The 46,747-nt window shown below is 45.9% G+C and carries 41 protein-coding genes and 1 rRNA gene; 7 read left to right on the top strand and 35 right to left on the bottom strand.

Annotated elements, in window-relative coordinates:
* The 5 genes from HMPREF0240_RS13595 to HMPREF0240_RS13575 all read right to left on the bottom strand — a co-directional run.
* Positions 1-97, bottom strand: a 16S ribosomal RNA gene (locus HMPREF0240_RS13595); the annotation flags it as partial.
* Positions 98-874: 777 nt separating this feature from the next.
* The gene (locus tag HMPREF0240_RS13590) at positions 875-2,203 is read right to left on the bottom strand and encodes a 6-phospho-alpha-glucosidase (protein WP_083806232.1); all 1,329 of its coding nucleotides are present in this window, start codon (positions 2,201-2,203) and stop codon (positions 875-877) included.
* A gap of 28 nt (positions 2,204-2,231) precedes the next feature.
* A complete protein-coding gene (locus HMPREF0240_RS13585; RefSeq protein WP_035313424.1) occupies positions 2,232-3,818 on the bottom strand; it encodes an alpha-glucoside-specific PTS transporter subunit IIBC in 1,587 nt (528 codons plus the stop codon).
* A gap of 297 nt (positions 3,819-4,115) precedes the next feature.
* On the bottom strand, positions 4,116-4,874 hold the full coding sequence (locus HMPREF0240_RS13580; protein ID WP_009003990.1) for a MurR/RpiR family transcriptional regulator: 759 nt from the start codon (positions 4,872-4,874) through the stop codon (positions 4,116-4,118).
* Positions 4,875-5,014: 140 nt separating this feature from the next.
* The gene (locus HMPREF0240_RS13575) at positions 5,015-6,112 is read right to left on the bottom strand and encodes a hypothetical protein (RefSeq protein WP_009003989.1); all 1,098 of its coding nucleotides are present in this window, start codon (positions 6,110-6,112) and stop codon (positions 5,015-5,017) included.
* Positions 6,113-6,276: 164 nt separating this feature from the next.
* Here HMPREF0240_RS13575 and HMPREF0240_RS13570 point away from each other — a divergent pair, with 164 nt between their 5' ends.
* Positions 6,277-7,134: an AraC family transcriptional regulator gene (locus tag HMPREF0240_RS13570; RefSeq protein WP_009003988.1), complete on the top strand. Its 858-nt coding sequence runs from the start codon at positions 6,277-6,279 to the stop codon at positions 7,132-7,134.
* Positions 7,135-7,281: 147 nt separating this feature from the next.
* Here HMPREF0240_RS13570 and radA read toward each other — a convergent pair whose 3' ends face one another.
* The 5 genes from radA to dapF form a co-directional block, all read right to left on the bottom strand.
* A complete protein-coding gene (gene radA, locus HMPREF0240_RS13565) occupies positions 7,282-8,634 on the bottom strand; it encodes a DNA repair protein RadA (protein ID WP_009003987.1) in 1,353 nt (450 codons plus the stop codon).
* A gap of 113 nt (positions 8,635-8,747) precedes the next feature.
* Positions 8,748-9,161, bottom strand: a complete 414-nt coding sequence (locus HMPREF0240_RS13560; protein WP_009003986.1) for a hypothetical protein — start codon at positions 9,159-9,161, stop codon at positions 8,748-8,750.
* 73 nt (positions 9,162-9,234) lie between these two features.
* A complete protein-coding gene (locus HMPREF0240_RS13555; protein ID WP_009003985.1) occupies positions 9,235-11,679 on the bottom strand; it encodes an ATP-dependent Clp protease ATP-binding subunit in 2,445 nt (814 codons plus the stop codon).
* Between the two features lie 99 nt (positions 11,680-11,778).
* Positions 11,779-12,156, bottom strand: coding sequence for a GntR family transcriptional regulator (locus HMPREF0240_RS13550; protein ID WP_009003984.1), 378 nt, complete (start codon positions 12,154-12,156; stop codon positions 11,779-11,781).
* A 935-nt stretch (positions 12,157-13,091) separates the two neighbouring features.
* The gene (dapF, locus tag HMPREF0240_RS13545; RefSeq protein ID WP_009003983.1) at positions 13,092-13,949 is read right to left on the bottom strand and encodes a diaminopimelate epimerase; all 858 of its coding nucleotides are present in this window, start codon (positions 13,947-13,949) and stop codon (positions 13,092-13,094) included.
* Between the two features lie 305 nt (positions 13,950-14,254).
* On the opposite strand from dapF, the gene HMPREF0240_RS13540 reads away from it, so the two are divergent.
* Positions 14,255-15,094, top strand: a complete 840-nt coding sequence (locus HMPREF0240_RS13540) for a helix-turn-helix domain-containing protein (protein ID WP_009003982.1) — start codon at positions 14,255-14,257, stop codon at positions 15,092-15,094.
* On the opposite strand, the gene HMPREF0240_RS13535 is transcribed toward HMPREF0240_RS13540, so the two are convergent.
* From HMPREF0240_RS13535 to HMPREF0240_RS13480, 12 genes are all read right to left on the bottom strand, one after another.
* Positions 15,046-15,522, bottom strand: a complete 477-nt coding sequence (locus HMPREF0240_RS13535; RefSeq protein WP_009003981.1) for a threonine/serine exporter family protein — start codon at positions 15,520-15,522, stop codon at positions 15,046-15,048. The genes HMPREF0240_RS13540 and HMPREF0240_RS13535 overlap by 49 nt on opposite strands.
* On the bottom strand, positions 15,519-16,457 hold the full coding sequence (locus HMPREF0240_RS13530) for a threonine/serine exporter family protein (protein ID WP_009003980.1): 939 nt from the start codon (positions 16,455-16,457) through the stop codon (positions 15,519-15,521). The genes HMPREF0240_RS13535 and HMPREF0240_RS13530 overlap by 4 nt, the downstream gene beginning before the upstream one ends.
* Positions 16,458-16,681: 224 nt before the next feature.
* Positions 16,682-18,424, bottom strand: coding sequence for a carbon starvation protein A (locus tag HMPREF0240_RS13525; RefSeq protein WP_035313421.1), 1,743 nt, complete (start codon positions 18,422-18,424; stop codon positions 16,682-16,684).
* 46 nt (positions 18,425-18,470) lie between these two features.
* Complete coding sequence (locus HMPREF0240_RS13520) at positions 18,471-18,989, bottom strand: hypothetical protein (RefSeq protein ID WP_009003978.1); 519 nt, start codon at positions 18,987-18,989, stop codon at positions 18,471-18,473.
* Positions 18,990-19,113: 124 nt separating this feature from the next.
* Positions 19,114-20,424: an ATP-binding protein gene (locus HMPREF0240_RS13515; protein ID WP_009003977.1), complete on the bottom strand. Its 1,311-nt coding sequence runs from the start codon at positions 20,422-20,424 to the stop codon at positions 19,114-19,116.
* Positions 20,414-21,094: a response regulator transcription factor gene (locus HMPREF0240_RS13510; RefSeq protein WP_009003976.1), complete on the bottom strand. Its 681-nt coding sequence runs from the start codon at positions 21,092-21,094 to the stop codon at positions 20,414-20,416. The genes HMPREF0240_RS13515 and HMPREF0240_RS13510 overlap by 11 nt, the downstream gene beginning before the upstream one ends.
* Positions 21,095-21,098: 4 nt before the next feature.
* Positions 21,099-21,776: a phosphate signaling complex protein PhoU gene (phoU, locus tag HMPREF0240_RS13505; protein ID WP_009003975.1), complete on the bottom strand. Its 678-nt coding sequence runs from the start codon at positions 21,774-21,776 to the stop codon at positions 21,099-21,101.
* 3 nt (positions 21,777-21,779) lie between these two features.
* Positions 21,780-22,529, bottom strand: coding sequence for a phosphate ABC transporter ATP-binding protein PstB (gene pstB, locus HMPREF0240_RS13500; RefSeq protein WP_009003974.1), 750 nt, complete (start codon positions 22,527-22,529; stop codon positions 21,780-21,782).
* 78 nt (positions 22,530-22,607) lie between these two features.
* Positions 22,608-23,468, bottom strand: a complete 861-nt coding sequence (gene pstA / locus HMPREF0240_RS13495; protein WP_009003973.1) for a phosphate ABC transporter permease PstA — start codon at positions 23,466-23,468, stop codon at positions 22,608-22,610.
* Positions 23,461-24,354 (bottom strand): phosphate ABC transporter permease subunit PstC, encoded by an 894-nt coding sequence (gene pstC / locus HMPREF0240_RS13490; protein ID WP_009003972.1) that lies wholly within the window; start codon positions 24,352-24,354, stop codon positions 23,461-23,463. The genes pstA and pstC overlap by 8 nt, the downstream gene beginning before the upstream one ends.
* 37 nt (positions 24,355-24,391) lie before the next feature.
* Positions 24,392-25,321, bottom strand: a complete 930-nt coding sequence (locus HMPREF0240_RS13485) for a substrate-binding domain-containing protein (protein WP_347462603.1) — start codon at positions 25,319-25,321, stop codon at positions 24,392-24,394.
* Between the two features lie 898 nt (positions 25,322-26,219).
* Positions 26,220-27,116: an AraC family transcriptional regulator gene (locus tag HMPREF0240_RS13480; RefSeq protein WP_198137799.1), complete on the bottom strand. Its 897-nt coding sequence runs from the start codon at positions 27,114-27,116 to the stop codon at positions 26,220-26,222.
* A 193-nt stretch (positions 27,117-27,309) separates the two neighbouring features.
* Between HMPREF0240_RS13480 and HMPREF0240_RS13475 the strand changes: the two genes are divergently transcribed.
* On the top strand, positions 27,310-28,347 hold the full coding sequence (locus HMPREF0240_RS13475; protein WP_009003969.1) for a uroporphyrinogen decarboxylase family protein: 1,038 nt from the start codon (positions 27,310-27,312) through the stop codon (positions 28,345-28,347).
* An 845-nt stretch (positions 28,348-29,192) separates the two neighbouring features.
* On the opposite strand, the gene HMPREF0240_RS13470 is transcribed toward HMPREF0240_RS13475, so the two are convergent.
* The 3 genes from HMPREF0240_RS13470 to HMPREF0240_RS13460 form a co-directional block, all read right to left on the bottom strand.
* Positions 29,193-30,833, bottom strand: a complete 1,641-nt coding sequence (locus tag HMPREF0240_RS13470) for a Na/Pi cotransporter family protein (RefSeq protein WP_009003968.1) — start codon at positions 30,831-30,833, stop codon at positions 29,193-29,195.
* A gap of 107 nt (positions 30,834-30,940) precedes the next feature.
* Entirely contained in the window at positions 30,941-31,297 is a 357-nt protein-coding gene (locus HMPREF0240_RS13465) for a SpoVA/SpoVAEb family sporulation membrane protein (protein WP_009003967.1), read from the bottom strand.
* 53 nt (positions 31,298-31,350) lie between these two features.
* Positions 31,351-32,361 (bottom strand): stage V sporulation protein AD, encoded by a 1,011-nt coding sequence (locus HMPREF0240_RS13460; protein ID WP_009003966.1) that lies wholly within the window; start codon positions 32,359-32,361, stop codon positions 31,351-31,353.
* 183 nt (positions 32,362-32,544) lie between these two features.
* On the opposite strand from HMPREF0240_RS13460, the gene HMPREF0240_RS13455 reads away from it, so the two are divergent.
* The 4 genes from HMPREF0240_RS13455 (at position 32,545) to HMPREF0240_RS13440 (ending at position 34,999) form a co-directional block, all read left to right on the top strand.
* Entirely contained in the window at positions 32,545-32,919 is a 375-nt protein-coding gene (locus tag HMPREF0240_RS13455) for a GntR family transcriptional regulator (protein WP_009003965.1), read from the top strand.
* Positions 32,920-32,922: 3 nt separating this feature from the next.
* Positions 32,923-33,804, top strand: a complete 882-nt coding sequence (locus tag HMPREF0240_RS13450) for an ABC transporter ATP-binding protein (protein WP_035313417.1) — start codon at positions 32,923-32,925, stop codon at positions 33,802-33,804.
* Entirely contained in the window at positions 33,792-34,454 is a 663-nt protein-coding gene (locus HMPREF0240_RS13445) for an ABC-2 transporter permease (protein ID WP_009003963.1), read from the top strand. Before HMPREF0240_RS13450 ends, HMPREF0240_RS13445 begins: the two co-directional genes overlap by 13 nt.
* 86 nt (positions 34,455-34,540) lie before the next feature.
* The gene (locus HMPREF0240_RS13440) at positions 34,541-34,999 is read left to right on the top strand and encodes a SpoVA/SpoVAEb family sporulation membrane protein (RefSeq protein ID WP_009003962.1); all 459 of its coding nucleotides are present in this window, start codon (positions 34,541-34,543) and stop codon (positions 34,997-34,999) included.
* Positions 35,000-35,036: 37 nt separating this feature from the next.
* Here the strand turns inward: HMPREF0240_RS13440 and ptsP are convergent, their stop codons facing one another.
* The 10 genes from ptsP to HMPREF0240_RS13395 all read right to left on the bottom strand — a co-directional run bounded on the left by ptsP (position 35,037) and on the right by HMPREF0240_RS13395 (position 45,855).
* A complete protein-coding gene (gene ptsP, locus HMPREF0240_RS13435) occupies positions 35,037-36,749 on the bottom strand; it encodes a phosphoenolpyruvate--protein phosphotransferase (protein WP_009003961.1) in 1,713 nt (570 codons plus the stop codon).
* 24 nt (positions 36,750-36,773) lie between these two features.
* On the bottom strand, positions 36,774-37,049 hold the full coding sequence (locus HMPREF0240_RS13430; protein ID WP_009003960.1) for an HPr family phosphocarrier protein: 276 nt from the start codon (positions 37,047-37,049) through the stop codon (positions 36,774-36,776).
* A 23-nt stretch (positions 37,050-37,072) separates the two neighbouring features.
* On the bottom strand, positions 37,073-38,395 hold the full coding sequence (locus HMPREF0240_RS13425; RefSeq protein WP_009003959.1) for a phosphomannomutase/phosphoglucomutase: 1,323 nt from the start codon (positions 38,393-38,395) through the stop codon (positions 37,073-37,075).
* A complete protein-coding gene (locus HMPREF0240_RS13420; RefSeq protein WP_009003958.1) occupies positions 38,382-39,821 on the bottom strand; it encodes an FGGY family carbohydrate kinase in 1,440 nt (479 codons plus the stop codon). Before HMPREF0240_RS13420 ends, HMPREF0240_RS13425 begins: the two co-directional genes overlap by 14 nt.
* Before the next feature lie 5 nt (positions 39,822-39,826).
* Positions 39,827-41,236: a PTS transporter subunit IIC gene (locus HMPREF0240_RS13415; RefSeq protein ID WP_009003957.1), complete on the bottom strand. Its 1,410-nt coding sequence runs from the start codon at positions 41,234-41,236 to the stop codon at positions 39,827-39,829.
* Between the two features lie 27 nt (positions 41,237-41,263).
* The gene (locus HMPREF0240_RS24410) at positions 41,264-41,416 is read right to left on the bottom strand and encodes a hypothetical protein (protein WP_009003956.1); all 153 of its coding nucleotides are present in this window, start codon (positions 41,414-41,416) and stop codon (positions 41,264-41,266) included.
* Positions 41,413-42,585 (bottom strand): uroporphyrinogen decarboxylase family protein, encoded by a 1,173-nt coding sequence (locus HMPREF0240_RS13410; RefSeq protein WP_009003955.1) that lies wholly within the window; start codon positions 42,583-42,585, stop codon positions 41,413-41,415. Before HMPREF0240_RS13410 ends, HMPREF0240_RS24410 begins: the two co-directional genes overlap by 4 nt.
* A gap of 143 nt (positions 42,586-42,728) precedes the next feature.
* A complete protein-coding gene (locus HMPREF0240_RS13405) occupies positions 42,729-43,025 on the bottom strand; it encodes a PTS sugar transporter subunit IIB (RefSeq protein WP_035313415.1) in 297 nt (98 codons plus the stop codon).
* Positions 43,026-43,241: 216 nt separating this feature from the next.
* Positions 43,242-43,703 carry a PTS sugar transporter subunit IIA gene (locus tag HMPREF0240_RS13400; RefSeq protein WP_009003953.1) on the bottom strand — a complete coding sequence of 154 codons (462 nt, stop codon included), beginning with the start codon at positions 43,701-43,703 and terminating at the stop codon, positions 43,242-43,244.
* A complete protein-coding gene (locus HMPREF0240_RS13395) occupies positions 43,696-45,855 on the bottom strand; it encodes a PTS sugar transporter subunit IIA (RefSeq protein WP_009003952.1) in 2,160 nt (719 codons plus the stop codon). Before HMPREF0240_RS13395 ends, HMPREF0240_RS13400 begins: the two co-directional genes overlap by 8 nt.
* Positions 45,856-46,747: the final 892 nt, after the last annotated feature.

Genomic DNA, 46,747 nt, shown 5'->3' with positions numbered 1-46,747 from the left:
CATTCCGAAGAAATCAAAGTAAAGTGCTTCGCTCGACTTGCATGTGTTAAGCACGCCGCCAGCGTTCATCCTGAGCCAGGATCAAACTCTCGTTAAAAGTGTTTGTATCCGAGTCAGAATTAACTACTAGCTAATTCTATCCCTTTTACTGTTCTTACCACCGAGATCTCTCTCAGTGATGGGTGCATCTTTTATGATGCTGTTCTTTGAAATTTTCTCTTCAAGAAATTTTCAAGGGTTTGTTGTCTATTGTTTAATTATCAAGGTTCTTTGTTGTTTTTGCTGTCGTTCTTTGTCGTCAGCGGCAACTTTTATAGGATATCATATCTGTTGTCGTCTGTCAAGAACTTTTTTAGTTTTCTTATTCGCTTTGAGTTCCCAGATTTTTCCAGTCCCTCAATCGACAGCTTTAATATTTTAGCACATCGCGCCTGATTTTGTCAAGGCTTTTTCGACATTTTCCAACTTAGCTTTTTAGTAAGTTTCATACCTGCATATTACTCATCCGACTCAGTAGCTTCCGCTCTGTCAGTATCAGTTTTTTGCTTGTGTGTCATCCGCGATGGAACTTAATACTACCACTGTAATTCGAAATTGTCAATAATTTTCTTGTTTTTTATTTTATTCGTGTAATTCAGACAATTTATCCCTAAATTCCACACTGCTTTTATGCAGATTTTGTCTTCATGCACACGCCTGATTTTTCTATACAATTAACTTCATAATAGCCATCATCTTTTCTTATCATTATCGAATTAGCAGACATATATAATGACAGGCACTATAAGCTTTGTCTAATCGTTTCTGTTGATTTAAGAATATTCTGAAAATGGAGGGTCAAAGGGGTCTGACCCCTTTGACCCCCTCTCTTTACCTATTTAAGTTCCGGCCAGTAACCCTGATTCGCCTCTATCAGATCGTCCAGTATCTGTTTTGCCACTTTCGCGCTCGGCACGGTTTTTGAAAGTGTAAGAGCCTGCCACAGCTTTTGATAGCTGTTCGAAATCCATGCATCTACGACCAGCTTCTCCACACTCACCTGCTGTTCCATAAGCCCCTTTTGAAATTGCGGTATTGCTCCCTGGCATATTCTTTCATACCCATTGCTCCCAACAATACAGGGGATTTCCACCATTGCTGTACGTTCAAAGTTCTCAATTGCGCCTTCGTTCTGTACGATCAGAAGGAATCTTTCTTGTGTATTCTCGGCTATTGCACAGGCCAGATCTACTATATAAGAAGCGTGAACATCGGCTTCAAGTCCTCCCCCTTCGCTGGTTCCCTTTTCGATGATGGCGTGGCAGGCACCGAAGACCTGTTTTTCCCGACCGTCCATGACCTCGTTGGCACGCGTATAATCAGGGTTGCTATGGGCTGCCACATAATCCGGATACAGATAATATTTCAGGTACGTGTTTGGAATCGTCTCCGGATCCAGCGCGTAGACGTCTTTTGCCTTTGTAAACGTTTCTCTCCAGCTGTCATCCACATGCTGTTCCGAGTCAGAAATCCCCTCTGCAAATCCATTTTCCGCAACATGTGCCCGAATCTCAGGAAGCAGGTCATTCCCTTCTTTATCATATATCCTGGTCCACCATCCGAAATGGTTCAGGCCATAATAGGATACCGTCATCTCTTTTCTGGACGAAAGACCGCACATATCTGCCATTTTCTCTTCCAGATCAATCGGCATGTCACAAATATTTAAAATTCTGGATCGGGGCCTCAGCCGCCTCGTTGCTTCTGCCACTATTGCTGCAGGGTTGGAATAGTTCAGCATCCATGCATTCGGAGAGTATCTTTCCATATAATCCAGGATCTCGATTACACCGCCGATCGAACGCATCCCATAGGCAATTCCACCAGGTCCGCATGTCTCCTGTCCCAGTACGCCATATTTCAGCGGTATTTTTTCATCCAGTTCACGCATGGCATATTTCCCCACACGGATATGAGCCAGTACAAAGTCGATACCGGTAAATGCTTCTTCCGGGTCTGTCCCATAAGAAAAAGCAACCTCAGGAGCGTGTTCTTTCAGGTAAATCTCGCAGGCCTTTGCCACAATCTCCTGTCTTTTTTCATCATTATCGTAAAATTGAATCCTGCTGACCGGAAATCGGTCCATATGCTCCAGCAGCATCAATACAATTCCCGGGGTAAATGTGCTTCCGCCGCCTGCTATTGTTATTGCATATCTCTTCATTATATAATCCTCTCTTTTCTTTTTACTGTTATAACAGCTTTTCAAATTCTTCTCTCACCTGAGGCACGGACATCCCTACGATAATCTGGATTGCTTTGCCTTTCCCCGCCAGACCGTATGCTCCTGCCGCCTTAAATGCACTGGCATCCTGTACCAGGGACTCGTCTTTTACGCTGATTCTCAACCTGGTTGCGCAGTTCGTCACATCTGCAATATTGTCTTTTCCGCCGCAGGCCGCAAGAAATACTTCCGCTTTCCCGGAATATGAGCCTTCTCCTGCCCCATTGCCTCCCGCGGATTTTTCTGTTAGCTTCTTTTCTTCATAATCCGCCCGGCGGAACAATTTTGTTTCTTCTCCGTCAGTCTCCCGCCCAGGAGTTTTAAAATTAAATTTCCGGATCATAAAGCGGAAGAGGAAGAAGTAGACTGCGGTAAATGCAACTCCTACTAAAATCTGTACCAGATACGATACCCAGTGGTTCTTAAATAGTGGAATCCAGTTCATCACCGCAAATCCTATGAGACCATCCGTAAAATAACCTGTTATGCCAAGCAGATAACATGCCGTTTCCATCAACGCCGTCAATATACTGTGTGTTATAAAGAGAGCCGGTGCCACAAAAAGGAAAGTAAATTCCAGCGGCTCCGTAATGCCGGACACAACTGCTGTCAGCGTAGTCGGTATCAAGAGGCCTGCCACTATTTTTTTCTTTTTCTCATCTGCCGTATTATAAATTGCCATTGCAATACCGATAGATCCGAATATCTTTGTCATACCGAAAAGCGTGAAACCGCCTTCCGGAAAAAGTACCCTGAGAGACTCTGTACTGGCTGCAAACTCATTCATATGAGCTACCCAGTAGGATGCAAGGCCGCCCGTAACAGCCACATTATCATAGAGGAACGGCGCATATACAAAATGGTGGAGCCCTGTAGGAATCAGAATCCTGACAAGGAATGCGTAAATGCCGACTCCTGCTGCCCCCGAGCCTGCCAGAAATGTCTGCAGCATTGCAATACCGAGCTGAATCTTGGGCCAGATAAGCGCCGCCGCAAATGCAACCGGAATCATGGCAAAAAAGCCAATCATAAAAATATAAGTAGATCCTTTAAAGATACCCAGAAATTCGGGAAGCTCTTTATCAAAATAGCGGTTATGTAAAAATACCACGATGCCTGCGATCAGTATTGCGCCTACCATACCCATATCCAGCGTTTTGATTCCGGCAATGTTCGTAAGTCCTGTTCCTGCCCCGGCTTCCACTGTATAGTCAACCCCAAAGAATGGTCCCCAGGCTGCCAGGATTGTGCTTAAAAATACATTAAATGTAAGATAGAGGACCACCGCCTCCATACAGGCCCTTGCATTTTGCTTTTTAGCCAGCCCGATCGGAAGTCCAACTACAAAGACAAGAGGCATATGGTTAAATACTGTCCATGCTCCCTGCTGTATCACATTCCATAATTGGTACCACCAGCCGGATGGATCTGCAAGGCCTCCCATTACCTGCTGGTTCATAAAAAGGCTCGAAAGCCCTGCCATAAGTCCTGCAAAAGCAAACAGAAGCACTGGCGTAAACATAGCTCCACCGAATCGTTGAATTTTTTGCATCATAGTTATATTCCTCCCTTTTCATTCCATTTAGATTTTCATTTCATTTGTACAAACGCCGCTTGAAGTGTCTACATCCTAACAATATTTGCTGGGCTTTTCAAGACTTTAGGGGCGGTCTGGGAGAAAGTCAGCGAAACAGATTTCTTTCACATATCATGTGAAACTTCACATCCTTTTCTGTGGGTTTTGCACAATTCCCCCATTCTCATTTTGTAAAAAACACCCAAAACATCTTCCTCTTCTGTGAAAAAAAGCAGAAGGCCCTGAAGCCTTCTGCGATAGATTTTCTGTTTCCGGTTATTCCCGATTCTGTATATAGAATAAATATTTTACCATCAGCAGTTCCGATAAAAGAAAAAAGGGAGTCGTTGTCTCATAATCCAGTGCATAGGATGAGGTAACTAAGGAAGTGCTGATATAAAGGCTGTAATCACTCATCCGGGATAATTCGTTATTATTGTTTCTGGTAATGGATAAAACAGGAACCCTGCGCCGGTGCAGTTTCCTCGCAAATTTAAGTGAATTTTCAGATTCTCCGGAAAGCGAAATAATAATAACCAGGTCTTCCGGCTGGGCCATATCCGCCACAAGCGCCGTCTCAACCCCGGTGCCTTCTATTCTGATCATACAGACTTGAGCGGAAAGAAATACTCTCTGCATTTCTTTGGCAACACTGGACTGCACAGAGCCTGTCCCATATAAAAAAATCCGTTTAGATTCAGAAATGACCCTGCAGATATCCGTCAGGTTTTTCTGTTCCATATCCTCAATCAGTCTGTGGTAATCTTTGCAGATATCCGATATCACATCTTTGCGTATCTGCTCCCTTTCCTGATTCTCCCATTTGAGGTAAACCTTCAGTTCACCAAATCCGTTCAGCGACAATTTCTGTGCAAACCGCATGACCGTTGAACGGGATACATTGCAGTTTTTCGCAAGTTCCTCGATCGTGGTGTTGCAGCACTCTGCCCGGTGAAAATTGATATACTCCCATATGTAAAGATCGGTCTCATTCAGCTTTTTCTGATGAATATCCACGAGATTCTCTAATTTCATAGTACCCCCTGTGCAATTATAAATGTTTTTTAATATTATACTGCAAAATGGTGTTTTTTCAAACAACAGTTTCTTCCATCAGGCAACTGCTGTCAAACAAACAGGGATAACTGCGCTGCCCGGCAATTATCCCTGCATTTCTAAATAACATGATATTTTTTTAAATACTCCTCAAACTGTTCCTTCTCTTTTCCTGCACCTGAACATATAAAACAGAGTCCTCTTTCAGTACCGGTAATTTCCACGATATCATCTATATAATGCAGTTCGCCGGCACCATTGATAAATACCTGGCATAGTTTTCCTGCTCCTGTGATTTTTTTGTATATGTCGGGCCACTGATCCAGCCCCGGTGCCCCCGCACCGTTCACCCACTGTACCCCTTCAATGGAATCAATGGTCAGTATGGAATCCAGATGCTTTACCGCATCCGGCCCGTCCAGGTGGTAGAATACCCTGGGAATGAACCTGCTTTCTTTCTCCAGGATCGGTTTGTAATAATCATCGAACATCTGCGGACCAATCATAGCCGAAAAATCATTTTGCAGTACGTAATACGGTTTCTGCGACAACATTGCAGCCCAGCTTGTGTATCCCGGATTTCCTGCCGGGTCAATTACCCTGAAAAACTCCTGGTATGCTTCTTTAAACTGATCATATATATTCCATGCTGCTTTCATTACACTTTCTCTGTCCGTGCACAGTTCAATCAGCAATTCATTCGCATCACGTATGGAAGAGAGGACGTCATAGATGCCGCCAAAATCCGGCACACCAACAGCTATCCGGCCCTGAAAATGCTCCTGTACCTGCCTGGTCAGTTCCATAGCTCTTACATATAAAGGACTCTCCCTTTTCAGTTTCATAACGGCAATCTCGTCCAGTTCCTTCTCCGGGTTGGAAAACCACACGGTTCCCTCCTCGCTGCTCAGCTTATAATCCTGTCCCAGAAATGCCCCCAACACCCCTGTTGTCCTCATATAAAATACCGGAAAAGCATCGCCGAAGAATTCAACGTTTTTGTACGCTTCTTCAATTCGTTCCATAGCTTCACACACAGGCATTTCCAGATTATAGCAGGCATTCAGTATTTCCCGGCGGTAATCAGAACTGCCATAATCACCGGCTGCCGCCCGGGTCAGAGTCACCTGGATGAGCGGCCTGTCCAGTTTGTGTTCCCACCAAAGTTCAAAGTCACCGGCAATCTTATCATAACGTTGTTTATTAAAATTAAGCATCTGCAATTTCCTCCTCTTAATTAGATTTTCCTGAATTATAGCAATATCTCCTTACTCTCTCAATACTGCATCCTGCTCTATAATTTATTCAAATTGCTATTAAATTTGTTATTTCAGGGGAATCGTGTTATGATGAAAAGCACAAAAAAGTGGAGGATATCGCTGTGATCTGGAAAGAAAAAGGACTATTAAAGAACTCGACGATCTGTTTTCTGCAGCCATACGATAATGTCAGTGAGTATTATACGCTTCTCACTTGCGGGAGTTTTTTCTGCAACCAGGATTATTCTGTAAAAAAAGAAGGCGGACGCCCGCCTCTTCTTATGTATATTACTGCCGGAACGCTCCGCCTGACCTACCGCGGCCTGAGCCATAGTGCCGGTCAGAACGAAATCATTCTGATCAGCTGTGCAGAAAAGCATCACTATTACTGTACTGATCAGTGCAGCTTTCTTTTCTTTACTTTTAACGGCTCAAATGCCGTAAACATTACAAATCTGCTGATTGAACAAAATGGCGGACCTGTATTTCATCCGTCACAGGTATCGGAAATTTATCAGGCAATATCTGCCCCGATTCTGAATCTCTGTTATCAGGAACAGATTTCTGATATGGAGCTCTCCATCCTGGTATATACCGTCCTCTGTAAAATGAAGGACTGCGGCAGTCATTTTCCGAATCCGGCTTCCACTGGTTCTTTGGCAGTTACCAGTTCCATTCAGTACATGAAAAATCATATCCGGGAATCTATATCACTGAAAGAGCTGGCAGGACATGTCAATTTAACCCCGTGCTATTTTGCGCATCTTTTCAAAAAAGAGACGGAATATACACCGATTGAGTACTTCTCCTGTCTGAAACTGAACCAGGCCAAACTGATATTGGCCACCACGGATTCCACGATTACCGAGATCTCTGAACTGCTGGGATATAGTTCCACCTCAAGTTTTATTAATGCCTTTAAATCCCGAAACGGTATTTCTCCGCAGAAATACCGCCAAAAACTGCTGCTAAGACCATAAATCAGTACACAATATATTTTTAATTTATATAGGATCTAGCAGCCGGAGGGTCCGCACGGATGTGGATAGCAGCTAAATCTTTCACCGGTGTACGTTTCACTCATATATCGTATCATCGCCATAAAAACATAGCATAGAATGTATTTTTTACAGGATATTCATGGCATCGTTAATGGTTTTCACTCCCACGATTTTAATCCCTTTTATATCTTTCACCATGTCTTTTGATACAGAGGGCAGGATGCAGGTCTCAAACCCCAGCTTTTTTGCTTCCGCCACTCTCTGCTCCGGCATATTGACTGCGCGGACCTCACCGCTCAGCCCCACCTCACCGAATACGATCATCTTCTCATCAATGGGTCTGTTTTTATAACTGGATACCAGGGCCATCACGATCCCCAGATCTATCGCAGGTTCATTCATCTTGATTCCGCCTGCAATATTGACATAGGCATCATAATTGGAAAGCGGCAGACCGATTCTTTTTTCCAGGACAGCCATCAGAAGATTGACCCGGTTATAATCCGTTCCCGCAGCAGTCCGCCTTGGAAGTCCGAAATTGCTCTGGCAGACGAGCGCCTGTATTTCGATCAGAATCGGCCTTGTCCCCTCCATAGAACACGCCACCACAGAACCGGACGCATTTTCCGGTTTTCCGCTCAGCATGTACTCCGAGGGATTCTCTACCTCAACAAGCCCCGTCTGTCGCATCTCAAACACCCCGATCTCGTTGGTTGAGCCAAACCGGTTTTTTACCCCGCGCAGAATCCGGTAGGAAGCATGCCTGTCACCCTCAAAGTACAGCACGGTATCCACCATATGTTCCAGCACTCTTGGCCCCGCAACGGTTCCCTCTTTGGTCACATGCCCGACAATAAATATAGATATCCCCAGACCTTTGGCAAGCTGCATAAAGATGTTAGTAGATTCCCGCACCTGCGATACGCTGCCGGGTGCGGAAGACACCTCTTCACTGTACATCGTCTGTATGGAATCAATGATCACCAGCTCCGGACGCCGGCTCTCGATTATATTCTTAATTGTTTCCAGATTAGTCTCACACAGGAGCTTAAGATTCTCTTTGAACTCCCCCATACGGTTTGCCCGAAGTTTGATCTGTGCAAGGGATTCCTCCCCTGATATATATAGAATGCTTTTGTTCTGTGAAAGCTGCTGGCATACCTGAAGCAAAAGGGTAGATTTCCCTATGCCCGGGTCGCCGCCCACCAGAACCAGCGAGCCGGGTACGATCCCTCCCCCGAGAACCCGGTCCAGTTCCTGTATTCCCGTCAGGATCCTTGTATGATCGTCTGCGCTGACCTCTGACAGCGATACGACTTCCGCCGCCCTTGACGTTTTAACCACCGCTGTTTTCGCGGTGCTCACCTTTTCTTCTACGAAAGAATTCCATTCCTTGCAGGCCGGACACTGCCCCAGCCATTTCGATTCTTCATGCCCGCAGTTCTGGCAGAAAAACACACTTTTTTTCGCCTTTGCCATATTACTCCTTACCAGGGGTCTGACCCCTTTGCCAAAAGGGTCAGACCCCTCTATTAAAAAGAGACAGGTTTTTATTTCCCTGTCTCTTTTTTTATTTCTCTATACAGATAATTCTAGCACTTTGCTACGCTGACAGTCACGCTGTCTCCTTCGCTTACTTCTGTGCTGACGCTTAGCTTGCCGCTTAAGTTTGTCATCATCTTTCCTGCTGATGTTCCGTTGATAAATACTTCATACTCACTGTCTGGTTCCAGCTCTAATGTGAACTGTACGTCTTCAGGTGCGGATACTGTAAATGTAACTTCTGCATCAGTAGCCTTGAAGTTCTCTACTGTGCTGCCCGGCACGGACTCGTATACGAACATTCCGTTCTTCTCCAGCTTCGTGATCTCTTTAAATGTCTTCACTTTATAGATATCGCCTTCAAATTCGAAATTGTCCATTTTGGTCTTGGATGCCAGTGTATAGTCTCCAAAACTGAGTGTTCCGTCATCTTCCGCGCGTAGTAGTTCTTTTACTGTTGCCATTTTTATTATCCTCCTAGGTATATCAGATTGTTGGTTATCCTGTTTGTATTATATAATAATTCGTTTTTATTTTCTACTCATTTATGGACTTTGGGTAAAATTTAATTTCTTTTTTAGATACTCCGGCTTCGACGTGATCTCCTTCTTTTACTTCACCGTTTAGAATCGCCTCGGCCAGCTTATCTTCCAGTTCTGTCTGCATGGCCCTTCTGAGCGGACGGGCACCGTATTTTGCATCCGTCCCTTTCTCGACAATGAACTTCTTTGCAGATTCCCTGAGCGTCAGGGTAATATTCATCTGTGTTTTAACCCGTTTGGTAAATTCTCTGCACATCAGCGTTACAATCTGCTTCATATGTGTACTGTTCAGCGCATGGAATACTATGATTTCATCAATCCGGTTCAGGAACTCAGGACGGAAAATAGTCTTCACTTCATCCATAACGTTCTGTTTCATCCGTTTATAATCGCCTGCCGGATCTTCCTTCGCGGCAAATCCCAGCTTCTTTGGTTCTATAATCGCTTTTGCTCCTGCATTGGAAGTCATGATAATCACCGTGTTGCAGAAATCAACTTTTCTTCCCTGTGAATCCGTGATGTGTCCGTCATCCAGCACCTGCAGCAATATGTTAAATACATCCGGATGTGCTTTCTCTACTTCATCAAACAAAATAACCGAATAAGGATGTGTGCGCACCTGGTCACTGAGCTGTCCGCCCTCCTCGTGACCCACATATCCCGGAGGAGATCCTATCATCTTAGACACTGAATGCTTCTCCATATACTCTGACATATCTACACGGATCATGGACTCTTCATTTCCGAACATTGCCTCAGCAAGCGCTTTTGAGAGCTCCGTCTTTCCCACACCCGTAGGACCCAGGAACAAAAAGGAACCGATCGGGCGTTTCGGGTCTTTCAGGCCTACACGCCCCCTCTTCACAGCCCTGGCCACCGCATTGACAGCCTCCTCCTGGCCCACGACTCTTTTATGGAGAACCTGTTCCAGCTTTTTCAGTCTGTCAGTATCACTCTCTGCCAGCTTCTGTACCGGTACTTTTGTCCAGGCCGATACCACATCTGCAATATCTCCTTCTGTCACTTCCGGATGATGGGAAGCTGTCTTCTTCTGAAAACGCTTTTTCAGACTTTCCAGCTTACTTTCAACTTCCTTCTGCTCGCTGTGCACACGGGATGCCTCTGCAAAATCACCCGCTTTAATACATTCTTCTTTCTGCTTTATTAACTCCTTCAGGGAATCTTCCAGGCTCTTCAGATTCTCCGGCACCTTGTAACCGCGCATACTCACTCTGGAGCACGCTTCATCCAGTACATCGATTGCCTTATCCGGAAGATTTCTGTCTGTAATATACCGTTCTGACAAGTGTACCGCTGCCTCAAGAGCTTCCTCCCGGACGGTCACCTTGTGGTGGGCCTCATACTTGCCGCTCAGCCCGTGCAGAATCTCGAGACACTGCTCCTTCGTCGGCTCCTCCACCGTAATTGGCTGGAAACGCCGTTCCAGAGCCGCATCCTTTTCAATATACTTGCGATACTCTGCAATCGTGGTCGCCCCGATCAGCTGCATCTCTCCGCGGGCTAGTGACGGCTTCAGGATACTGGATGCATCAATCGCCCCTTCCGCGCCGCCTGCACCGATCATCGTATGAAGCTCATCCAGAAAAAGAATAATATTGCCGCTGGCTTTTACATCAGCGATCAGTCCTTTCATCCGCTCCTCAAACTCTCCCCGGTATTTGGAGCCCGCGATCAGTCCGGGCAGATCCAGCGTATAAATCTTTTTGTCCTTCATATTTTCCGGCACCACACCCATAGCAATCCTGGATGCAAGCCCCTCTATAATCGCAGTTTTTCCAACCCCCGGTTCGCCCACAAGACAGGGGTTGTTCTTTGTTCTTCTACTTAGCACCTGCATCAGACGATAGATCTCTTCCTCCCGTCCTACAACAGGGTCCACCCTTCCCTCTGCCGCCTCAGCAGTCAGGTCCGTACAAAACTGCTCCACAACCGCACTTTTACCATGAGAATCATCCTGCAGTTCCTCCTGGTATTCCTTGGGATCCACCCCCGCCGCATTCAGAATATCCTGCAAAATCTTCTGCAGACTGATATTCAGCGTAATCAATATCCTGGTTGCCACACAATCCACATCATGAACCATAGCCAGCAGCAAATGCTCCGTCCCTACGCTCTTCGTATGAAAATGCCTTGCCTCACTGCCGCTGTTCTCCAGCAGATACTTAAGCCGCGGACTCTCATCCGGATGCTCCACGCTCAGCACATCATCGGCCGGCGTAATCAACTCATCCATCAGATGGAGAATCCGCTCCTCATCCACACCATTAGATGCAAGAATCTGCCCTGCCACTCCTGTAAACTCCTTGCGCAGCCCCAGCAGCAAATGCTCCGTTCCTATATACGGATGCTTCAGCTTTTTTGCCATGGCCGCCGCATATTTAATGGCACGTTCGGCCTGTTTTGTATAATTAATCTGCATATCTTCCTCCCGTTCATTTCTGTCCGATTATTCATAGCTGTCTTTTAAAATCTGCTATACCAAAAACCCCAGTATAAATAAGCCTCTTAAATTCTATTCCTAAAAGGCATCCTCATACACATCAAATATCTCATCCACCAGATTATGCACTTCTTCTCTGGAAATATTCTTACAGCAGCCCTTCGCAAGTAAAATTGTAAGCTGCTGCCTCATCTCCTCCAGAGCCTTCATCTTATCAACATCCAGGGCAATGACCGCCCCCCGTCTTCTATCCAGCTGAATAAACCCTTCCTGCTTCAGAACAGTATAAGCCTTATTCACGGTATGCATATTCACCCCGACCGTATCAGCAAGCTGCCGCACAGAAGGAAGCGAATCCCCTTCACGAATCGTAGAAGTGGCAATCCCCATTATAATCTGATTGCGCAGCTGGATATAAATCGCCTCTTCACTGTTAAAATCTATCTCAATCAGCATATCATCACCTGCCTTTTATTGTTATACCTATGTTAGCACACCTCCCCACGCCCCGCAAGAGAAAATTGTGGGTGGACATTATTACGGCTAGAAGGACGCCTGCATGAAATGGGGCGGGGGATAGACGGAGAAAAGGGGGGCTGGAAGTAACCCGTGTGCGAAGAAGTGCTAACGAAAGAGGAGCCGCCCAGGAGGGCACATCCGGCATGCAGCCAGAAAGCCTGATGCTTTCTGGCCTTAGACCGGAATGGGAAGTGATTTTGGAAAATCACTTCCCATCCCTCCTGGACGGCTCCTCTTTCGTAAGCACTTCTAATCGCACACTCTAAACTTCCAGCCCCCCTTTCCTCCGTCCATCCCCCGCCCCATTTCATGCAGGCTGCGCGCATCAGGACGGTAGATATGTGTCCACCCGGTAGGCAATTTAACCGGAACAGCGGATTGAACTGGATTGCCGGAAAGTGTATCTGCCAGTATGTTTATAGTATACACATACAGTAATCTAAAGTAAATTTATAGATGAGGTAGATAAGCAGACAGAAATCATATAGCATCTAAAGAAACTATTAACTTAACTAAAAATCCCCATATCCCCCCGCGCCGCCAGCTCCCATCCGTTGCCCCCGCCAGTTCCCCCCGTGAAGCTCGACGGTCCGCCTTGATGCACCCAGCCTCCTGAACCGGACATAGGTGTGTCTGGAAGCATGGGCCGGGCTGTTAGCCGGAGTAAAGTAAAAAAGAAGGAAACCCAGGGTGATTTTTGTGATTCCGAATCACAAAAATCCCTGGACCCAGCGCGCGAAGCCCTGATGAGGGCTTCGGGTGATGTGTCCAGGTTGCCCTGGGTTTCCTTCTTTTTTACTCTACTCCGGCTTACAGTCCAGCCCCGCTTCCAGACACACCTATGTCCGGTTCAGGAGGCGGCCCCCCCTACATCAAACCGCCCGCAGCTTCTCCACAAACTCATTACTCAGGTCTATTTTGGCTACGTAGAATACTTCTCCTGTCATGTATACTTCCCAGTTTTCGTCTATTTCTACCTGCAGTTCTCCGCCAGGCATGTGTACGACTACTTTGTTACCTGTCATTCCCAGTTTGTGTGCGACTCCGGCGGCTGCACATGCGCCTGTCCCGGTTGCCATGGTGTAACCGGCGCCTCTTTCAAAAGTTTCTATGGCAATATTATTGTTGTCAATTACCTTCATGATCTCTGTATTGATTCTTTCCGGGAAATATCTTGCCACCTCGGAGTAATTGCCGATCTTACAGACAAGCGGCTGTGAAATCTCCCGCATCGGGATGACACAGTGCGGGTTGCCTACAGAGACGCAGGTTACCGGATACAGGGTTCTTCCGAATACCATGTCTTCATTGATGACCTCGCGGCGCTCCCCTGTCACCGGAACCTCATCGCTCCAGAAGGACAATTTGCCCATGGAAATACGCAGTCTGCTGCCATCCTCGTTCAGATATGTGATTTCCACCAGGCCTCCGTCTGTGACAAGTTTGTAATTTTTTTTCTGCACATAGCCGGCGTCCTTCAAATACTTGGCAAAAATGCGCACTCCGTTTCCACTCTTTTCTGCCACGCTTCCATCCGGATTCCAGATCCTAAGAGACATGTGCTTTTCCCCGATAAACGGTCCTTCCAGTATGCCGTCGGAACCCAGTCCCATATTTCTGTTGCAGAGCATCTCCGCATTCGCTTTATTTAACTCTAATTCATTCTTATTCGGATCATAAACCAGATAATCATTCCCAAGACCATGATAACGTTCCAATGTAATATTCATAATACGCACCTCCTGTTTCTATCATTATATCAGGCATTTTTTTCATATAATACTTATTAAATGCTTTTCACATTGCAGATAATGCTCTATAATAAATTATACTGCCGGTGCCCAGAATGCACCAGCATCATAGAACATGTTCGTTTATACCAAAAGTTTGCTGGTAAGTTAATTATTATTCAACGTACCAGTGTTCTGTCCGGTGAGTAATTATACTTTTGCTTTGCATGATTTGTGCCAGTGCCAGGCGAAAATTGGACCGCGATGGGGTGACATTTACAAAAAGCAGCTGAAAGGAGATTTATATGCAGCAGTATAATAAACGTGGTTATCTGAACAGTGATTTCCGCATCTTCCATATAAAGGACAGTATTTCCAAAGAGTTTGAATTTCACTACCATGATTTTCATAAAATCACAATATTCATCAAAGGAAAGGTGCAATACATTATTGAAGGCAAGTCCTATGAACTTGAGCCCTATGATATTGTACTGGTTCACCGCAACGACATCCACCGCGTACAGGTTGACAATTCTATCCCATATGAAAGAATCATTGTCTACATCTCCCCGGGTTTTATGAAGGATTATCAGACACCGGAATATGACCTGAGTTACTGCTTTGAGAAAGCAAAAAAAGAACACTCCAACGTGCTTCGCATCCATTCACTTGAAAAGAGTTCTCTCTTTCGGATAACAAACCGCATGGAGCGTTCCTTTGAGGATAATGAATATGCCAGCAGCCTCTATCGGCAGCTGCTGTTTCTGGAATTCATGATCCATTTGAACCGTGCAGCCATCAAGAATCGAGTGGAATTCCTGGACACGGAATTATACAATACAAAAATCGTAGATATTATGCATTATATTAACGGACATCTTACAGATAATCTGGACATAGATACACTGGCCAATAACTTTTATATCAGCAAGTACTACATGATGCGCCTGTTCAAGACAGAAACCGGTTATACCATTGGCAGCTACATTACCTACCGGCGCCTGCTGCTTGCCCGGGACCTGATCCTTAGTGGCACTCCCATCACTGAGGCCTGTTTTGCCAGCGGATTCAAAGATTATTCTACCTTTTCCAGAGCCTATAAGTCTGAATTCTCTGAGGCGCCGCGCAGTCTGCTCCGCCAGTAACTGACGCGGAACCACTGCTTTGGTATGGTGACAATAAAGACAATGCCCAGCACAATGGCAAATGCAATTTTCAGTGCCTCAATGCCTCTGCCCGCCGCCTCCGCCAGGTTCCCCTGCACAAGATTGTATACGGTATAATAAACACCCGCACCTGGAATCAGCGGGAATATCCCGGGTACCAAAAAGACGGTGATCGGGCACTTCATCCACACTGCAAGCGTCCTGGACATCAGCACCACAAGCATCGTCCCAAGAAACGTAGATGTTGACACAGAAGCGATATTCTCACTCGCCAGATAGCAGAGCCATCCTGCCATTCCAGTCAGCCCGCAGCAAAGATAAAATCTGCGGGGAACATTAAATAATACAGAAAATGCAATCGTCCCCAGAAAAGAACAAAACATATTTACCAGCACAAATCCGGTCATAACATCACACCTCCCGTCAGCTTATTGAAGCATCCCAGCACAAATCCAACTCCGATCGCAATATAAACAAATACAAGAAGCGCATCCACTATCCTTACGATCCCGGAAATAAAATCGCTGTTGGCAATATCGCGGATAGAATTGACAAACGCCAGCCCCGGAACCAGAGGTAATATAGATCCAATAATTAATTTGTCCATCCTGACGGGGAATGGCCATGGCAGCTGGAGTGCAAGAAGCGCCATAATGGTAATAAATCCTCCGCCTACAATATTGATAATGATCTTGGACAGCCTGTGGTTCTCCCCGAAGATCACAAAGACATACAGCAGACAGCCGATTACAACGGCCATCATACTCTCCCAGAGATTGGCCTGCAGCAGGTAGCAGAAGCATCCGCTTCCGATTCCCGCAGCAAAAACCCGGAATCTGCCTCTTTTGGGAGGCATCGCTTCAATCCTGCGCAGCCGCTCTTTTGCTTCTGCCAGGCTTACATTTCCCGCCGAGATCTCTCTTGACAGATCGTTCACCTCCGTAACGATTCCCAAGTGGAAACCGGAGATCGGAATATGTTTTACCTTGGCATAGACCTCTTCCTCCTCATCTCTGGCAGTCATAAAAATACCGTTGCTCATGACAAAGGATTCCACGTCCGCTATATCAAACCGCCTGCAGACATGCTCGATCGTCTCCTCCACACGGAAGATCTCCGCCCCGTTTTTCAGCAGTACCCGCCCCATGTTCATGGCCAGATCCAGCACCTCACGCATATCCGCCTTTTTACCGCCCGGTTTTCTGCCGTCTTCGGGAACAGCAATGGGATCTTCCCCGTCTGTTCTCTCCCTTACGGCCTCCCTTAAATCGGAATCTGCTATTTTTATTCTTTTTACATTTATCTGTTCTGCATCTTCTTTCATGCTTTCTTTTTCTGTCATGCAAAAACCCCCAAAACATCTACAATATAGTATTTACAAATTGCCGGAACAATTGCAGAAATACGGTATAAATTACTTTTTTATATCAAGTAATTTATTGTAGCATGCTTTGAGGGTAAAGTCATCTTACTATATTAAATTATTTTTCCCGCAAGAATCAGGGGCCAAATGGACATGTCTGTATGTACATTTAACTCAATACAAATAGCTGAAAAATCCTTCTGTTATGCCTTTGCCTTTTTCTTTGACTGTCCGGTCAGTGTCTTAATGCCATCCACTGCAAGCACTGCTGCCAGCATAATCAGAAGTACGCTTATTACAAGACGGATATAACACCAGACAACACCGTCGGCTCCGGCAAGAATTCCGGCAAAATTGGACTTGATCGTCAGGCACAGAGAGGTAAGTGTCACAACCAGCATAAATGCCATAGGGATCAGGAACATCTTATTGTTTTTACCTACCTTGCCAAGCCATGTGGCAACCGCAAGCAGACCCAGAGCAGCCAGCAGCTGGTTGGCAGCTCCGAACAGCGGCCATACATTTGCATATCCCGTCATACCAAGTGCAATACCTAGCACTACGGTGATAATCGTTGCCACGTATGGGTTTGTCAGAACCTTCTTATAACCTGTCACGGTTTTTATCTCTTCTCCCGGCTCCAGCCAGAATTCCTGGAACATATAACGTGCAAGACGTGTAGCCGTATCCAGTGAGGTCAGGCAGAATGCGGAGACCGCAAGCACAAGCATAGAGAAGATTACGCTTTCAGCGCCCTTTAAGAACGGGATCGTGGAAGTCATCTTTGAAATACCGGTTGCAAATACATTCGTAGGCACTACCAGTTCTCCTGCGGAGTAGCTCTGCCAGACATAACCGACAGCACACAGGGAAATTATCGCCAGCGCACACTCAATCAGCATACCCCCGTATGCGATTGGACGGGCATCTTTTTCACTGTTCAGCTGCTTTGCAGTAGTGCCGGAACCAACCAGAGAATGAAATCCTGAAATAGCGCCGCAGGCGATGGTAATAAACAATGCCGGAAACATATAGCCCAGTGAAGTTCCCGTTGGCATCAGTGTATCCTTAAATCCTGTGAATGCCGGAATATCCAGGCTTGCATTCCCTGTAATCCCTGCACCAATGACACCAACAATTGCAACCGCCATCATAAAGTAAAGCAGGAAAGAGCTCAGGTAGTCCCGCGGCTGCAGCAGTATCCACACCGGTGTTACAGATGCAACCAGAATATAGATTCCCACAATGATCATCCAGGTTTTGTTATTCAGATACAGCGGATGCCAGTTCAGTCCGATTACCATACAGATAATAATGGCCATCACACCCACAACGGTGGAAACGCCCAGAGATGCATTTTTCCGGTATACCAGAAATCCAAATACAACAGAGATTACAATAAACAGAATCGAAATCATGGCTGTGGATGCATTTGCCGAGGATGCCGCCAAGTCCACCGCGCCGGACTCCGTATAGGTTGCCATAAATGTATTTGCAACAATAGATGCAAATGCAGCAACAACAAGGAGTAATGTAAGATAAGAGAAGATAATAAAAATCTTCTTAGCTTTTGTCCCCATGGTATCAGCAATTACTTCACCGATGGACTGTCCTTTGTGTCGGATCGAAGCAAATAATGCACCGAAATCATGAACAGCTCCGAAGAAAATACCACCGATCAATACCCATAGCAATACAGGAACCCATCCGAATACTGCCGCCTGTATCGGACCGTTGATCGGCCCTGCGCCTGCAATAGACGAAAAATGATGTCCCATCAGTACAGGAGCTTTCGCCGGACAATAATCCATTCCGTCTTCCAGCTCGTGTGCCGGAGTCTTTCTGCCCGGGTCCACACCCCACTGTCCTGCAAGCCATTTGCCGTATGTAACGTATGCAACGACCAGAATCAGAATACCTGCAAGTAAAATTACTACTGCGTTCATAGTTCACACTCCTTTTTGTAAGTAATAGTAGCTGTATATAAAAAGGTCAGAAGACCTTCTCATATCCTTTCACAAGTTCTCTTGCCGCCCGGTTGCCGGATACCTTATGGTTCTCCATGTCAAAGACAAGCACTCTGGCCTCCGAATATCCCCGCAGTCCGAGCCGGTAATTTTTGAAGAACTTAAAATCCCGGACAGCCTTCCCAGCCTCCTGCGTCAAGCCGTTTTCACAGATAAATATTGCAGTTATATATGTATACATGTGATTCTCGGCCGTACAGGCCTCTTTGTTTCTCACCAGTTCCGGTTCAATGAAGGTATCAATCTGCACGCGGAACCGCTTTAAATCTTCTGCTTCCAATCTGTCTCTGCATGAAAAAAATGTATGTTCAAAACAATTTGCCCGCCACAGTTCCGCTTTCTTAACCAGAACGTACTTTGCACTTGTCACATTAAAAGCTGCATATGCATCATATCGCTCTCCTTCCACCTCATACGGGCGGGTAATATCAAAAGCCGACTGATAAGACTGCAGCAGTTTTTCCAAAAATTCCTGCCCGGTCATTGTCTGTTTCTCCTTTAAGGTTCTATCACTTTAATACGTAAACGCAATAAAACCACTTGATTTAGTTTACACTAGCTCAAGTGGTTTTTCAATGATATAATTTATACTTTTTTAATAATATACATTAAAATTTAATATCTATACGTGTTCCCTTACCTGCTTCACTGTCCACCGTTACCTTCGCACCGTGCAGAAGTGCACCGTGTTTAACGATTGACAGTCCCAGCCCTGTGCCGCCGCTCTCTTTGGAATGGCTTTTATCTACACGATAGAAACGCTCAAAAATCCGTTCATGGTGCTCTTTCGGTATCCCGATCCCATTGTCTGTTATACTGACCTTGGGTCCTTGCAGTGTATTCCCTACCCAGACGGATACCTGGCCGCCGGTAACGTTGTATTTGATTGCGTTCTCACATACATTATAGATCATCTCATCTAAGATCTGACGGATCCCGCGGTAAACCACCGGCTCGCCTTCCACCACAATATGAACTTTTTTCGCATTCGCCTGAGGGGAAAGACGACTCACAATCTCCCTGCACAGCGCATAGAGATCCACCGCCTCTTTCTCAAGCTCCACAGACTCCTCATCCAACTTGGAAAGTTTTATAATATCCTCCACCAGCGTGATCAGACGCCGTGCCTCCTTGTATATCCTGTCCGAGAAATTCGGAACATCCTCCGGCCTCACCATGCCATTTTTCATGATCTCCGCATACCCTGATATGGAAGTCAGGGGAGTCTTTAATTCATGAGAAACATTGGCGGAAAATTCCTTGCGCATTTGAGATACAGCGTCCTTCTCCTTATTCTGTCTGTCCATCGCCTCCAGAAGAGGTGTCATCTCCTCATACACAGTGTTCTCCAGAGGATGCTCCAAATCCAGCTCATTGATTGGTTTAATCAGCCGGGCAGTCTGCCACTTTGCCATCAGCCAGGCGATAACCAGCATCGCACCAGCCAGAATGCACATCACGGGCAGCACACTCAAAGCCGTACTCACCAGACCGTCCATCAGCTTGGCCACGCGCAGTACTGTACCGTCGTCCAGAAGAAGAGCATAATAATACATCTCTTTTCCCACAGTTCCTGACACCCGGATGTCCTCACCGCTGCCATTCTCCAGTGCACTGCTTACCTCCTGCCTGGATCTGTGATTGTCCAGAGTGGATTCATCCCGCCTGGAATCATACATCACGGTCCCATCCGTATTGATTCTGGTCACCCGTGTCCTTACATCTACCTCGTCCATCTGCTCCAGATAGGCAGGACCCGAGATATTGATTGCTGTTTTAATATATCTGGCCTCCTGCCGCACCTCTGTCTTCAAAAGCGTCAGATTCTGCCTGTAAATCACAACGGTCAAAACCAGGTAGGAAATCAGAAGTGTTATAGAGAGTACAAACACCATGCTCCTCTGGATTTTAGCTCTCATTCGATCCTCCTATGCGGTATCCGACGCCCCTCACAGTCTCAATGATCTCGCCCTTGACGCCCAGTTTCTGCCTAAGCGTACGCACATGTACATCTACCGTCCTTGTCTCACCGTCAAAATCATACCCCCAGATATCCTCCAGCAGCTGATCCCTCGTGAGAACTATATTCTGATTCCTCATCAGCCGCTCCAGCAGCTCGAACTCCTTCAGAGTCAGTGTGACGGTCTTTCCATCCACGGTTACCTCATGCTTCTTCACATTCACACAGACTCCGCCCACGCTCATATCATCCTTATCCGATGCCCTGCCGGTGCGCCGCAGTACCGCTTTCACTCTGGACACAAGTTCCATCATTCCAAAGGGTTTTGTCACATAGTCGTCTGCCCCGGAGTCCAGGCCGACCACCTTATCGTACTCCGCGCCCTTAGCTGTCACCATAATCACCGGAATATCCTTCGTCTTGGACGAACTCTTCAGCTTCCCGAGCAGTGAAAGCCCGTCTTCCCCCGGCAGCATGATATCAAGCAAAATAAGCTCTGGCGTATCAAACGCCAAAGCCTCCATAAAAGAGCCGCCTTCCGCGAATCCCTGTGCCTTGAGCCCCGTGGTCTCCAGTGTATAAATTACAAGCTCCCGGATGTTGTCGTCATCTTCTACGCAATAGATCATTTTGTCACTCCTTTATCTGGTTTACTCCCAGGGTCATCCCGTTTTTGTGGACTCCCGTGATAGAAAATTCAACCCATTCGGCGATATTGGTTGCGTGGTCGCCTATACGCTCCAGATACTTTGTCACCATAATCAGGTCAAAGATTCTCTTTCCGTTTTCTCCTTTTTCTGCACGGATATAATCTACAAGCTCGTTGCGGATCGTATCAAATAAATGATCCACATCATCGTCGGCATCCATAACATTTTTAGCCAGCTCCAGGTCTTTTGTCACATACGCAGTCACACTGTCCCTCACCATCTTGCTTGCCGCCGCAGCCATAATACCGATTTCCTTAATGTCTGTAGCAGTATTGTGTTTGGAAGAAATTACAATCTCCGCAATATCCGCTGTCTGGTCACCGATCCGCTCCATATCCGTAATCATCTTCAGCGCCGCTGAAATTCTGCGCAGATCCTTTGCCACAGGCTGCTGCTGCAAAAGAAGCTTCAGGCACAGTCTTTCAATATCTTTTTCCATCTGGTCGATCTCTTCATCGGCCTCCATGATTGCTTTGGCCTGTTCCAGGTTGCACTCCTCCAGAGCCTTTGTGGCCTTCGCAATGGCAATCTCACACAGCTCTCCCATGTGGGTAAGCTGCTCATCCAGTAACTGTAACTGCATGTCAAATCTATTCCGCATTTTTTATCCAAACCTCCCTGTAATATAATCTTCTGTCCGCTTATCCGCGGGTATGGAGAATAACTTCTCCGTGTCATTGTATTCTACTACCTCACCAAGAAGAAAAAACGCCGTATTGTCCGAAACACGCACTGCCTGCTGCATGTTATGCGTTACCATAACAATAGTATAATCTTTTTTCAATTCCATCGCAAGGTCTTCTATTTTAGATGTGGAAATCGGATCCAGCGCAGATGTGGGTTCATCCATCAGCAGAACCTCCGGCTCAACGGCCAGTGCCCTGGCAATACACAGACGCTGCTGCTGTCCTCCTGACATACCAAGCGCGCTTTTTTTCAGCCGGTCTTTGCATTCTTCCCAGATCGCCGCGCTGCGCAGTGACTTTTCCACAATATCATCCAGTTTTGATTTGGAGTGGATGCCGTGGGTTCTCGGTCCAAAAGCAATATTGTCATAAATGCTCATCGGAAACGGATTCGGCTTCTGGAACACCATTCCAACACGTTTGCGAAGCAGGTTGACATCCATCCCCCTGAATATATTTTCACCGTCCAGCAGGATCTCTCCCTCAATACGGCAGCCCTCAACCAGATCGTTCATCCGGTTGATGGACTTTAACAAAGTCGATTTACCGCACCCGCTTGGCCCGATAAACGCTGTAATTTTATTTGCTTCTATCTCCAGATTTACATCCTTCAGGGCTTTGAAATCTTCGTAATACAAATCCAGATTTTTGATACTTATTTTTCCCATGTCTGATTCCTTTCTTATCCTTATTCTGCAGCTTTGCTGCTTCCCGTCTTATGGCATGGATGGCGGGTTGCCCTTACTTTATGCTTTTGTTAACCGTTTCGCTATGACACTGGATAATGCATTGATCCCAACTACCAGAATCAGAAGGATGACTGCTGTGGCGTATGCCTGATCCATATAAAGACCTTCGCTCGCCAGATTATACATATGCACGGCCAGTGTTCTCCCGGAGCCCATCACGCTGGAAGGTATATTTGCCACGGTTCCTGCGGTGTACATCAATGCCGCAGTCTCTCCCACGATTCTTCCGATTGCAAGAATGATACCTGCAAGGATACCTGGTATGGCGGAAGGAAGCACAATGCGGAACACCGTCCGAAGCTTTCCTGCGCCCAATCCGAAACTTCCTTCCCGGAAAGTGTCCGGCACCGCTTTGAGCGCTTCTTCTGTGGTACGCATAATCAGCGGCAGGATCATAATGGCCAGCGTAAATGCACCCGCAAGAAGGGAGAATCCCCATCCCAGCGTATTTACAAAGAACAGCATTCCAAAGAGGCCGTATACGATAGATGGGATGCCAGACAGGGTTTCTGTCGTGAGGCGGATAATCCCCATAAATTTGTTGCCCCTTTTCGCATATTCCACAAGAAAGATCGCCGCGAAAATACCAAGAGGAACGGCAACAACAAGGGACAGCAGGGTCATGGTCACCGTATTCACCAGCGCCGGCATCAAAGATGCATTGTCCGATGTATAGGTGAAGGAAAATAAAGAGGGTTTAATGTAAGGAACTCCATGCACCAGTATATAGATAATCAGGAAAATCAGTACCGCAAAAGTAATGATTGCGCCCAGAAGAACCAGAAGCATCATAATAAAAGATCCCGGGTGATGCAGGTAATTTTTCAATTTTTGACTGAATGTTGTTTGATTACTCACGGCTGGACCTCCCATTTAACAGTGCGACACTGAAGTTGATAATCAGGATAAATACAAACAGAACCACACCTGTCGCGATCAGTGCTTCCCTGTGTAAATCTGTGGCGTATCCCATCTCAATCACGATATTCGCAGTCAGGGTCCTGACACCCTTCAGAAGTCCTGCGGGCATTCTGGCCTGATTTCCGGCCACCATGATTACGGCCATTGTCTCACCGATCGCACGTCCGACTCCAAGTACAATTCCCGCAATCACTCCGGACTTGGCTGCCGGCATAATCACCCGGAAAATACTTCTCTCATGAGTTGCCCCAAGTGCCAGGGCTCCCTCATAATAATGCTGCGGCACCGAACGGATAGCCGACTCTGTCACCCCGATAATGGTCGGCAAAATCATCATTCCCAGAAGAACGGAGGCTGTTAAAATACTGCTTCCATTTCCGCTACTCTTTGTCAGACCCAACTCTTTTAAGGTTCTGCCAAGATCTCTCATCCACGGAACCAGAACCACAAGTCCGAAAAAGCCATATACAACGGAAGGAATTCCTGCCAGCAGTTCTGTAGCCGCCTTCAGCGGTTTGTAAATCTTTTTTGGACAGTACATTGCCATAAATACAGATGTCAGGATACCGATTGGCACACCTACAATAATTGCCCCGGCCGTCACATAAATACTGCCGACGATCATGGGGAGTATTCCATATATATCATTGTTCGGTTTCCACATCTCCCCGGTTAAAAACTTTACAAATCCGATTTCTTTTATTGCAGGGACCCCATTTGCAAACAAAAAGACACAAATGAGAGCTACCGCCAGCACCGAAGCACAGGCGGCAATGAAGAACACTCCCTGCATGAATTTCTCATTCCATGCTTTTGATTTCATTTATTTGATTACCTCGTCTTGGTCAGGTTTATATGCTTTATTCAACCACTTCATCCCAGGTGATTGCCTCGCCGGTATAGATTGCTTTTACCTGCTCGCTGCTCAGATCATCTATTGTACTGTTCTTGTTCACAATCACTGCGATTCCGTCTGTTGCGATAACTGTTGCCTGAAGTCCCTCTGACAATTCTGTATCTTTCAGTTCTCTGGATGCCATTCCGATATCATAGCTTCCGTCGACAGCAGATGTCATACCTGTTGTAGAATCAGTTGTCTGGAGTTCAATCTCCGCATTCGCGTTAACAGCCTTGTAAGCTTCGATCAGTTTTTCCATAACCGGTGATATGGATGAAGAACCGCCGACTACCGCTTTACCTGACGGGTTTGTTCCCTCAAAAGGTTTTACATCATCAACCGCGATGTAATGATTTTCTTCCACAACAGCCTGGCCTTCCTCACTCATAATGAAGTTAATAAAATCTTTTGCCACCTCATTGTCCAGGTCTTCCTTCGTTGCAATGTTGAACGGTCTGGATACTTTGTATGTACCAGACTTTACATTCTCAGCAGTTGCCTCTGCCCCGTCGATTTTTAAAGCTTTCACGCTGTCATCCAGGGAACCAAGTGAGATGTACCCGATCGCATACTCGTCGCCTGCCACTGTTGTCATCATAACGGATGTGCTGTTTGTAATCTGAGCCTCCTCCGTTGTCATATCTATTTTTTCATCACCATTTTTCTCTTCAATACCGAACAGCTCGATAAATGCGCCTCTTGTACCTGAACCGTCCTCACGGGATACAATTGTAATATCGTTGGAGCTGTCCCAGGAAGCGTCGTTCTGCTCTGTCTTTGTATCTGTACCTGCGTCCGCAGAATCTCCTTCTGCCTTCTTGTCGCTGCCGCATCCTGTTGCTGCAACCGCCAGCATACTAACCATAGATAAAACTGCAATAAACTTTTTCATTCTCATTTCACAATTCTCCTTTACTTCTTAAAAATAATCTGCGGGTGATTACCCGCCGTTTTCTGGAATCATTTTCTTCACAGTGCAATCATATAAAATCAATGTAAAATTTGAAATCACCACAATGTTAAATCCTTGTTAAATGAAAAAAAGAGGGGCGCTTTGCGGAAGGGGAGACGGGATGCACAGGCCTCCCCGGTGCATCCCGCCTCCCCTTCCGCAAAGCTGGGTGGCTCCTGCCGGGAGGAGTGGAGCGGTGGACCGTACGGGCGAAACGAAAGGTAACGGGGGCTGTGGATCCGTATGATCGACAGGCGGGAATAGCATGGGCCAATTTTGATTGTGTACAGATAGTAGAACAACCGCCTCAGGATAACAATTACTAGATAGTATTTCCAGAGATAATGATGATATACGGGGAATAGCGTATAGATAAAAATATACTCTAAATTAAAGTGGCGTATAAGTAAAGGCTCTGAATTTGATAAAAAGCTGAATACAAAAATTTACCAGCAGCGGCAGCGCGATGCATCTGCGAATTGATCCACCTTCCCCGTCTGCGCCCACCTACAGTATAGGGGCACTACCGCCCTGATGCAGCCCAGCCTGCCGGGAGTCAGCCGGGGGAGGGAGGGCGGGACACGTCCGGGTATTTCGGGATGCATAGAATGCGCTTAGTCCCCCTTATATCAAAATCGGACGCCCACATGGGTAGAATCTGCTTCCGAAGCAGATTCTAAGCCGGCCTGAGCCGCGGAATTCATCAGAATTCCACGGTGAATGCCGGCGATCCCATGTGGGCGTCCGATTTTGATATTAGGGGGACTTAGCAAATGGACCGCATCCGAAATACCCGGACGTGTCCCGCCCTCCCCCGGCTGACTCCCGGCAGGCGAACCTACTCAATCCGATAAGCCCCCCTATACTGCGCCGGAGTCATTTTTTCTTTTTCTCTGAAGCGGCGTATGAAATGGCTTGTGTTGCAGAATCCCAGTATTTCCGATATTTCGTCTACCGGAAGTCTCGTCTGCATCAGCATCTGCTTTCCCTTGCGGAGTCTTCTGTTCATGACGAATTCCTGCGGAGTCATGCGGTAGATGATCTTAAACTGTTTGATAAAGTAGGGCAGGCTGATCCCGCACACATCCGCCATCTTACCATTTGTGATTCCGTCCTTTAAATGTGCATCTATATAGGCTTCCACGCGGGAAAAGTTTGCTTTTACATCCTGAGATATTTCGGCCATGGCGTAGCGGTTCTCATTTTTTAATATTTCCAGCAGCAGGCTGTAAATCTCTCTGGAAACGTTCTGGCGCTCATCGATCATCAGTTTCTGCTGTAAGATTCCCAAAGCCGCGGAGGCGTCTGAAAATACCATTCCTTCGATCACGGGGCCCTGGGTATCCACAATGTGGCGTGTCAGTCTCCTGCTGTCGCCTCCGTAGAACTCTACCCAGGACATTCCCAGAGGCTCTGATTCATTACTTCGGTACGAATGCTCCTCTCCCGCAGGCAATACGATCACCTGATTCTTTCCCAATTCATAGGACTTGCCCCGGAAAGTCAGCTGTCCCTTACCCGAAAAAATACAGAACACCTCGCAGCAGATCATGGTGCTGTCCCGTTCCACGAAAAACAGGCTGGGAATCCGGGATTCTATTCCGGTTCTGTTGACACGGTAATAAATACTGTCTTCTTCCTCCTGGATAGGGGATATGTAATAATAATCATGAAAATCTAATTCGCCGTTGCAGATAAACACATCTGCGAAAGGGGCATCTTTAATATACTCCACAGCCGCATCTCCCATCTCTTTTTTACTTCTATACTATTTCATTATAAGTTTGAACGAAATATACGTCAATTTCTTTCTAAGAAATAATACTCTCATACTATTTCATTATTTTCCAGTGTCTTGTTTACAGCCCCGTTTTTTTCTAATATAAGGTTAAAGGAGTTGAGTACTCAAACGAAAGGAGATTAATAAAATGACAGGTAAAGAACGTTTTCTTGCTGCGGCTGCAAGGCAGCCTTTAGACAGGCCCCCAATATGGATGAGCGCACCAATAGGAAAGGAAATTGATATACTCTGCCAGTATTTTGGAGTATCTAACTGGCACGAACTGCAGGTGAAAGCAGGCGATGATGTATATGCTTTTGATATCCCTTATGATTCCGGCTATGCCACCAGCATAGCGGCTGCATTTGACTGGTACCGGAACGGCTCAAATGTGGATCCTGATCACCGGACCCTGACGGCCGACGGCTGTTTTAGAGATGCCCAGGAGCCCTGTGATCTGGACTTTTTCGACTGGCCGGACCCCAGGAAATATATTGATGCAGAAGAAGTAAGACGCCGCTGTGCATTGGCACCGAAAGGCCGTGCCACTCTTGCACAGGTATGGAGCGCCCACTTCCAGGATACCTGCGCCGCTTTCGGTATGGAAACGGCTTTGATGAACATGGTTGCCAATCCCGAGATTTACATGGCCGTTGATGATAAAATCGTGGATTTCTATCTGAAAGCTAATGAGGTTATATTCGAAGCCACGAAGGGAATGCTGGATGCAATTATCATTGCCAATGACTTCGGAAGTCAGCTGGGACTTCTATTATCCCGGGAAATGATTCATAAATTTGTTATGCCGGGGGCAAGAAAGATTATTGATCAGGCACACAGTTACGGAGTAAAAGTCATCTACCATTCCTGCGGTGCAATTTTTGATGCTATGCCGGAACTGATTGAAGCCGGGGCCGATTTTATCCATCCGCTTCAGGCTACTGCTGCCGGGATGGATCCACGCCGGATCAAAGAAGCTTATGGGGACAAAGTTTCTTTCTGCGGCGGTGTGGATATCCAGGAACTGCTTCCCAATGGCACCCCTGAAGAAGTCCGGGCAAAAGTCCGTGAACTGCGTGAGATCTTTCCTACCGGGCTTGTTCTTTCTCCGAGCCAGGGAACGATACTAGACGACGTTCCACCGGAAAATATTGCAGCAATGCTGGATGAAGCCCTGAAATTATAATAATTGAATGCATGTTAAACAAAGTATAATCCAAGCTGTAATAATCTAAGCAACAAACAAGCGGTATGCCCCTTATCGGGAGCATACCGCCGTTTGTTATCAGCAGCCCGTTTCACGGTCTGCGTGTAGTTCCTTGTAAACTGACCGTACGAAAACATAGTGGCGGCAGGCATCCAGCCCTTCGCCGTAGGCGAATTTCAATGGGCTGGATGCGTAACAGTTCAGGCCTGCCTGAACTGTTACAACTGACCTAAGCTAAGGTTTAAACTACAATTTGTTTTGATTGAATTAACCTTGGCTACATGATAAAATAAAAACGTATAGTTGAACAGAAGTCAGAGGATAGTCTGGTGGTTTCCTTCGGAAATAAACGAAGGAGGAAATGAGGCATGGATACTCTTGAAGTATTGACGTTGGTGCTGGTGATTTTTGCAGCGCTTGCTTACATAGATAACCATCAGAACAAAAAATAGCTATCCTCTACTCGCAATAGAGGATAGCTAGTAACTATAAATTACTCAGTTATCCGAAGTTCAATCATCAGACCGACAAATGTCTTTTGATTACTTCTAAGTAAATTATACACTGGGGACTTGAAAAACTCAAGCCCCCTTTTACTTTTTGTCAGTGGCCCGTTTCACGTTTCACGGTCTGCGCGTAGTTCCTTGTAAACTGACCTAAGTGGAATTGTAAGTATCATATCGTTTTTGCGTCAAGGTATAGAAGATAGATAGCATATGGTAAGTGGAAAAAGGATGTAGCACACCGGCTAAGCTGGTGGTTATGACTAGAAGGACTGCCGCACCATCCCGCTCTCAGCGGTTTCGTGCGGCAGTCCCTTCGGGTTAATTTGCAACTGTAAGTACTTCTTCTGCAATGTTTCTTGAATGATCAGAGATACGTTCCAGACATACCAATGCGTCCAGATATACGATACCTGCATCCGTATTGCACTGATTTGTTGCCAGACGTTTCATATGCTCCGTACGCAGGCGGATTTCCAGGTCGTCTGCCTGGCTCTCTTTCTCAATTACCTTCATTGCCTTTTCTTTGCTGTTTTCTTCAAATGCTTCTATTGCATAGATATAGCTGTCTATACAGACATTAATCATCTCTTTGAGTTCGGCAGTGCCAACCCCTGAAAATTCCGCTTTTCTTTCCTGCAGCGTTTCAGCGAACTCGGAAATATTTTCACAGTAATCACTGATACGTTCAATGTCTGACAGTGTCTGAAGGATGCTTGCTATATGCTGATGCTCCTTCTCATTGATGGACAGGGCGCTGATCTTGATCACATAATCCGTTATACCGCTGCACAGCCTGTCCACAACATTCTCTTCTTCTTTAATTTCCAAAATCTCCTGATAGTCTTTCGTAAACATAACATTTTTAGACTTCTCCAGAGTTCCCTTTACGATCATCCCCATACGGACAACTTCACTGACTGCAGACTGCAGGGCAATACCAGGAGTCTCCAGGATTCTGTCGTCCAGAAGTACACGGCTCTCGTCCACTTCCCGGTCGTCTTCCTTTTCCAGCTTCTTGGCAAGTTTGATGATCCAGTCGGAAACGGGGAACAGAATAACCGTGGTGCCGATATTAAAGATTGTATGCACCGTACTGATCTCGGTCTGTGTAATAATACCGCCTCCTGCATTCGGATAGATCACTTTGAAGAATACAATCGCTATCACACTGAACAGGACCGTTCCTATAATGTTGAATAAAAGGTGCATGACTGCCGCTGTCTTTGCAGTTTTCTTTGCGCCGATGCTGGACATGATGGCCGTCACACAGGTACCGATGTTCTGTCCCATGATAATATATACCGCCGCATTAAACGGAACGAGTCCGGCCGCCGCAAGACTCTGCAGGATACCCACAGAAGCGGAAGAACTCTGAATAATGGCAGTGACAACCGCTCCTGCAACAATTCCGAGAAACGGATTGTGGCCGAGCATTACAAATATATTGCGGAATCCTTCTGATTCCTGCAGAGGTGAAACTGCGGATGACATGGTCGTAATACCCACAAACAGAAGACCAAACCCGATAATAATACTTGAAACATCTTTTGTAGAACGCCTTTTTCCTGTCAGCATCACAATAACACCGAGCATAATTGCAATCGGAGCCAGATTACCCGGGCTTAAAAACTTGGCCCACTCCACACTGGATACAAGCCATCCGGTAACTGTCGTACCGATATTTGCACCCATGATAACACCCATCGCCTGGGTCAGATTCATAATCCCCGCATTTACAAATCCGACAACCATAACCGTAGTCGCTGATGAACTCTGGATAACGGCCGTAATAAAAGCACCGAGCAGAACACCAAAAAACTTATTCTTCGTCAGTGCTTCCAGTAATGTCTTCATCTTGCTGCCGGCGGCATTTTCAAGCCCCTGGGCCATGATCTGCATACCATATATAAACATGCCAAGGCCACCGACAAAAGGGATAATAATGCTTACGTAATTCATACGTTTCCTCCTAAAAATATACAGCTATATAAAATTTTCCCGCACTATTACGATAACATTATCATTTACAAAAAACAACATAATTTTACATATATTTTATATGGATTTTATTTTTTCATGCGCGGCTCAAAAATAAAGGATGCCACATATCCAAAAATCAATGCTGCTGAGATTCCCACAGCGCTCGCCTTGAGCCCTCCCATGAAGACTCCCAGAAAGCCGTTTTGGTCTACAGCCTCTTTCACGCCCTGCCAGAGCACATTGCCGAATCCAAGCAGCGGAACGCTTGCCCCTGCCCCCGCAAACTTCTGGAACGGTTCGTAAATATTCAAAAAACCCAGTACGGCACCGGTGCAGACAAGAAGAACCATGATTCTTCCCGGCATAAGTTTCGTGCGGTCCAATAAAATCTGCACCAATGCACAGATAATACCGCCTATTAAGAATGCTTTTAAATAATCCATAAAAACCTCCTGTATGGACGCAGTCTTAATTGCTGCGCCTCTCTTCTATTAAACTAACAGTGTTCCAGTACAATGGCATGTGCGATGCCGGGAACACTTGCTCCTTCGTTGTAGCTGACAGTGGACATCAGCGCACCCGTCGGCACAAACAGAATTCTCTTCCACTCACCCTTTTTCACTTTGGGCAGAATATATGCCGCCAGAGTGACCGCCGCACAGCCGCAGCCGCTTCCTCCCGCATGAGTATCCTGGGACTGTTGATCGAAAATCGTCATACCGCAGTCCATATGCTTTGTTTTAATATCATAGCCTCTTCCCTGCATCAGGTCGAACAGGATATCCTGTCCCACATAGCCCAGGTCACCTGTCACAATTCTATCGTAGTCTTCCACTTTTCTGCCAAAGTCCTGCAGGTTCTGTGCGATCGTGTCGGCCGCAGCCGGTGCCATGCAGGCACCCATATTCTGGGAATCCTTCAAGCCATAGTCCACGATTTTCCCGACGGTCACTCCGCTGATCCGGACATGGCTTTTTTCGGTACCCACCAGAAATGCCCCGCTCCCGGTTACAGTCCAGTGCGCAGATAAAGGCCGCTGGTTCGCATATCCCAGCGGAAAACGGAATTCCTTCTCTGCACTGCCGAAATGACTGGATGTGACTGCCAGCATATAGTCCCCGTATCCGGCCGCGACGCTCATTGCACTGAGTGCGAGTGCTTCCCCGGAAGTAGAACATGCCCCGTACAGTCCGAACATCGGGATCTGCAGGGCCTCGACCCCCATCGAAGTCGCAATGCCCTGGCGGAGCAAATCGCCTCCAAACAGATAGCGCACTTTTTCCGGAGTAATATGTGCTTTCCCCAGAGCAAGCACACATGCCTCTTTCTGCATATTGCTTTCTGCCTCCTCCCAGGTCTCTGCCCCGAAAAGATCATCCTGGTTTGTCATATCAAATAATTTTGCCAGCGGTCCTTCCGCTTCTTTACTCCCGACAACGGAGCCGCTGCTGATTAAATAGGGAGATTCTCCAAAGCCGATGCTCTGGCTGCCTTTTACCTGATTCATCTTTTTCCCTCGTTTCCATTTATAGTTTGCTTGGATTTTACAAATTAGTATACCTGGCTTTTTCCAAATTATTCATTTCAACATTCTCTTGACACCTCCATTCTGTTTGTATATACTGTACCTATACATTAAGTACAGTTAAGCACGCTTATAAACGGACTAAACCAGAAGGAGGGAGCAGACTTGGATATTATTCTCAGCAGCAGCGGCGGTAAGCCGATCTATGAGCAGATCACATCCCAGATCAAGGGAATGATCATGAGCAGTCAGCTGAAAGCAGGAGACGCACTGCCATCCATGCGCATGCTGGCAAAAAGCCTTCACATCAGCGTCATTACTGCCCAGCATGCTTACGAAGACCTGCAGCGCGACGGCTTTATAGAAACAATCCCGGGCAAAGGTACATTTGTCGCAGCCCAGAACAAAGACTTTATAAAAGAAGAACAGCTGAGGATAGCGGAGGGAAAGCTCAAAGAAGCCGCTGACATTGCAAAATGCAACGGCATACCGCTTACCAGGCTTTTCAATATTCTCGAATTATTTTACAAGGAGGACTGATTTATGGAATATTTTACAGAAAATATCCTGAGCGTAAGCCATTTAACCAAAACCTACAAAGATTTCAAGTTGGATGATGTCTCTTTTACGATTCCCCGTGGTATGATCGTCGGTCTGATCGGTGAAAACGGAGCAGGAAAGTCTACCACCATATCTGCTGTTCTGAATATGCTCTCCATCGACAGCGGGGATATCAGCGTATTTGATATGGACTTCAGAAAACACGAACGTGAGATCAAGCAGAAAATCGGAGCAGTCCTGGATGAACTGCACCAGATTCCTCACCTTTACTGCAGTGATATTGACAAGATTATGAAGCGCTCCTATATGCACTGGGACAGCCATCTTTTCAAGGAATATCTTGGCAGATTCCATCTGCCGGCTGACAAGAAGGTGCGGGAATTATCAAAAGGCATGAATGTAAAGTTGAATTTTGCCATCGCTTTATCCCACAACCCGGAGTTTCTGATACTTGATGAGGCAACATCCGGTCTTGATCCGGTAATCAGGGATGAGATACTGGAGCTGCTTCAGGATTTTGTCCTGGACGAGAAGCATTCTGTCCTGATCTCGTCCCATATTACGAGTGATCTGGATAAAATCGCGGATTATATTATATTCATGCATGAAGGCAGGATCAGGTTTATAAAGTCAAAAGAAGAGATTGACACTCACTATGGCGTGCTGAACTGCAGAAACGACTTTTTTGAAGCTCTTTCACCCGATGATTATCTGGCCTATATAAAAGGAGATTACTCCGTACAGGTGCTTATCCGTAATAAACAGGCGCTTCTCGCCCATTTTCAGGACCTGGTTATCGAACGGGCTACTGTCGAAGATATTATGCTTTTCTATATAAAGGGGGTTATCACATGTCAGGATTAGTGTACAGAGATTTGCTTACTTATTACAGAAAGAATACCAAAGTGACATATATTCTGGAAATCGTGTATTTTTTATTTTTCCTGCTTGTACTGAGAAATATCTACGGCGCCATTACTTTTCTGGTGATCGCGGCCCCAATCAGCATGTCAGGACTCCCGGCTACCATGAAGGACCTGGATAGCAATTACAAGGGAATGATATCTGCAAGGCTCATGCCCTATACACAGAGGGACATCGTTACATCACGGTTTAAAGCTGCATTTTCCTGTCATCTCCTGTACCTGGCCGAAATGCTCATTTTCTGCATCCTGCATCACGCCATTACCGGAGATATTTCCTGGAAGACATACTTTCTGCTGTTTCTTGGCGGCTGGCTGAGTGCTATATTCATCACTTGCGTAAATCTATTATCAAGCTTTATCACCGGAATGAATGCGGCTGCCATTATTTATCTGATCACGACGGTCCTGCCGGTCGCACTCTTTCTGTTAATCATGCTGACTGATTTATATGAAATTATCATGCCGCTATTTACAGGAAATCATCCATATATATTCTGGATCTTTACTGTCCTGCTGGATGTCATTATGGTTGCCGTTAGTTATCTGATATCCGTAAACAGGTTTACGAAACAGAGTGCAAAGCTGTAAAAAGTAAGCAGAATAAGGTTTCATGGTATATTCTATCTTTTTTTCCAGATACTAATCACATTCTATTGATTAAAGGAGAAACAGATATGGATAAAGTAGAAAAAATGAAGCAGGAGAAGCAATACCAGGATTACGTAAAGCAAAAAACCCCGGTACACAATGTTTATGCCAATATGGCAAAAGCCTTTGTCACAGGCGGAATCATCTGCACAGTCGGACAGTTCATCTACAATTACTGTGAACTCCAGAGTTTTACAAAAGACGAGTGCAGCAGCTGGACTTCCCTGCTTCTGGTTTTGATCAGTGTCATACTTACGGGTATCAACATCTACCCTAAAATAGCAAAATGGGGCGGAGCCGGAGCCCTCGTCCCCATCACAGGATTCGCCAACTCCGTTGCCGCTCCTGCAATTGAGTACAAAAAAGAAGGGCAGGTCTTCGGGATAGGATGTAAAATCTTCACCATAGCGGGGCCGGTAATCCTGTATGGGATCTTTACAAGCTGGGGGCTGGGGATTATATATTGGCTGTTTAAGGTTATATAGGGGGAGGTCGCCTGTATGGAGGGGGTGAGACGTGTCTTCATTCAGCGGAAGAACAGGTAAAGCTCTCTATTAGACCTAATACCTCCTGTTCGGTACCGCAGTTTTGAACTGTATCAGACAACTGCTGAACCTCCTCTAATGTGTACGTTGAAATGACCTTTTTTACTGAAGCCACCGCACTGGAACTCATCGACAGTTTTCGAAATCCCAATCCAATCAGGACAGGGACTGCCAGCGTGTTTCCCCCCAGTTCTCCGCATATGCTGACGGATTTTCCACATTGATGAAAGGAATCTGACACATACTTCAGCAAGCGGAACATGGCGGGATGGAAATTCTGATAGTATGGCTGGACATTGGGATTCATTCGGTCCGCCGCCATCAGGTACTGACAGAGGTCGTTGCTTCCGACAGAAGCAAAGTCCACTTCTTTTGCCGCACGATCTGCAAGCAGTGCAATCGACGGTATCTCTATCATGATACCAATGGGAATTTTCTCGCTGTAACTGATGCCCTCTTCTTTTAATTCCTGCCGGACAGCTTCTATGCACTTCTTTGCTTCGCGGATTTCATCCAAGCCGGATACCATGGGAAACATAATCCAGAGGTTGCCATAAACAGATGCACGAAGCGCTGCCCTCAACTGTGTCCGGAAGATCTCCGGTTTACTCAGGCAAAAACGCAGCGCCCGATTTCCCAGAAATGGATTTGCTTCTTTAGGAAACTGATAATAGGGAAGCGTTTTATCTCCGCCAATATCCAATGTTCTTAGAACCACTGGCCTTTCTCCACTTGTTTCCAGGACTTTTTTGTATGCCTGAAACTGCTCCTCTTCTGAAGGAAAATCACGCTTCCCCATAAACAGGAATTCTGATCTGAACAATCCCACAAAATCTGCTGCATCCATGCCCTTTAGCTCCTGGCTGTTATCTGATCCCAGATTCAGGCCGATTGAAACAGGCTCCCCATCTGCTGTTTTTGCAGGCATATTTAAATACTGCTCTTCTTCCTTTTTTATTCTTTCATTTTCTTTTCTGATCTTACTATATTTTTCTTCCAGTTCTTCATCCGGTTCCAGATAAAGAACTCCCCCAGCAGCATCCAAAATGGCCCTTGTCCCTTCCCGAACCAGTGACATAAGATTCTGAACGCCTGATATAGCCGGAATTCCATAGTTTCTCGCAATAATTGCACTATGGGATGTGCATCCCCCTTCCTCCGTGATAATACCTGCTATTCTGGAAATATCCATGGCTGCCGTATCGGAAGGCAGCAGCTCTTTTGCTGCAATCAACACCGGTCCATCCTGTATCTGTATTCCTTTTTCTTCCTCTTTTGTGCAGTTCCTCATTAACCGGCGGCAGACATCTCTCAGATCATTGGCCCGCTCCTGCATCAATTCACTTTTGGATTTAGACAATTTATGTACAAAAATGTCATAGACAGCTTTCACAGCCCTTCCCGCCTGATATCTGTTTTCTGCAATCAGCCTTTCTATTTCGGCTGCTGTCTCTTCGTCCTGAATCATGTCTATATGAGCTGTAATAATCTCCTTATTATCCCCTATTTCGCCTCTCAAACGCTTCAATTCTGCCAGGGATAACTCCTGCGCGGTCCGAAATTTCCGTATTTCCAGAGATATCTCCCCCGATTCAATCAGTTCTTCATCAGCCTGGACACTGTACGGTATGTAGACCTGTATTTTTCCTGTTGAAACTCCCTTTGATATACAGATACCCTCCAACTTCATTTTTCTTTCCTCCAAGTATGTCTCTTACTCCCCCAAACCAGCATCAATCAGGTCTATCAGTCCATTTACCGCAGCTTCTTCGTCCGCTCCATCCGCGCTTATCTCTACCTCTGTCCCTTTTTCTATTGCGCACGACAGTATCTCTATAATAGATTTGGCATTCGCCGTATCACCTTCATCCTCGGATAAATTAGTAACCATAATTTTCGATTGAAACTGTTTTGCTTTTGCAACAAAATCTGATGCGGGACGTGCATGAATCCCCTTTTCATTTACTACCGTTGTTTTTCTCTTAAACATAGTCTCCTGTTACTCCTCCTGCATTAAGTCAATTGTAGTTCTGGCGCTGTCTGATTTAAACATTCCTTAACTTTACGAATCCCATCCTGATCCGCAGCCTCAATCCGCAGAGTCAGCGCCGGCTCTGTTACTGATTTTCTCACAAGTATCCAGCCTTCTGGAAGCGTGATGCGCAGACCGTCCAGATTATCAATGGGATATTCCTGATATGCATCCCGTATTTTTATCAGAATACCATCCTGTTTTTCATATGGTACTGAAATTCTGATATCGGGTGTGATACATGGCGTCGGAATCTGGTCTGCCAGCTCACTCAGACGTTTACCGCTGTGCTGTATGATCCCTCCCATTTTTAAAGCTGCATATATTGCATCATCATAACCAAGTTCTTTGAAAAAATAGTGGCCGCTGATTTCACCGCCCAGTTCAGATCCGTTTTCAAGGAACGTTTTCTTAATAAACACATGCCCGCTGCGCTCCATGACAGGTGTGCCTCCCAGCCGGACCACTTCATTGCGCACAATACTGCTGCACTTCTGATCATATACGATCGAGAAATCTTTTTTTGCAATTCCATTTATCAGTATTACAAACGCCTTCTCGCTCTGCACAACATTCCCTTTATCGTCTATAAATACCGCCCGGTCCCCATCGCCATCGAATGCCGCCCCAAAATCAGATCCAGAGCTGCAAACCTGCCGGCAGACTTCTGAAAGATTGGAATAGACCGCCGGATTAGGATCTCTGTTTGGAAAAGTTCCGTCCGGACGACAGTATAACTCATCTACCTGATAACCAAAGCTGCGGAAAATCTCCGGCGCACACAAGCTGTTCGTTCCATTTCCACAATCCAGAGTAACTTTCAGACTATTCATTGCTGTCAGATTATGTAAATGCTTCCGGTAAGCGTCCATCACATCTGCAACCTTGCAGCTTCCTTTTTTCAGTACAAATTTTTCCTGAACTGCCAGTTCCTCTATTTTTTTAATGGTTCCGGGCATGATCGGATCATCCCCAAACATTAACTTTATCCCATTATACTTGGCCGGATTGTGAGAGGCTGTGACAACCGCCAGTCCATAAGCGTTCAATCCGTCACTGCTTTTTGCAAAGTAAGCAGCCGGGGTAGGCGCAATACCAATATCCGTGACTTTTGCCCCTGTATCATACAGGCCATTTATAAAACTTTTTTTCAGGCTTTCCGTACTGGTACGAACATCACCGCAAACTACAATATCTCTTCCCTCCAGCAGTGTCCCTACTGCCCCTCCAATCCGGTAAGCCTTCTTCTCATCCAGTTCCTCCTGATAGATTCCCCGGATATCACAATCCTTAAATATACTCATGTTCGACCTGCCTTTTCTTCTCTACCTCACAAACAAATTCCTGATAGTATTCGTTATATATTTCCGCCTTCACAGGATCCGGTTCTATCACCTCCCGAATACGCCCCATGCATTCTACAGCCTTTGAGAGTTCTTTAAAATAGACCGTACTGGCCGCCAGCATGGCACTTCCTGCAGCTGCATCAGTAAAAAACGGGATCTTTAAGGTTCGGTTCAGTATGGCGGCACGTGTATGCAGCCACACTTTTGACCGGCAGCCTCCCCCGGTTGTATAAATGGTGTCCGGGACCAATACTCCCATCGTTTCTATAGAGTCATAGCACATTCTTTCCACATACCCGACTCCTTCCAGTACCGACAGATATCTGACGCTCTCCTCTTCCCTGCCCATGCGCATCAGGGAAAACCCTTCAAAATCAGCCTGTACAAAGGGAAAACGTTCCCCCCTTGCAGTCAACGGATAAACCAGGTTTCCCGTAGGTGCAATACGGCTGCTCTTCTGGTTCAGTTCATCCAGTCTTTCCATGCCAAACCACTCGTTGATGCACCGCCCTCCGACATTGGATGCACCGCCCGGCATCCACCAGCCCTGGGGATGTCTGTGGGAGTATATAACTCCGCCCGGATCACCGATCAGATTTTCCGTAACCCCTTTCACAATCAACGTGGTTCCCAGTATACTCGCCCAGTCACCCGGCCTGGCCGCGCATGCTGCCAGAGATGAGGCATAACCGTCTGTAGCACCTGCACAAATGGGAGTCCCTTTTTTCATTCCTGTTGCTTCCGCTCCTGCCGCACTGACTTCTCCCAGGAGATAACCACATGGCAGAACCTCGGGAAGCTTTTCCTTTGGCAGCAATCTGGTTACAAATTCCGGCCAGCGGTTATTGGTAAGATCGTATCCTGCTTTTAGTGCATTGGATGTATCTGTCCTTCCGTAAATCCCTGTCAGCTTCCCAACAATATAATCCGTCTGATGCACATATCTTTTGGCCTGAATTCCGTTTTCCATGCACCAGAGTATTTTTGGAAGTGTGTACGAAGAATTGAAACGAAATCCAAACGCCGCCTGCTGCCTGCGGGCCTCTTCTTCAATCCACTCCGCCTGTCCTGCCGACCTTGTGTCATTATACATCATTGCATTCATCATCGGCCGATTCTGCTCATCCAACGGAATCAGCGTTCCTGATGTTCCATCTATAGCAGCTGCACATATCTCTGCCTGCGTATCTGACAGCACCGCAAGTACAGCCATCGCCGTCCGCCACCAATCTTCCGGATTCTGTTCCTGCCTTCCAGGTTCTTTTGACACATTCATGGAGTCAAATCCTTTTTTGCAGCTGTTCAACACCCGACCATCGGGAGTGATGACCACTCCCCGCACGCCCTGAGTTCCTATATCAAGTCCAATAAATGCTTTCTCCATCGTTTTTATTCTGAAGCTGATTCTTCAGCCTTTCCCGGCTCTTCGCTATAATCATATATGCCTTCCGCACACATCTCTTTATTCCGAGTCCGCATAATTTTCGCGAATACTAAGAACAGTGCAACAGAACCTGCCAGCACCAGAATTCCGCTCAGATCTCCGGTGAAGATGCCTGCGATTTTTGCAAAGGCCCAGTACATCCAGCCCATGCCAATCCAGATCACATTGGCAAATCCTTCATTTACGCTGACCGTACCGGAGGCCACTGCAAGCTGAGTCACTACTCCTGCAAAAAATGTAGCCACATATAATTTGATAACCGCATTAATCACAGCCAGTATAAATGTTTTAATCAGATCGCTTCTCGCCACTACTGTTGCGAAAATGGTGGCATCTATAAATACGATGGAAGCAAATGGAAGAACCGTATTACCAGGAAGTACAATCGCCAGCACCAGAAGTACAGGAATCAGCAGGATTGCACTGGTCCACATCGTCGCATCACCAGCAAGCACCGGCCAGTCAAGGCCAATATAAACATCCCTGTCCGGAAACCGCTTTTTCATGAAGGAACTCATGGCATTCGCCAGCGGCGTAAGCGCCTGCATAAAGAATTTTGCCACTGTTGGCAGTAAAACCATGGCTGTTGCTGCCTGGATGCCAAGGGTCAGAGAAGCGGTTACAGAATATTCTCCGCATAAGCCCAATACCGTCCCCATAATAAAACCAATGACATGATTTTCTCCAAAGATTCCTATCTTGTCCCGCAAATTATCTACCGTCACCTTCGGACATTTTTTCATAAACGGAATTTTTTCAATCAGCCATAATATGGGCACTAATATCACAGCATCCCACACATAGGAATGTGGTACCGAGATTCCCGGAATTTTAGTGACCGCATACACAGATTTACGCATCAGATCTGCACAAACTAGCTCTACTGCCACCCACACGGCTACAACAACCAGGGCAATGACAGCTTTCCCGGTCATAGCCGCTACGATAGCACCACAAAAACACTTCACCCATACGTTCCACATGTCCACATTCACAGTTTTCGTTACATTCAAAACAACCATCAGCAGATTGACTCCTATCTGAATCGGAAAACACAGTGCCGCATAAGGCCATGCCCATGCAACTGCCGATGCCGCCGGCCATCCAAAATCCAGGGTATCAAAACTCAGATTGAATCTGCTTACCATTGCCTCCGCTGCCGGTGACAATGCGCCGGTCATATAGGATATAACCAGACCGATTCCCGTAAAAGCCACCCCAAGCAGGATTCCTGATGAAATTGACTTTTTTATCTTTACTCCTACCGCTATTCCCAGAATCATGATAATAACAGGCATAAATATACTTGATCCCAATCCCAGAAAACCATTGACTATATTTAATAAAAACTCCATATCCTTCTCCTTTCTCTCTTCCCCCGACTACTCTGTAATCTTCTTTAACCACCCTTTTTTATATAAGAACATAACAACAGCAAAATTAACCAGAATAACTGCCAGATTCGGCCTGATAAATGAAAACACAGCCACAGCGGCACTTAAAATCACCAAAACTTTCATGAATGTTTTTCTCATATTCTCGTCTCCCGATCTATAATCTCATTCAGCCGGTTTCTATAATATGTAAAGTTCTCAAGCGAAACCCCTTCCGGTACGCTGTGATCTACATGAGGAATGAATCCCCCCTGCCGAAGCAGAATCGGCACCTTCTCCAATTCCTGATCTATCGCCTCAAAATTCCGATGAGGTGTCATCAGCACTCTTTTATTAATTCCACCCAGAATCTGAAGTTTCGGAAATGCTTCCCGTATCCGCAGCAAATCATTACCCGCATAGATTTCAAAAGGATACATTCCGGTTGCACCGGCATTGACAAATTCAGGCAGGATATCCTCCACAAATCCATCGCTGTCGACGATAATATGGTTCAGCCCGTATTGATGAAAAAAGTCGATCAACTCCACATAATACGGTGTAAAGAACTCACGAAACATGGCATTGGAAATCATTGCCCCCGCATTATAGCTGATATCTTCCCATATCATTACACAATCCATCTGCACATCCTTCAGGAAAAGAGACCAGTAGTTTTTAATCAGATCCAGATAAAAACGCTCAATCGCATGAATTAATTCCGGCTCTTCATACATGGCAATCATCAGGTTTTCATCCCCCATCAGAACCCTTGCCACTCCATAGCAGCCAAATGGGTTGCCTCCAAGCCGGATAGGGTAATCCCTGTTCTTCCACCCCTCCACCAGCCGTGCCCAGTTCTTCGGCAGCCGCTCGGCGTAATTCGTGTTATAAAGTTCCTGATACTTATTGAAATCCGCCAATGTCTCTACCGGATATTTCAATACATAATTGGTTGTATTGTCATCCTTCTTTTCAAAAACTTCTCTTCCAAAGGAATCTCTGTAGACAATTGCATTCTCCTCGTCCCTCAAAACCACCTTTGGCAGCTGCGGACTGATGTCAAAGGGAAACTTGGCAAAATACGGATCCATATGAAAGAAGCTCATCACATTTTTATCATAAAAATCATCATTCCCTTTGGGAATTGCAACCGGACCGCCGCGCACAACTATATTTTTTGTGTTTGTCTCGGGAAGCGGATTTACAACAGGCAGCCCCTGTTCGATAAATCCCTCGACACATTGATACCAGTAGCTTGTTTCCACTTTTGGCGCAGGAGCCCCTGGCTCAAAATCGAGAACTGCCCTAAACTTTTCTCTAGCATTCATAGAATTCTTCTCCCTTTTTCTCCTTTATTCCCCGAATTTATCACATTGCATGCCCATGTATTGTATGCTATAATATCATGGGATTTTATATATCTTCTCATTTTAATTCATAAAAAAATATTGACAACCAATTCTTCCCCTGACTATTTAAGCAATATTTTCTTTAACTTTTCAAATTCCTCTTCGATGCCTACCCCTGTTAAAAAAGGAATTCCGTTAATCGTTTCCACACCGTACTTCACACCAGTCTTATCTATTTCTGCAGCGTTAATGATTCCTACATATATATCGGCGCCCTGGATCTCATTCTCCAGGTTTTTCAGATCAATTGATTCAATCTTTACAGGAATTCTCTCCTCTGCACACAGTTCACGAATAGCTGATGCCACCGTAGTTGACGTTGCAATACCAGATCCACATGCTACAACAATTTTCTTCATAATTTGCATCTCCTTCATTCATTTCATTTTTTATAGCTATGAGCACTTAGTGACCGTATTCTGGTCACTTACGTGCGATGCATAAAAAATAGTTGGTGAGGTTATTTCGAGCCTTACTATTTTTTATAGCTATGAGCACTTAGTGACCGTATTTTGGTCACTTACGTACGATGCATAAAAAATAGTTGGCAAGGTTTTTTCGAGTCTTACTATTTTTTACAGACATATTTTTCTCAGAGTTTCTACTACGGCTTTGCTGGACCTCTCACTCTCCAGGATATGAAAAATCTCCACATCCTGCATCGCTCTCATAAGCTTTCTTAACATAGACAACTGTTTCTCCGGCTTGTCAATTGCCAGCAGTACGATCAAACCACAGAGGATACTTTTGCTGTGATCATCCATCCTGACAAACTCCAGCGGCTTTGGCGGCCGGATAATAGACAGTGCCGAGCCAATACAATGCTCGCTGTACGTATGAGGTATGGCAAAATTTCCATGCACACCTTCCAGCCCCGTTGGATACTCCTTTTCCCGAATGATAACCGCCTCCGGATAACTGCTTTTTACAATGCCCAACTCCTGCAGCTTTTCACCGGCAGTATATATCATATTTTCAAAACCACCTTCTAAACCATTAAAAATCAATTTTTCTGAAATTACTAAATCATCACTCACAGGGTTCCCTCCACTTTTGCTGCATAATTATTTTTACGATTGATGCGCAGTTCTTTGAATTTATTATTTTGTCTACATTATCCCTTTTACGAAGTATGCTAAACAGCTGCGCAACAGCTCTCAGGTGAGCGGTGGAATCCGGAGCTGCCAAAGTAATCACCAATCGTATGGGATCACAGTCATCCCGCCCCACAGTGACGCCTTTTTCAAGTGTCAGTATACTGATTGCCGCAGAATACACATTGCCATTATTTTCAGCATGTGAAAAAAACACCTGTGGCATAATCGCCATGTACGGTCCCATCTGAAGAATATTTGACACTATATTATCTGCATAGCTGGCCTCAACCGCACCTGTTTTCTCAAGTAAACTTACCCCCTCTCTTACAGCTTCCTGCCAGCTTTCTGCCTGAAACTTGACCTGTACAACACCCTCGTTTAACATATCCCAGATATTTAACTGTCCACGTAAATTTTTATCTCCCCTTTCTGTCTGTGTGTCTTCACCACTAAGCAGCTCCTCGATAATCTCCATTTGTAAATACTGTTTATCTGCGATATCCGTATATTTTTCCAGCCGTTTCAGCAGTCTGGAGCTGGTGTCTACCAATTGATCGTAGCGGGCTGTTCTGTTCACGGAGCGCCTCAATACCGCGGCAACTTTTTTCTGGTCTTCCATCGTGTAACAAGGAGATATCAACACATACTCCTGAGGCGCAAGCCCTGCAATCTCAATCGTACTGATGATATGCTGATAAGATTCCCTGGGAATCTTATGAAATTGCCTGCTTGATGCAGTAATGATTGCATCTACCTGAAACTGCTGCCGCAGCTGGATTGCGATTAAATTAGAAATTCCAATTCCTGCGCCACACACCAGCAGGACCTTATTTGAATCCTCCCGGCTCTCATGGATCTCTATCTCAATCGTGCGGAAATAGACCGCAATTGCCGATATCTCTTCATCCTTCAGGCGTCTCCCAATACAATTTTCGAAACCACCAATGGCCATTTTAGTATAGTTAAGACACTCTATGTCTGTAAAAGCCTTTTGGGCACAGGAACTTTTATTTGCCGGCAGCTTTAAAAATGCAAGGGCCATAACTGGCTGTATATGACGGATCAGCTCTTTCCTCAATTTCTTCCGGAATACTCCAAATTGTATGCCGGACACTTCTTCATAGACGGAAATCATCTGTTCAACCGTATATTCCATGATTTTGTAATGCTCAGCTGTACACAACATTCCCAGTACCTGGGATCCGCTGTACAGACCTGCAATAATATAGATTCTGTCATCCATGCCTATCTGCACCTGATACTGCTGCCCAATCTTTTGGATCAGCTGCAGTTCCTCCTGCCAGTCATCAAACAATTCAGCAAATGCCGGAGGATGATATACACTTTCTTTTATTCCGGCCTGTATCCGGGCAACAAGAATAAAAATCTGAAGAAAAATTCTTACAAATGCCTCATCGTCTAACTGTATTTCATGTTCACTTTCAAATGCTTCAATAGAACTGTAAATCAGTTCTCCACGGTCATTCAGCCGGTCAAACAGCATATCCGTCAGTCTGGAGCCGTCTATATGGGCTATATCCCCATGCATATACGCTTTCAGATTACCAAAATTCACGTACTTTTGATAACACTGGATGATCAGTGTCTGACGGTCAAACTCATCTCCTTCAATATATGCGCCCATGTTATTTTTCCTCGCAAGGGTCAGCCCGCATCTTCTTACGGCCTCCTGAACCCGCTCCATCTGCCGTACAATCGTAGCATCCGAAACATTCAGCATCTGGGCAAAATACCGCTGTGACACCGGCTTGTTTTCAAGCAGCAGCGCGGCGAGAACGATATCATTGCGTTCTTCCTTAGAATATGTATACTGGTAAGAGGTTCTCCTGTTCTGCCACAAAAGAACAGAGTCCAAAAGCTTGTCTGTTATATGAATTTTTATACCGCTTCCATACTTTCTTTCAACACAATTAAGCCCCTTAGACCCCAGAAATTCCTCAATAGTATCCACATGCCTCCGAACCATCCTATCGGATATTTGAAAGATTTCAGCAAGCTTAGTATAGGACGTAAAGTTTTTCTGCTGCACAAGATAATTCAATATTTTAATGCACTTCTCATTCATTTCCATTTCCGCACCCCGTCACTTTGTCTAAAATCCCACCACTTTTCATCCCCCTTTTGTATATTATTATATCAATTTAATTATTTATTTCAATACATTCACTTTTCATTACTTACGAATCCACTTTGAACAAATGAAATGTTTTTGCATTCAGCGCTAAAGTTGTGTTGAATCGAAGATATATGAAAGGGGGGCGCCTGTATGGAGGGGGAGAGACGGGGCGGGAAAATTCCACGGGCATTCTGGAGACGGGCCGTTTGCCTAGTCTCACTAGATAAAAACCACACCGAATTGGGAGGCACCAGCGGCATTCACCCCGCAATTCTGATGAATTGCGCGGCTCAGGCCGCTTTAAAATCTGCTTTGGTGAGCAGATTTTAGCCTCCCAATTCGGTGTGGTTTTTATCAAGTGAGTCTACGGCGCACTCAACGCCTCCAGAATGCCCGTGGAATTTTCCCGCCCCGTCTCTCCCCCTCCATACAGGCTGCGTGCCTCCAATGGGGAAGGGCCTTTAGGCTCCCTGACGGATTGCCTTTACGGGAGCGGCGGATTGGACTGGCAAACCGGATGTCGTATTGAGAGAAAATATTTTTTATCATGCCCTGGTATTCGTCACTCATTTCCATCTCATTCTTTTCCTGAAATTCAGTTTCCATCTGCTCCCATTCTTCTCTAGAAATCCGCTTCCCAACCACCCCCATTCTTCTCCGGGAATCCAATTCCCATCCGCCTCTCCCGTCTTGAGCTCCCCCCAAGTGACGGCGATCTACCGCCCGGATGCGCCCAGCTGTGAAAAACCCCGGAATGCCTGCGGCTGCGGGAAACGGATACAGGGGGGACTGGAAGCGTCTTTACGGCTGTTAGCTGGAGTTAAGCAAAAAGGAAGGAAAACCAGGG

Source organism: Clostridium sp. D5, assembly GCF_000190355.1.
GTDB classification, from domain to species: domain Bacteria; phylum Bacillota; class Clostridia; order Lachnospirales; family Lachnospiraceae; genus Faecalicatena; species Faecalicatena fissicatena_A.
This window is presented reverse-complemented; position numbering and strand designations above follow the sequence as displayed.

What these genes read in the sequence shown, in the direction of transcription:
- HMPREF0240_RS13590 (WP_083806232.1), bottom strand. Translation starts at nt 2,203, where the DNA reads ATGAAGAGATATGCAATAACAATAGCAGGCGGCGGAAGCACATTTACC.
- HMPREF0240_RS13585 (WP_035313424.1), bottom strand. Translation starts at nt 3,818, where the DNA reads ATGATGCAAAAAATTCAACGATTCGGTGGAGCTATGTTTACGCCAGTG.
- HMPREF0240_RS13580 (WP_009003990.1), bottom strand. Translation starts at nt 4,874, where the DNA reads ATGAAATTAGAGAATCTCGTGGATATTCATCAGAAAAAGCTGAATGAG.
- HMPREF0240_RS13575 (WP_009003989.1), bottom strand. Translation starts at nt 6,112, where the DNA reads ATGCTTAATTTTAATAAACAACGTTATGATAAGATTGCCGGTGACTTT.
- radA (WP_009003987.1), bottom strand. Translation starts at nt 8,634, where the DNA reads ATGGCAAAGGCGAAAAAAAGTGTGTTTTTCTGCCAGAACTGCGGGCAT.
- HMPREF0240_RS13560 (WP_009003986.1), bottom strand. Translation starts at nt 9,161, where the DNA reads ATGGCAACAGTAAAAGAACTACTACGCGCGGAAGATGACGGAACACTC.
- HMPREF0240_RS13555 (WP_009003985.1), bottom strand. Translation starts at nt 11,679, where the DNA reads ATGCAGATTAATTATACAAAACAGGCCGAACGTGCCATTAAATATGCG.
- HMPREF0240_RS13550 (WP_009003984.1), bottom strand. Translation starts at nt 12,156, where the DNA reads ATGCTGATTGAGATAGATTTTAACAGTGAAGAGGCGATTTATATCCAG.
- dapF (WP_009003983.1), bottom strand. Translation starts at nt 13,949, where the DNA reads ATGAATATTACATTGGAACGTTATCATGGTCTTGGGAATGATTATCTG.
- HMPREF0240_RS13540 (WP_009003982.1), top strand. Translation starts at nt 14,255, where the DNA reads ATGCAGCAGTATAATAAACGTGGTTATCTGAACAGTGATTTCCGCATC.
- HMPREF0240_RS13535 (WP_009003981.1), bottom strand. Translation starts at nt 15,522, where the DNA reads ATGACCGGATTTGTGCTGGTAAATATGTTTTGTTCTTTTCTGGGGACG.
- HMPREF0240_RS13530 (WP_009003980.1), bottom strand. Translation starts at nt 16,457, where the DNA reads ATGACAGAAAAAGAAAGCATGAAAGAAGATGCAGAACAGATAAATGTA.
- HMPREF0240_RS13525 (WP_035313421.1), bottom strand. Translation starts at nt 18,424, where the DNA reads ATGAACGCAGTAGTAATTTTACTTGCAGGTATTCTGATTCTGGTCGTT.
- HMPREF0240_RS13520 (WP_009003978.1), bottom strand. Translation starts at nt 18,989, where the DNA reads ATGACCGGGCAGGAATTTTTGGAAAAACTGCTGCAGTCTTATCAGTCG.
- HMPREF0240_RS13515 (WP_009003977.1), bottom strand. Translation starts at nt 20,424, where the DNA reads ATGAGAGCTAAAATCCAGAGGAGCATGGTGTTTGTACTCTCTATAACA.
- HMPREF0240_RS13510 (WP_009003976.1), bottom strand. Translation starts at nt 21,094, where the DNA reads ATGATCTATTGCGTAGAAGATGACGACAACATCCGGGAGCTTGTAATT.
- phoU (WP_009003975.1), bottom strand. Translation starts at nt 21,776, where the DNA reads ATGCGGAATAGATTTGACATGCAGTTACAGTTACTGGATGAGCAGCTT.
- pstB (WP_009003974.1), bottom strand. Translation starts at nt 22,529, where the DNA reads ATGGGAAAAATAAGTATCAAAAATCTGGATTTGTATTACGAAGATTTC.
- pstC (WP_009003972.1), bottom strand. Translation starts at nt 24,354, where the DNA reads ATGAAATCAAAAGCATGGAATGAGAAATTCATGCAGGGAGTGTTCTTC.
- HMPREF0240_RS13485 (WP_347462603.1), bottom strand. Translation starts at nt 25,321, where the DNA reads ATGAAAAAGTTTATTGCAGTTTTATCTATGGTTAGTATGCTGGCGGTT.
- HMPREF0240_RS13475 (WP_009003969.1), top strand. Translation starts at nt 27,310, where the DNA reads ATGACAGGTAAAGAACGTTTTCTTGCTGCGGCTGCAAGGCAGCCTTTA.
- HMPREF0240_RS13470 (WP_009003968.1), bottom strand. Translation starts at nt 30,833, where the DNA reads ATGAATTACGTAAGCATTATTATCCCTTTTGTCGGTGGCCTTGGCATG.
- HMPREF0240_RS13465 (WP_009003967.1), bottom strand. Translation starts at nt 31,297, where the DNA reads ATGGATTATTTAAAAGCATTCTTAATAGGCGGTATTATCTGTGCATTG.
- HMPREF0240_RS13460 (WP_009003966.1), bottom strand. Translation starts at nt 32,361, where the DNA reads ATGAATCAGGTAAAAGGCAGCCAGAGCATCGGCTTTGGAGAATCTCCC.
- HMPREF0240_RS13450 (WP_035313417.1), top strand. Translation starts at nt 32,923, where the DNA reads ATGGAATATTTTACAGAAAATATCCTGAGCGTAAGCCATTTAACCAAA.
- HMPREF0240_RS13445 (WP_009003963.1), top strand. Translation starts at nt 33,792, where the DNA reads ATGTCAGGATTAGTGTACAGAGATTTGCTTACTTATTACAGAAAGAAT.
- HMPREF0240_RS13440 (WP_009003962.1), top strand. Translation starts at nt 34,541, where the DNA reads ATGGATAAAGTAGAAAAAATGAAGCAGGAGAAGCAATACCAGGATTAC.
- ptsP (WP_009003961.1), bottom strand. Translation starts at nt 36,749, where the DNA reads ATGAAGTTGGAGGGTATCTGTATATCAAAGGGAGTTTCAACAGGAAAA.
- HMPREF0240_RS13430 (WP_009003960.1), bottom strand. Translation starts at nt 37,049, where the DNA reads ATGTTTAAGAGAAAAACAACGGTAGTAAATGAAAAGGGGATTCATGCA.
- HMPREF0240_RS13425 (WP_009003959.1), bottom strand. Translation starts at nt 38,395, where the DNA reads ATGAGTATATTTAAGGATTGTGATATCCGGGGAATCTATCAGGAGGAA.
- HMPREF0240_RS13420 (WP_009003958.1), bottom strand. Translation starts at nt 39,821, where the DNA reads ATGGAGAAAGCATTTATTGGACTTGATATAGGAACTCAGGGCGTGCGG.
- HMPREF0240_RS13415 (WP_009003957.1), bottom strand. Translation starts at nt 41,236, where the DNA reads ATGGAGTTTTTATTAAATATAGTCAATGGTTTTCTGGGATTGGGATCA.
- HMPREF0240_RS24410 (WP_009003956.1), bottom strand. Translation starts at nt 41,416, where the DNA reads ATGAGAAAAACATTCATGAAAGTTTTGGTGATTTTAAGTGCCGCTGTG.
- HMPREF0240_RS13410 (WP_009003955.1), bottom strand. Translation starts at nt 42,585, where the DNA reads ATGAATGCTAGAGAAAAGTTTAGGGCAGTTCTCGATTTTGAGCCAGGG.
- HMPREF0240_RS13405 (WP_035313415.1), bottom strand. Translation starts at nt 43,025, where the DNA reads ATGAAGAAAATTGTTGTAGCATGTGGATCTGGTATTGCAACGTCAACT.
- HMPREF0240_RS13395 (WP_009003952.1), bottom strand. Translation starts at nt 45,855, where the DNA reads ATGGAAATGAATGAGAAGTGCATTAAAATATTGAATTATCTTGTGCAG.